This window comes from Brenneria sp. hezel4-2-4, from assembly GCF_013155275.1.
Taxonomy (GTDB): Bacteria; Pseudomonadota; Gammaproteobacteria; order Enterobacterales; family Enterobacteriaceae; genus Brenneria.
Genome location: NZ_JABJXS010000009.1, coordinates 1 through 57,671, shown reverse-complemented (window position 1 = coordinate 57,671; position 57,671 = coordinate 1). Strand labels below are relative to the sequence as shown.

Sequence of the window (57,671 nt, the reverse complement as noted above, 5' to 3'; positions counted from 1 at the left end):
CCATGAAGATGAAGTTTTTATTTATGATTTAATCAGCGCCCTTGAACACCATGACAACGTTTCGCTCCATCCTCTGGAAATAAGAAAACCGATCGATAAATCCTCCCCCTTGCTAGCGATGGCGCTAAGTAACCATGAAGTATTGCAATGTGAATTCGCGTTCTATCGGATTTCTGAAACCGGCGGAATGGAGAAGTACTTTGTGATAAAACTGCGGGATGCCCGGATTGTCGAATTAAAGCTATCGGCTCCGCATTCAATGACGCAAAATGAAATGCCGCCGCAGGAAAGCGCCTCATTTAAATACGCCTGTATAGAGTGGGAACACTGCAAAGCGGGCACCAGCGCCTACTGTCTTTGGTGATAGGATGTCAGCCATCGCTCTGGAAAGGAAAATAGCGCAATTGAACCGGCTGACTAATGAGCTGGCGCTGCTGTACATCCACGGCTTTGAGGCCCGCCGGGGGTTTCTAAAGGAAATCGCCGCGCTGACAAGTCAATTAGACTATGAGGTGGTTAACTTTTGCCTGACGGAAGACGCAGCCATTAGCGTTATCGATAAAGAAATAAAAAATCTGCAAAAACAAAAATTTGATTTATCGACGCAAAAGATGATGCAGTATTATGTATTTGAAAAAGAGAAAAAAGCACAAGCTTTTAATATCATATTAAAGCAGGTTGGCTTTATCGGCGGGGGAACACAGGTTATGGCCGGTATTGCCGTCTGTGGCGCCTCAATGGGTTATCTATGCGCCAGCTTTGGCTCGCTAAATGTCTCTCACGGCTTAAATAATCTGTTTGAAAACGGCTATTACCTGTTGTTTAGGGAAAACCAGTCGGGCTGGACGCGGGACGCCTATCGCGCTATTGCTCAATCAATAGGCCAAAACGGAAACCATGCAGATTTAGCCTATGTCAGCGTTGATTTAGGGATCTCCGCTTATGGATTATTCAGAAATGTTGTAAGAGAGGATACTTTTCGACTTTTTAGATATATTAATAGTGATTTTGTTCGGAATTGGAAGACTATGGGGCCAGTATCTTTAACCACTGAATTCACAGTAGATTCTGTTACGCTCACTGATATTTACATATTATACAAAAATGAATAGTATCATCATCATATCTTCCACCTGGCCTGTTTATGTATATCTACTGATATCCATCCTTTGCTTTATCTTATTTCGCAGAAGCAGAGTTGCTTTAGTATTGTTATCGTCTTTTCACTTAATTACTTTTAAGTATGGAATAACAGAGTCATTTCTCTTCAGTTACCTCGATATTTTCATTTATGATGGTACAGAGGTTAGATATCTATCTTTGTTTTTTTGGGGAGTAGGTATATATTTATATTACCTGGAACACAAGAGAAATATTTAAATATCTTTGGAAGGTTATCTAATATTTACATACAGGATGAATATAAAATAAAAAAAATGAATTATATAATAATTCACTCATATAATTGGCCTGTCTATGTATACAAAACCATATCCATAATTTGTTTTGCTCTATTTTACAAAAGCAGACTTATTTTATTTTTACTTGGTTCGTATCATCTTATCGTTTTCAGATATGACTTAAAAAACGCACTTTTTTTTACACTTCTCGATATTCCTATAAATTCAAACGCAAGGGTTAACTATATCTCTTTTTCTTTTTTGTATGTCTATTTTTATATTATTTAGAAAATAAAAGAAACCTTTAACGTCTTCTGGTAGTTGTCTGCTGCCAGATTTATCTTTCAATAAGTGATACACGCCGGTTATTCGGTCAGATAACGCCGGAAAAAATCAACTCCCGCCTGTAGCGCCGCCGGCGTGATACGGTGCGTCACGCCGGCCTCGGTCAGATAAGTCAGATTGCGATCCTGGCGGCCTGCTTTCAGCGCCTGATATAAACGCGCGCTCTCCTGCGCCGGCACCACATCGTCGGCGTCGCCATGCCATAACAGCAAAGGGCGATCGGCCAGGGCATCCAGACGAGAGGAAACATCATACTCGGCAAGCGTCGCCGACAGTTGCTGTAATATTTCCTCTGTCCCTTTCTCGCCAGCCGTCGCCGGCGGATACAACGCGTGCGACAGCGTTGAAAAATACCCCGATCCCATAAAGGCCGCGACGGCGGAGATCCAGGGGTAACGCGCCATACACCCCAGCGCGCTCATTCCGCCCAGAGAAGCGCCGCACACGCCAATGCGTTCGTTGGCAATCAACCCGCGCTGCCGATAGGCATCCACATAGCCGGGCAGTTCATGAACGTTGGACTGAAGAATATCCCAGAAATGACGCAACCGCCGGGCCTCATCGCCATCAAAACGCGCGCCGTGCATGGCGGCATCCGGCAAAATCACCCTGAAGCCCGCCTCGGCCAGCGCATAGCCAAAATAGGAATAGACCTCTTTTGAAGACAGATAGCCGTGAAAGAAAAAAATGGTCGGCAAGGGAACCGAGTATTTTCCCCCCGGAGCGGCATGCAAAACATCAATACCATTAACGGTATCCAGTGAAATTTCAACCATGTCCTGTTTCTCTACTCGTCATCTCATATTTTGAACATCTGCCACAGCAAAAACACCATAGCATCAAAAATACATTCTTTTTAAACACAAATTCGCAAGGTTTTAGCGCAAAAATTGCAATGTGGCGTAGTGCAAAGCCTGCGAATACAGCCATTGACGGAATGCCCTTCTACCCCCGACAGATAAAGCGCGTTACACTCAGCGGACTGATAGAGGTCACGGAGAGGCGTGCAATGCTGAAAGCTTTACCGGCGATGATTTTCTCGCTGTTCGTTACCGCATGCGGCACGCTTTCCGGCGCGCCGTTGCCGCCGCCGACAGAACAGGCTCAATTGATTAACTACGCACAAACCGCCGCACTGAAAAAAATCGGAACGGTATCCGTCACCGTGTGCGGTAGCCCGGATGATGCGGATCGGGCGATTCAGCGCCGGGCGGATGAAAAAGGCGCCCGTTACTACACCATTGTGATGAAATCTGAAAAAACAACGCTTCCGGGCACCTGGTTCTCCCGCGCGGTGTTATATCGCTGATATTTCTCTTATAAAGCACAGGGGGCAATAACCATGATGTTATCACCCCCGCTCACGCTGTTATACCCTACCGGCACCGCCTCAATAAGACATACATGCCGCATTCAGGATCCCGCCGCTCAATGACGCAGCGCAGAGAAACACCCCCGAGGCCACTTCATTATCGCGGATATGCTGACTGAGTCCCGGCAGGTACAGGCGCACGGCGCCATAAATCAGCAGTTGGATCACCAGCGCCACAATCCCCCAGGTGATGTAGTCCAACAGGCTGACAGAATTGACCGCCGCACTGGCCAGCGGGATGACATAGCCGATCAGCGCGCCGGCAAAGCCCACCGCCGCAGCGCTATTATTGGCTTTAATCAGCGTCCACTCATCATGCGGCGTAACGCGGGTATAAATAAACAGGAATGCCAGCACCATGACAAACCCAATGAAAAAGTAAGAAGCAAAAGCAAGTAAAGCGGTAACGATTGTCATGCGGTAAATTTCCTTCGGGTTGTCGTTGTTCTAAATAACGATAACGTGGCGCGACGGACCACGACCGGCCGTCAGCCGCGCTGACGCACCGCTTCAAACAGGCATACGCCGGTGGCGACGGAAACGTTCAATGAAGAGACGCTGCCCGCCATCGGGATGCTGATCAACTCATCGCAATGCTCGCGGGTTAAACGGCGCATACCTTCGCCTTCCGCCCCCATCACCAGCGCCAGCGGGCCGTTCAGCGTGCTTTGGTACAGCGTATGGTCCGCTTCTCCCGCCGTGCCGACGATCCAGATACGGTGATCCTGCAACACCCGCAGAGTACGGGCCAGATTGGTCACGCGGATCAACGGGACATTTTCAGCCGCGCCACAGGCGACTTTCTTCGCGGTGGCATTAAGCTGCGCGGAACGATCGCGCGGGACAATCACCGCATGGACTCCCGCCGCATCGGCGCTACGCAGGCAAGCGCCCAGATTATGCGGATCGGTGACGCCATCCAGCACCAGCAGAAAAGGTTTATCCAGGCTATCCAGCAACGCCGGCAGATCGTTTTCCTGGTACTGCCGCCCTTCTTTCACTCTGGCGACAATCCCCTGATGCACCGCCCCCTCGACCTGGCTGTCCAGCCATTGCCGGTTAGCCACCTGAACCACAATCCCTTGCGTTTCCAATTCAGCCACCAGCGGCTGCACGCGGCGATCGTCGCGGCCTTTGAGGATGAAAACTTCCAGAAAGCGCTGAGGATCCCGCTCCAGTAACGCTTTGACAGCATGAATACCGTAAATAATTTCGCTCATTGATACTCTTCAAACAGGGTAAATACCGGGCCGCGATAAACGGCCCTCATAGTTGCCTTACTCCGCGGACTTCTTCTTCGCGCGTTTGGCTTTGGTTGCCGATGCAATCTTACGCGTTTTCTCGGCGTTCTTTTTTGGCTTCGCTTTTGCCGTAGCCGGCTTAGCCTTACGATCGCCCTCTTTGCGGAAAGCGGCATCCGGTTCGAAGTTCGCCGCGGGCTTGGCGCTACGGCGGCGACTCGGTCTGGCTTCGCGGTTATCCGGCTTCTTGGCCCGATCGCGCGCGGTCTTGCCTTCGCCACGCGGCTTACGTGTACTGGAGACCAGCGCAAAATCGATATTGCGCTCATCCATATGGACGGCTTCAACACGGATTTCCACTTCATCGCCCAGACGATAAACCTGACCACGTGATTCGCCGATCAAACGCTGCCCGATATTATCATAACGATAGTAGTCGTTATCCAGCGTGGAGACATGCACCAGCCCGTCGATAAACAAATCGTTCAGCCGCACAAAGAAACCAAAACCGGTCACGCTGGCGATGATCCCCGTGAACACCTCGCCGACGTGATCCTGCATAAAGTCGCATTTCAGCCAGTCGGCCACATCCCGCGTCGCCTCATCGGCACGGCGCTCGGTCATCGAACAGTGCATCCCCAGTTGCAGCATCTCGTTCATATCGCTGTGCCAGCCGCCGGTCGGCGTCCAGCGTTCTTTACGGGAACTGAGCAGATACTTGATTGAGCGGTGCAACGACAGGTCAGGGTAACGGCGAATAGGCGAGGTAAAGTGACCGTAAGAGGTCAACGCCAGACCGAAATGCCCGCGGTTTTCCGGATCGTACACCGCCTGCTTCATCGAACGCAGCAGCATGGTTTGCAGCATTTCACGATCGGGACGACCGGCGATCTCCAGCATCAGATCGGCGTAATCTTTCGGCTGCGGCTTCATTCCGCCTTTTAACGTCAGTCCCAGTTCGCCCAACACGCTGCGCAAAGCCAGGACATGATCTTCACTCGGCCGATCGTGGACGCGGAATAACGCCGGCTCCTCATTTTTCTCGACAAATCTCGCCGCCGCGATATTCGCCAGAATCATGCACTCCTCAATCAGCTTATGCGCATCGTTGCGCACCACCGCCTCGACCCGTTCAATCCGTCGCTCGGCATTGAAAATGAATTTCGCTTCTTCGGTTTCAAACGCGATGCCCCCGCGAATATCACGCGCCCGTTCCAACACCCGAAACATCTTGTGCAGCTCTTCCAGTCCGCCCACCAACGGCTGGTAGTGTGCGCGCAGTTCCTGATCGCCCAGCAGAATGTTCCACACTTTGGTGTAGGTCAGACGGGCGTGCGAACGCATTACCGCTTCATAAAACTTGTACGAGGTGAGTTTTCCCAGCCCCGACACGGTCATCTCGCAGACCATACACAGGCGGTCAACCTGCGGGTTAAGCGAACATAGCCCGTTCGACAGCACTTCCGGCAGCATCGGCACCACCTGCGACGGGAAATACACCGAGGTGCCGCGCGCGCGCGCTTCGTTGTCCAGCGGCGTATTGGGACGCACATAATAGCTGACGTCGGCAATCGCCACCCACAGTCGCCAGCCGCCGCCGCGTTTTTTCTCACAGTACACGGCATCATCGAAATCGCGGGCGTCTTCGCCGTCAATGGTCACCAGCGGCAGCTTACGCAAATCCACCCGACCTTTTTTCGCCTCTTCAGGCACCTCTTCGGACAGATCTTTGACCTGCTCTTCGACTTTTGGCGGCCAGGTATGCGGGATGTCGTGGGTGCGCAAAGCGATGTCCACCGCCAGACTGGTGCCCATGTTATCGCCGAGGATCTCGACGATTTTCCCGACGGCTTTCGTGCGTCGCGTGGCGCGCTGGGTAAGTTCCACCACCACCACAAACCCCATCCTGGCGCCGTTGATCTCTTCTTTCGGAATAAGGATATCAAAGCTTAAGCGGCTGTCGTCCGGAACGACGAAACCGACGCCGGCATCGACAAAGTAGCGCCCGACAATCTGCCCGGTACGCGGCTCCAGCACGCGCACGATGCGGCCTTCGCGCCGTCCTTTGCGGTCTGCGCCCAACGGCTGGGCCAGCACCACATCGCCATGAATGGCGCGTTTCATTTCTTCGGCGGACAAATACAGATCGTCTTTGCGCCCTTCCACGCGCAGGAAGCCAAAACCGTCGCGATGGCCGATCACCGTGCCGCGCAGCAGATCCAGTTTTTCCGGCAGCGCGTAACATTGACGGCGGGTAAAAATCAGTTGACCGTCACGTTCCATCGCCCGCAGGCGGCGACGTAACGCTTCGAGTTGCTCTTCGCTGGTTAACTGAAGATCGGCAGCCAGTTCTTCCCGGTTAATCGGGGTATCGCGTTTGGCGATATGCGCCAGAATATATTCACGACTCGGTATGGGGGATTCGTATTTTTCTGCTTCTCGTTCCAGAAACGGGTCTTGTGACATTGCGGTTCCTCCGTTGTCATCAGCAGGAGGCTGAACAGAATTCATTCAACCAACAATAATTTGTAGAGCGGTGGGTTTTCTTTGACCATATCGGCCAGCGTGTATTGATCCAGCTCGTGCAGAAAGCTCTGCACCGCCTGCTGGAGCACTTGTTTGAGTCGGCAGGCAGGGGTAATGTGGCAAAACTCACTGCTACAGTTAACTAACGAGAGCGGCTCCAGCTCACGCACCACATCGCCAACCCGGATTGACCTTGCGGGTTTCCCCAATCGTATCCCGCCATTTTTGCCGCGCACGGCCCTGACAAATCCGCCTCGGCTCAGTTGATTGATGATTTTGACCATGTGATTGCGCGACACGCCATACACTTCCGTCACTTCTGAAATGCTGGTCATTTTGCCATCGGGTAAAGACGCCATATAAATCAGCGCCCGCAGGCCATAATCCGTGAAACTTGTTAACTGCACATAAACCTCGGATACCGGTGGGTATCATTGTACGACGTAGCGAATACGCCCGAAGAAACAGGTCAGGATGCCGCCGGCCCATCGCCGAACCGCACCGCAGACACACAATACTGATCTTATCCGCAGATAATAAACCAGCCGCAAACGCTACGGCTAATTATTTAGCGACAATACCGGTATATACCGCTGAAAAGCGGTAGCCGAAAGCGCTTCGCCGTCTCCCAACGGTCAGTCTCCCGACAGAGTAGTAGAAATCAGCGCTAATCGGAAAAAATATCAACACCATTGCTCTAAGGATTAGCGTTTTTAAGCCGATTTTTAGCATGAGCACAACGCTAAGGTTCAGGGTGATGATGCCCATTCTGTGATGAAGCCGGGCGCTTTACCCCTTAACCAAAGCTGGTTTAACGGATTTTCTGCGCTGACATATATTTTTAATTTTATCTTTGTTTTACAGTCATCAACGATGCTCGCACTACACCGATCCCGTATTTTCTGTGATGTTCTGTTTTATTCATCGCCTCATAAAAACGCGTCATACCATGGGGCGATAAAGTTTACGACTTTTGTCACTTTACGCTGCACACACAAGGAATAAGGAAACCATGGGCTTGAAAAACATCTCCATTCGCGCCGGATTACTGACATTACTGTTATCCACCACCCTGCTGCTGCTTATCGTCAGCGGCATGGGGATTCTGGCGCTTAAAAAAGACAGGGAATCGCTGCTGGTACTGAACCAAACTCAGGGAATCGAGCTTGGCAGTCTGATGAATGGATATAACCAGACGCTAAGGGCCAGAGCCTCGGCGACGCTGGCGGTGAGAAAAATTGAAATGGGCCAGCTTGAAGCGGGAACGCAGGAAACCGAAGAAGTGGAAACAGCTCTGCTCCAGTCCCGGAAGGAAATCGATCGCGTCATGGCGTCGGTTGAGTCCGATACCCAAAGGCATGGGCTGGCGCAGGAGGTAGCGAAAACCTATCAGGCTTATCTCGAACAAGGCATGATGCCGATACTGAGTTCGCTTCAGAAACAGTACACCGACGAATACTACGAGGTACTCGAAAAACAGCTCGGCCCGCTGAGCGCCGCCTTTGATAAATCCATTCAGGACTTCCGTCTGCACGCGCAGCAGCTTTCTGAACAGGGACTGGCGCAGTCCGAAGGCAATGAACGGATAATGCTGCTGCTCATCGCCATCTCCTGCCTGTTATCCATGGCGCTGGCGATGCTTGGCTGGGTTGCGCTGCGGCATATGCTGTTAAAACCGTTGGAACAGGCTATTGAACAACTGGAGCACGTCGCCAACGGCGATTTGACGCGCCGTCTGTTGCAGGGCGGCAGTAACGAACTGGGTCGCCTCGGCGACGCGATTGGCCGGATGCAAGGGGCATTGCTGGATTCGGTCAGCCAGGTTCGTGACGCCAGTACGCAGATCGATCTCGGTAGCCGCGAGTTATTTGAGGAAAACACCCATCTTTCCCAGCGCACGGAAGAGTCCGTTGCGGCGCTGGAGCAGACGGCCGCCAGCATGGAGCAGTTGAGCGCGACGGTGAAGCTGAATGCCGAGCACGCCGAACAGGCTCATCAGGTCGCCAACAACGCCTCGGACATCTGCGATCTCAGCAATGAATCCGTCTGCTATGTGATTGAGAAAATGCAGGAAATCGCCACCAGCGCCAAACGGATTAATGACATTCTCGGCGTGATTGACGGTATTGCTTTCCAAACCAACATTCTGGCGCTCAATGCGTCGGTAGAGTCTGCCCGCGCGGGCGAACAGGGACGCGGCTTTGCCGTGGTCGCCGGGGAAGTCCGCAATCTGGCCCAGCACAGCGCTCAGGCGGCGAAAGAGATCCGCTCGCTGATACTGGATTCACAGGAACGGGTGTCGGAAGGGCTGGAACTGGCTTCGCGGGCCGGCGCAACCATGGATGAGGTGACGGAAGAGATCATGCGCATTACCCGGCTGATGAAGGATATCTCCAACGCCACGCAAGAGCAGCATCGGGGTATTGAACAGGTGAATATCGCATTCACGCAAATCGATAAAGTGGCGCAGCAAAATGCCCAGTTGGTTAAGGCCTCCTCGGCCACCACGCAGTCGCTGGAAGAGCAATCCCAGCAGCTTATGCGTTCAATGGCGCTGTTTCAGGTATAAACGGCTTCGGGTATAACGGCGCGGGAGCATTCGGGACCGCCCCCCGAATGCTCCCGGACAAATTCGATTATCCGGCCTGCATCATGGTTTTTACTTTCGTTTTTAGGGCAAAATACCCCAGGTGAATTATCCTTTATATCAAGCCACGCCGATGATAATCGCCGATTAATCCCCCCGATGAGAGTACGATGAACAGCTTTGATCTCGCTTTTCTGAAATATGCGCAGGAATATAGCCCGCTGGCCATTGATGAGGTGATAACCAAATTTGGCAAGACATTGTCCACGCTGAAACGGACGATGAAAGAGATCAATGAGCAACTTCATCCCGCCTATCATCTGCACATTGATAATCAGTTCATTACCACGGCGATGTCCTATCGGGAATATATTGATTTTCTCGACCACATTAAATTCAACCGTTATATCACCACGGCGGAAGAGCGTATTCGGGATTTGAGCGTGGCGCTCTGTCTGCAAGATGTGGTGAATAAAAGCGAGTATTACCGGAAATTTCACGTCAGCCCCACCACGCTGAAAAACGACAATCAGGCGCTGCTCGGCTTTTTACAGGCCAACAAACTCACCATCACCGGTATTCCCAAACTCGGCTCGCGGCTGGACGGCGATGAAATCCTGCTGCGTATCGCCATCTGCCTGATTATTTTGAAAACGGTGGAAATAGGAGAAAACCAACTCCTGGTTCCCCACACTGCCAATGAACCGATAAATAAATCCATTGCCTTGCAGTTTTTAACCCAGTGCGCCCCTGAAATAGAGACCGCCGCCGCCCTTTACCAACAGCGGCTGAAGCCGGTGGTGCAACTGGGTTATAACAGCAAGAAATACTTTCTGGTCTACATGAGCATTGCGTTGCACCGCATCCGGCGCGGCCATGTGATCCCATCCGGTCGCCAGCTTGATTTTATTCAGTCGCTGGATTTTTCCCTGCTGGAACAGCAGCATGAAAATCAGTTTCTGAACCTGCTGATTTCATCGTTAACCTTTACCCGGCGTCCTTTCAATGTGTACGATCCCACGCTGATCCAACATGTTCGGCAATTGTGTTCGACCCTATCCCATTTACTACGGGCGCGAATTCAGAATACCCATGACTTCTTTTCCGAACTGTATCAGTTTATTTATTCCGCCATCGTACAGAATAAATTCAACCTCTATTTCGATGATAAAAAGCTGCACGACGTACAAACCCGTTATGCCACGTTATATACCGGCGTTTGTCAGGCGACCGCACCGATCGAACAGCACTACCAGACGACGTTTTCCCCCATTCATCTGGCCACGCTGGTATTGATCCTGAAAAAATACGAGTTGCAAAACCGCCTCTACAGCGAACCGAAAAAACGCATTATCATCGTAACCAATTCATCTGAAAGCAAAGTGGGTTATTTCAAAGAGGTGCTTAAATCCCATTTCCATATTGATATTGTCGACTGCGTCAATATTAACGAACTACAGCGGCTCAACCAGTTACCCTGCGATTTACTCATTACCTTTACCAATAAAATATCCAACTATCTGAAATATTACCGGCTGGATTATATCAAAGTGAATTTTTATCTTACCCGGGACGACATCGCCTTATTGAGCCAGCAAGGGCTTTCCCGGGCGAGAAAGAAAATTCCCCTTGAGGCGTTTTTGCAGGAAACCGAGGAAAGGGATCAACAACAGCGCCGTCTGTGGCTGGAACAGCGCTACCCCGATTTTTTTATCTGATAACATTTTTATTCATAACTAAAAGGGAAGTTTCCTGATGAGAAACGTTCCTGATTACTGACTTTTTGTTATCGGATCTCAAAATCTTCCAAGACCTTGCCATTATCAAGTGCTTCTTTGATAGCCTTGGGAGTACGTCCCTGACCAGTCCAGGTTTTCTCATCGCCATTTTCATCAATATATTTATATCTGGCAGGACGAGGTTCACGTTTAACCTTTGCGGATTTTGCCGATTTTTGTGATATGACTTCAAGAAGTTCGACAGGATCAATACCTTCTTCCAGCAACTTGGCGCGGAAGACTTCAAGCTTGGCCTGACGTTCAGCCTGTTCTTTTTGAATTGAGGCTTCTTCCTCACGGCGATCTTCCACAATAGCGGTCAGCTTCTCCAGCATTTCTTCCAGTGTTGCCAGATCAAGCTCACGAGCCTGAGCACGCAGTGTACGAATGTTATTTAATATTTTTAGCGCTTCGGTCATTTTTTCTATCCTGATAGTTGTAAAAACATTATTGGTATATGAAATTTTTCTTATTAATGTCGAATAAGTTGCGGCTGTTTTTCTTTCGATAAGATTTAGAACACACCCGTATGCAAAATACAATAAGTATCCTTTACGGCAACCAACAATCCTTTCCCCCTGGTCACACCGCTTAATTTCATAACTCTGCTACAGTAAATGTAGTTATCTGTCCAGAAATGGCGGTGCCGTGTCACATGAACACACTCTGGGACTCTGTTAAAAATGAATATTATAAAAAATAGCATTCTATCATGAACGCGAATAGTAGGCTTTTATGGCCTGCAAAAACTAACCCGTGCTTATCATCCAGCGCTGAGGTGGATATCAGGAAAATCGTGATCCTGGCTTACACGGATTGTTTTCTAGGGGACGTCATTAACTTATTGGAAATTCTGACAACACTTAACAAAAATCAACCAAATTCACCCGGGGAAAAAATACATTATGTGACTCGAATTTACTCCTTATACGGCGGTTCGATCACCTCCCCTTCAACGACCTTAATGAATGTAGAAACTCAAGCCGTGCAAGTTTCCCGGCAAGCAGACATTGATATACTCATTATCGCTCATGGTCCTCAACAGGCGATCTCAACGCCGCCAGATTCGATTATCCACTGGTTGCGTAAGATCTGCTTTCAATCACGATGCGTCATCGCTCTTGGCACCGGCATCTTCTGGCTGGCGGCCTCCGGCGTATTGAATCAACGAACGGTCACGACCCACTCATCACTGATAGCCAGGTTGATAGCATGCTATCCGACACTGCGCGTAAAACAGAATGCCGACCTCCAACAAGATGGTAAATTCTATACCGCCAGTGAGCACGTCAATATAAAAGAAATGGCCCAACTGTTATTGCGTTCAGATCGAGGGGAAATCACCACTGATGGCCTTACTACCGGCGCCTTAAAACCGCCTCATCTGGATAATGCCTCGTGTCTGTTAGATTCTGTTTTCACGCACACGCAATCTATCGCTCATCGCATTATACTTTGGTGGCTTACTCATATTGATGAAGATTTAAATACGGCCCAATCCGCCTGTTATTTAGCCATGAGCGAACGCAATTTTCGACGTCACTTCAAACTACAAATGGGATATTCTCCCTCTTTATTTTTATTATTATTGCGTCTTGAACTCTCACGACAGGCATTGATTAATAGCAACTTACCTATCGATAAAATCGCCCGCCGCTGCGGATTGCGGGATGGACAACAATTAGCCAGAATATTCAGAAAATTTATCGGCACCTCCCCTCATCAATATCGGGAGATAAAATATAAAGAACACTTTATCGGGCTCAATCCGGTCTATAGCGATTTATTTAATGCCGTCAATCTACCTGGATGGCTATATGCTTTTTTAGCCAAAATAAATCCCGAAAAACAGAAAAAACTATCGATATTACTCTATTTACAATATCAACCTGCAATTGAGCATTCCTGATGCAAGCAATAAATCGGAAAAAAGACGATACGCCATTTTCCCAACGTTTATCTTTTATTACCTTAATTACGCATCATGGGTATTGGCCGTTTTTGCAGTACATAAGGCCGGGTATGGAGCGGTATAGTCCCAATGTCCTCTTAAATAACGGTTAGACTAAACGTGAGAAATGGCCTCCTTGTTTTTACGCCAAATCCATTCAGTTTTCTTTTGCGTTTTCAAGGCATCCTCATGTCCAACAATCTATTGATTAAAATGACAGTATTATCTTCACTGTGTCTCAGCGGTGCGCTTTCTACTCAAGCGCTTGCCGCTACGGCAACAGACACGATGGCGGTCAGTGCAACCGTGGTCGCCGCCTGTACGATCTCAACCACGCCTCTCGCCTTCCCTGATTATTCAGGCGTCGCCGTTGATTCCACCGCAACCTTGTCGATTCTTTGCTCTAATGCGGCACCTTATACGGTGGGTCTTGGCGCAGGGACGGCCGTCGGGGCCACCACAGCCTTGCGTGCCTTAACTGGCTCGGTTGCCGGGTCAACACTGAACTACGGGTTGTATCAGGAAGCTGCGCATACCACCAACTGGGGCAATACCATTGATACGGATACGGTGGCCGGAACAGGTTCCGGGGCGACACAAACGTTGACGGTTTACGGCGAGATTGCTGCGAATCAGCTCACCTCCGCCGTTGGCACCTACTCGGATACTATCGCAGTTACCATTAACTACTAATACAAAGGTTAGCGATTATGCCCCGTAATAGATTAATATTCAGGGCGCTAATGATTGCAGGTCTGTGGTGCATTGCACTACAGACCTTTGCGCAAGCGCTATCCATTGTACCGATCAGTCAAACACTGTCAGCGAATAAACGGGCCGCCAGCTTCACGCTAACCAATCATTCCGATAAAAACACCCAGGTCCAGATCCGCAGTTATGCCTGGACACAAACGGTTAACAGTGATACTTACCAAGATACGACCAGACTGTCGATCAGCCCTCCTTTCGCGACCATTGCTCCAGGTCAATCCCAAACCATCCGCTTGTTATTGCGTGAATCCGCGGGCCAAACAGAAGAAGCTTATCGGGTGATCTTTGACCAAATCCCGGATAACAATAGAAATAAAGTCGAGCTGGCGTTACGTTTTACCATCCCGGTGTTTTCCCAACCACAGGCATTATCCACTGCGGATATTCGCTGGCGGGTTGAGAAACGTCAGGATCAGGCCGTATTGATCGCCGTCAATCATGGTCAACAGCACGCCATGTTGACAAACATTTCGCTGAATACCGACGGCAATATCGCGCTTAAACTTAAGGGACCGGGTCTGCCTTATATTCTTGCCGGCAGCGAGCGCCACTGGCTGATCGACGATCGTCTGCATCGGTTAACCCCCGGCAGGCGCTTACACCTGAAAAACGCCAGCCCGACAAGTCATGCCGATCAGTGGCTGAATGTGGGTATCACAGATTGAATGTTGTTCGCCCGTTGGGATTATTGTTGAGCATCATCGGCCTGTTCTGCCCAGGATTAAATGGCATCGCCTGGGCTGAATCCTCGGCCAGACAAAACCTGTTGCTCAGCGTGGTAGTAAACGGACAACAGCGTGAAGGCATTGATGATTTTGTCGAGGATAACGGAGAGCTGTTTGTTACCGTTACGCAACTCACCCGGTTAGGGCTGAGTTTACCGCCCTCTCAGAACGCCACGAACGATGAATTAATCAACCTAAGCACTATTCAGGGCTGGCGTTATCAATTAGACAATGAAACACAAACGCTCCATCTGCAAATCCCCAATCAGAATCTGGTGGCGCAACAGTTGAACGCTCCCCAAAAGCCAGACAGTGGTTCAGTTCCACACAGTGATAATGGCGCGGTATTGAATTATGACACTCAAATGACCCACTATGCCGGGCAATTGAGTGATAGCACGACGGGTGATTTACGGTTGTTTGGCAATCATGGCGTATTTTCAACCAGCGGAATACGGACGAATAATCCTTATCTTCGCCGAACCGTGCGGCTGAATAGCACATATAGCGTTTCTGATGTGGAAAAGCTGCGCACCTACAATGTCGGCGATTTTATCAATAGTGGTTTACCCTGGACCCGCCCTATCCGCATGGCGGGTATGCAGATGACCACCAATTTTAGCCTGCGTCCGGATCTGGTGACGTTTCCCCGCCCGGGAATTACCGGTGAGGTCGCGGTGCCTTCATCCGTTGATATCTATGTCAACGGTATACATCAATTGTCCAGCCGGGTAGAACCGGGTCCCTTTGAAGTTACCCAGTTACCAGTGACAAGTGGCGGTGGGGAAATCGCTATGGTGGTTAAAAGCGCCAACGGTCGGCAAATCCAACAGACGCTGCCTTTTTATACCGGTGCCTCATTACTCGAAAAAGGGTTGGACTCATTGGCCGTGGAAACCGGATTGGTACGCCGCCGTTATGCCACTCGTTCCAGTGACTATACGCAGAGCGCGGCTGCACTGAGCTATCGTCGAGGCATAACCAGCGGGCTGACGCTGTCCAGCCATCTTGAAGGTACTGAAAAACTGGCTATGGGCGGGATCGGCGCCGATCTGTTAATCAGCCGCTACGGCATCCTCTCATCTTCATTAGCGACCAGCCATTTCGGTAACCGGCAGGGGAGCCAATACGGGCTGGGCTTTTCCCATATTCTACCTGCCATGAGCTATGGCATCAGTATCCTACAGGCTGATAAACATTTTTATGATATTGCCGCCGCCAACGACGACACGATGCCTGGCACCACGCTACGCGCCAGCATTGGATTTCCCGTGTCACCCGGCAAGGGTTCATTTAGCCTGATTTATGCCAAGAGAATGGTCACTTTTTATAACGACTATGATTTAACATCGGAACGCATTGCCACTTCAACGCTGTCAGCGACCTACTCTGCTTCATTACCGTTTGATTCTTATGGTTATATAACGGTGTTGCATGATTTCGACAATCAACAAGGTAGCGGTATTTTTATTGGCTTCTCCATCCCCTTTGGCCGCAGAGCCACCATCAGCGCCAATAGCAGTATAAGCAACGGTAATCACTATCAAACCGTACAGGCACGGCAATCCGCGGTACAACGTGGCGATGTCGGCTGGAAAATCGCCAATCAGAGTGGAAGCCGAGCGCGACAAAATATGGCGTTAGATTACAAATCGCCATGGGGTTTGATGGGTACCGAGATCGAACGAAGCAAGGAAGGAAATGCGGTGCGCGCCAGCGCTCAAGGGGCAATTTCGACCCTTGGCGGCCATTTTTTCGCCTCGAATACTATTCATGACAGCTTCGGCGTAGTCGATACCGATGGATTATCCGGCATCACCGTATTACAGGAAAATCGGCCTCTGGGTAAGACCGATCGTAATGGCGTGATGTTTATTGAAGCGCTCAACGCCTATGAAAATAATCATTTGTCGATTGATCCCAACGATGTGCCGATGGATGTCTCGCTGCGTTACACCGAGCTCCACCTCACCCCCCGCGATCGTGCCGGCGTACTGGCCAAATTTCCCGTTCACCGCAGTAACAGCGCCACTATCAGGTTGGTTGATTCCAACCATCAGCCTATGCCGCTGGGCAGTACCGCCATCCTGAATGAAAATGGTATGCAACAGGTGATTGGCTATGACGGCATTATTTTCTTTGAAAACCTTGCCACGCATAACACGCTTAGCGTACAGCGAAATGAGCACCCCGCCTGTCACGTCGCCTTTGATTATCACCCTCAACCCAACACGATCCCCGAGATCGGGCCATTGACCTGCCTTACCGGAGAAAAACCATGAGATTAACCACATTATTGTGTCTTCTCACCTTGCTTCCTGTGGAAGTGCTGGCCTATAGCTGTGCGATCAGCACGACAGCATTAAATTTCGGCGCCATAGAAGGGATTACCGGCACATCACTGCAAAGTACGGCTACTTTCACGGTGAAATGTCAGGCAGACACTGACACAGACAGCGCCATTAGCTATCAGATAATGATTGATGGCGCCGAAACGGGCGGCCAGCGTCAAATGACCAATGGAAATCACACTACACATTATCAGCTCTATACATCAGGCAATAACCAGCAAATCTGGGACAGCAGCACCGGAACGCTGACAGATGGCTACACGCTGGTCGCCGATACAAGTGAAACTCGCACTTATACGGTTTACGCCAGTATGGCTCCCTCTTTTCAGGATGTTCCAGGAACGTATCTCGATACCCGTACCATCAATCTGGTGTATTAAGTACAGTGCGCGAATAAGTCCTCTTATTGAGGCAATCAGCACGGTCTGGCTAAAGTGGAGCAAAGCTATTTAGCGTTGCCCCCCCTGATGCCGTTTACGGAAAAAAATCACGCTGATTTACGCTATCCGCTTGAATACCTGTTCGGCCATCTCTTCCGCCAGTACCGCGCATAATCCGGTATAGGCCGCCGGATCCAACAGTTCGGCAATCTCTTGCGTGGTGAAATTCGCCGCGATAACCGGATTGCTCGCCAGCGCCTCATGGTAGGCAATATTTTCATGGGTACTGCGCATCGCCACCTGATAAACCAACTCGTGGGCCGGATCCTTACCCAGTTTATCCACCAGCTTCATCATGATTTTTTCACTGTTGATCAGCCCATGCGTCAACCCCACATTCTGCCGCATCCGCTCCTTGTTGATCACCAACGTCCGGGTCAGCTCTTCGGCCCGCAGGATAATTTCCGCCATCAGCTCAATACTTTCCTGAAGATTGGCATCAAAAATAAAGTAGGCGGAGCTATCCGCTTCGAACGGACGCGGGCAGACATACAGCGATGAGGTCAATACCGCATACAGCCTTTGCGCATTGGCGATGATCCCTTTCGCCAGCTTGGGATTAACCTTCTGCGGCATGGTGCTGCTGCCGACCGTCCCTTTGGCAAAGGCTTCGGAAACCTCGCCGAACTCTTCGCTGGAGGTCTGATAAACTTCTTCGGCGATTTTATGCAGCGTGGTGGCCAACAGACACAGATTCGAGATGTATTCAGCCCGATACACCCGGGCATTACGCGACGGGATCGCCATTGCATGCATTCCCAGCGCCTCCGCCACCAGATCCTGTACCCGACGACCGGGTTCGCCGGTGGCATGGAAAGCGCCGACCGCGCCGCCCATCATCACGGTAAATACCCGTTTCTCCGCTTCCTGCATACGCTCTACCGCGCCCAGCAGTTCATAAATCCACACCGAGACCTTATAGCCATAGGTAATCGGCAACGCATGTTTGCCATGGGTGCGCCCCGCCATCAAGGTGTCTTTATGCGTTTTCGCCAGCCGGGCAAGGTTGAGCAGCACGCTGTCCACAAACTGCAACAGTCGCTCATGGAACTGCTTAACGATATACAAATGCGCCGTTTGCTGGATATTCTGCGTCGTCACGCCATAGTGCACATACTTGCCGCTTTCGGCGTCGCAGGCATTGACCAGCACCTTTATCACCGGAACAAAGCCGTGGCCGATTTGTTGCAACAGACGCTCGATCTCCGCCAAATCAATACGTTCCAGCTTACAGTTGGCGGCAATATTCTCCGCCGCCTGTTGCGGGATCATCCCCGCTTTGGCCTGCGCCAGCGCCAGCGCGGCTTCAATATCAAGCCATGACTGTACCCGCGCCTCATGGGTAAACAGACTTTTCATGCCTTTATCGTCAATGGTTTTACTTTTTGAGTCATACAGTGCGCGCATGTTTATCCCCCTTAACCTTGGTTATTTCCAGCCAGAACATCGTCTACCGCGTTACGGACAAACTCGACATGCGGCCCGAAAACAACGTGAATATGGTTGCTGGACGGAATAAACGTCCCCAGCGATCCCGACTCTTTAAGCGACTCCATCCGTAGCAGTTTTTGATCGTAGAGATCGACGCGCAGACGGGAAACGCAATTTTCCACCCGTTTGATATTACTTTTGCCGCCCAATCCCTCAATCACCAACTGGGCTACCTTGTCATATTCCTTGTTATTTAATAGCGTGCTGTCCGCCATCTCATTTTCACGACCGGGCGTTTTGATATCGAACTTGCCAATTGCCCAGCGGAAGAAGAAATAAAACACCACAAAGTTGATACTGCCGAGCACGATCAGATTTACCCAGTGGGTATTTTCATACATCAGGCCGAAAATACCGAAGTCAAAAATAGTACCGCGAATATAGCCGATGGAGACGTCTAATATTTGCAGAGGTATGGTTAATAATCCGCACAATATCGAATAGACAATAAACAGTTTCGGCGCAATAAACAGGAAGGAGAATTCAAGCGGTTCGGTGATGTTGCCGAGGAAAGCGGTAAGCACCACGGTCAATATCATCCCTTTGGCAAATTTCTTATTCTTGAAATACGCCATGTGATACATCGCCAGACCAATGGCGGGCACGCGGAATAAGGTGGTCAGCATTTGCGACGAGGCAAGGTAACTCGACAACGTCGGCATAAATTCATTCCACGCCGGATGGTTGGGGCCTAACTCAAAAAGAATTTTATTCATCGCCGGCAAAATACCGACATAGGTTTGCCCGTCGATTAAATAGGTTCCGCCCGCCTCGGTAAAGCGTACGGTGGAACTGAGGACATGATGCAAACCAAACGGGATCAGCAGCCGGTTAAGCGTCATATAGATCCCCGAACCAATATGAGGCGCCATCATCACGGTTGAAATACTTTTCATTCCCGCCGTAAACACATCCCAGATGAACGGGATCAGCAGCCCGACGGGGATCGTAAAGGCGATGGATATAATCGCCACGGACTTTTTACCGCTGAAAAACGCAAAGGCCAGCGGCAACTGCAAGCGATAATAACGATCGGTGACTTTCGCCGCCAACAAGCCGGCGATAATGCCCCCCAACGCCTCTATTTTCAGAGTCTGGATCCCTAGCACCATCCCCTGCCCGACAAAAGCCATATTGCCTTCAACCAATTGCCCCATCAGTTTTAAATGGACATGCATGGATATCAGCAATGTCATATAAGCAATTACCGATGAGAAAACCGCAATCCCTTTTTCTTTTTTTGACATGCCATAAGCGACGCCCATGGCAAACAGCAGCGGGATATTTTGAAAAACCACGCTACTGATTGAACCAACGGACGACAGAATAGCCTTGAAATAAGCATTACCTAAAAAAGGCAGCTTATCGATCATATAGGCCTGTCCCAACGCGCTGCAAATACCCATTAACATCCCGACGGGCGCTAATACTGCAATGGGTAATAATAGTGAGCGTCCAAATGTTTGTATTTCGTTTTTAAAATTGGCGTTCATAATAAGATCCCTGGTGTGGATTTACAGGCTTATAAGACACTAACGACAAACAGGCCATCAAGGTCAAATACCGACTGATTTAAAGCTCATCTTTTGCCCGTGAAAATAATGACATCACTCACAATTTTTAGCGCATTGCGCGATAATGTGCATATTGTTAGTGCATCAATCGCCTAATTTACCCGGCAAAACAGCAGGAGTTCTTATGAAAATAATCAATGCCGCCCTTCGCCAGCAAAGCGGACTCTTCAGCATTACCCTTGATCGCGGCCTGATCGCGGCCATTGAGACGCAGCCCGCGTTATTGCCCGCCGCGGAACATCAGGATGCGATCGATGCCGGCGGCCAGTTGGTTATTCCCCCGCTGGTCGAGCCGCATATTCATCTGGATGCCGTTCTGACGGCCGGCGATCCGCAATGGAACATGAGCGGCACGCTGTTTGAAGGCATTGAACGCTGGAGCCAGCGTAAGGCGACCATCACCCATGACGACACCAAACGCCGGGCGCACACCGCCATCGGCATGCTGCGGGATCACGGTATTCAGCATGTACGAACGCACATTGACGTCACCGATCCCAGTCTGGCGGCGCTGCAAGCCATGCTGGAGGTGAAGCAGGAGGCGCGCAATCTGATTGATTTGCAAATTGTCGCCTTTCCGCAGGAAGGCATCGAATCATTTGCCGACGGACGCCGGTTGATGGAACGCGCCATTGAAATGGGCGCCGATGTCGTCGGCGGTATTCCTCATTTCGAAAATACCCGCGAGCAGGGCGTCAGTTCGATCAGGTTTCTGATGGATCTGGCCGAACGCACCGGGTGTCTGGTGGACGTGCACTGCGATGAAACCGACGATGCGCAGTCACGTTTTCTGGAAGTGCTGGCGGAAGAAGCCAGAGTCCGGCAGATGGGGCACCGGGTTACGGCCAGCCATACGGTGGCGATGGGTTCCTATGATAACGCCTATTGCTCCAAGCTGTTCCGTTTACTCAACCTGTCCGGCATCAACTTTGTTTCCTGCCCGACGGAAAGCATTCATCTTCAGGGACGCTTCGATACCTTTCCCAAACGACGCGGCGTTACGCGGGTGGCCGAGCTGGATCGGGCGGGCATGAATGTCTGTTTCGGACAGGATTCAATCAAAGATCCGTGGTATCCCCTCGGTAACGGCAACATTCTGCGCGTGCTGGATGCCGGGCTGCATATCTGCCATATGATGGGGTATGAAGATCTGCAACGCTGCCTGGATTTTGTCACCGATAACAGCGCCAAAGCGATGCATCTGGGAGAAGGTTACGGCATCGCAGTCGGTCGTCCGGCCAATCTGGTGCTGCTGGATGCGGAGAACGATTACGAAACCGTGCGCCGTCAGGCCAAAGCCAGACTGTCGATCCGGCACGGCAACGTCATCATGCGCCGTACCCCGGAACAGCTGAGCTACCCGGGCTAAATGCCGGACGCCCCGGATGCCGAACGTTATCACGCTCGGTGAACCGACAACGGTTCGACAGGATCACCCAACAGCCCTTCCCGGCGGCGCTGCTGATAGCTTTGTTCAAAAGTCTGCATGCCGGCCTGGCCCCCGGTGTGGATCAGGCTGGATAGTTGATGCGTTTTCCCTTCGCGGATCAGATTGCTGACCGCCGAGGTTGCCGTCAGCACCTCAAACAAGGCCACCCGGCCGCCCTGCGGCATCGGCAACAGCTTTTGCGCCACGACGGCGCGTAAGCAGGCGGCGAGCTGGCTGCGAACAAAGGCTTTTTCTTCGCCGGGAAACACATCCACCAGCCGATCGACGGCCTGTGCCGCGCCGCGGGTATGCAACGTGGAGAGCACCAGATGGCCGGTTTCGGCCGCCGTCAGCGCCAGGCGGATAGTTTCGGCGTCGCGCAGCTCCCCCAGTAAAATCACATCGGGATCCTCGCGCAGCGCGGCCCGCAGCCCCGATGCGAATGAAGAGCAGTGCCGGCCGATTTCACGCTGCTGGATCAGACACTGCCGGCTGGCATGGATAAATTCAATGGGATCTTCCAGCGTGATCACGTGCTGGCGACAACGCGCGTTCAACGCCGTAATCATCGCCGCCAGCGTGGTGGATTTACCACTGCCGGTCGCTCCGCTCAGTAAAATCAGCCCATCGGGTTTGACCAGCAGTTCAGACAAAATCGGCGGCGCATGAAGCGCGGTCAGTGAAGGATGGGTTGAGGGTACGATCCTAAGCGCCGCCGAAAGTCCCTGCCGCTGTCGGAACAGATTGACCCGCAGGCGCGGCCCGTCAGCCAGAGTCAGGGCGCAGTCCACCTGACCCGACGTTTGCAGTTGCTGCCGCTGGCCCGGTTCAAGCCATGTGGAGCACCATTGTTCCAGTTGCTCTGAACACAAACGTGGTAAGGTATTTTCAGCGCGCAGTTGGCCATCAACACGCAACACCGGCGGATGTCCGCTACACAGATGCAGATCCGAGGCATTATGCTTTACACTAAGTGTCACCCATTCATCCACATACATAGATTAATCTCCTGAATCACTATGACCACTATCCAGCAGAATCTACAGCACATCAGGCAGCAGATCTCAGCCGCCGCAGAACAGTGCGCACGGGCGCCGGAAGCAGTGAAGCTGCTTGCAGTCAGTAAAACCAAACCTGTGACGGCTATCGAAGAAGCGATCAATGCCGGGCAGCGGGCATTTGGCGAAAACTATGTGCAGGAAGGGGTGGACAAGATCCGTCACTTCCGGGAAAACCAGCCCGATACGTCGTTGGAATGGCACTTTATCGGCCCGTTACAGTCGAACAAAAGCCGACTGGTGGCGGAGAATTTTGACTGGTTTCACACCGTGGATCGTCTGCGCATCGCCCAGCGCCTGAGCGAACAGCGCCCGGCGGCGCTGCCGCCGCTGAATGTGCTGCTGCAAATCAACATCAGCAATGAGCCGAGCAAATCCGGCATCAGGGTTGATGAATTATCCGCGCTGGCGGCCGGCGTGGCGGCATTGCCGAATCTGCGCCTGCGTGGTTTGATGGCGATCCCGGCCCCCGAAACAGACTATCAGCGGCAGCTTGCCGTTTTTCGACGAATGGACGATCTGTTTCAACAACTGGCATTACACTACCCCGACATTGATACCTTATCGATGGGAATGACCGATGATATGTGCGCCGCGATCGCCGCAGGCAGTACGCTGGTGCGGATTGGCACGGCTATCTTTGGCGCGCGTGACTATGCCGCGACGACGGCCTAGCCGGCAACGGCGGTACAATCCATTGCAACGACAATCCGTTGCAACGACGTCAGTCGCACCATCATAATCAACCACAACGATAATCAGCGAGAATTTAGATGCAGCAACGTAAAATAGCGTTTATTGGCGCCGGGAATATGGCGCAGGCCATTGTCGCCGGGTTAATCGACGGCGGCTACCCCGCCGGCAATATCAGCGTATGCGCGCCCTCCGGCAAACATCGTGACGCGCTGGCGGCCAGATTTGGCGTGGTCGGTAGCGCGGATAACGTGCGTTGCGCCCAAGAAGCGGATGTTATTGTACTGGCGGTAAAACCGCAGATGATGGCGACCGTTTGTGAACCCTTGCGACAGCAGGTGAATTTCTCCGGTAAACTGGTGTTGTCGATAGCCGCCGGCATCAGCATCGCCCGTTTTCAGGCGCTGTTGGGCGAAAATCTGAATATCGTGCGGATTATGCCCAATACGCCGTCGCTGGTGGGAAAAGGCATGAGCGGGCTGTATGCGCCCGCCGCCGTCAGCGAAAGCGATCGGGCGTTCACCGCCGGACTGATGAACAGCGTGGGCAAGGTATGCTGGGTGGAGAACGAATCAGGCATTAACGGCGTTATCGCCGCCGCAGGCAGCGCGCCCGCCTATTTCTTCCTGTTTATGGAAGCCATGCAGCAGGAAGCGGTTCGTCAGGGATTCGATCAGGATACCGCACGTTTGCTGGTACAGCAGGCGGCTTCCGGCGCCGCCGCGCTGGTAGAGGCCAACCCCGCCACGCCGCTGTCGACGCTGCGGGAAAACGTGACCTCCAAAGGCGGGACGACCGCCGAAGCGTTACGGATATTTAATGAACGGCAGCTCGCGCAGACGGTGGCGGAGGCGATGCAGGCCGCCGTAGCGCGCGCTCAGGAAATGGAAAAGCTGTTTTAATTGAAAGCATTGTTAGTCGCCCTCATTATACAGATACAGGCTCAATAAATTTCAAAGATGCAGAAAGCCAATATACCTGCAATGCGAAAGATAAAGGGGATGTCCCCATTTAATTAAGGAACCGACGTACTTATGCTTACCCTGACTTTTCTGGTCAAAACGCTGATTGACCTCTACGTGATGGTCTTGCTTTTGCGCATCTGGATGCAATGGTCGCGCAGCGATTTTTATAACCCGCTGTCGCAGTTCGTGGTCAAAATCACTCAGCCGATTGTCGGGCCGCTGCGCCGTATCCTGCCGTCGCTGGGGCCGATTGACAGCGCCTCGCTGCTGCTGGCGTTTATTCTGACCACCATCAAGTATCCCCTGCTGTTGCTGATTCAGGTCGGCGCGCTGTCGCTCAGCCCGATGAATCTGCTGGTGGGGCTGCTTTCCCTGATCAAATCCGCCGGCTACCTGGTGTTCTGGGTGGTGATTATCCGCTCGTTGATGAGTTGGATCAGTCAGGGCCGCAGCCCAATCGAGTATCTGCTGCACCAGTTGACCGAGCCGCTGATGGCGCCGCTGCGCCGCATTATTCCGGTCATGGGCGGCATCGATTTTTCCGCCATGGCGGTGATCCTGATCCTGTATCTGTTCAATTATCTGGGCATGGATCTGTTTCCGGGGTTGTGGTTCCTGCTGTGAGCGCCGTTACCCGCCACAACGACGATCTGGTGATTCGGCTGTATATCCAGCCGAAAGCCAGTCGCGACCAGATTGTCGGGCTGCATGGCGACGAGCTGAAAGTCGCCATCACCGCTCCGCCGGTCGACGGGCAGGCCAACGTCCATCTGACCAAATTCCTCGCCAAGCAATTTCGGGTCGCCAAAAGTCTGGTCATTATCGAAAAAGGTGAACTCGGGCGGCATAAACAGATTAAAATCATCAATCCGCAAACCATCCCGGCAGAAGTCGCGGAACTCATCGAATAAACACGCAGGAAAACAAGATGCAAAAAGTGGTTTTGGCTACCGGCAATCCCGGTAAAGTGCGCGAACTCGCCGGTCTGCTGGCGGATTTTGGCCTCGACATCGTGGCACAAACCGAACTGGGGGTCGATTCCGCCGAAGAAACCGGTCTGACATTTATTGAAAACGCGATTCTGAAAGCGCGCCACGCCGCGCAGATCACCGGCCTGCCGGCGATCGCCGATGACTCCGGCCTGGCGGTGGATGCGCTGGGCGGCGCGCCGGGCATTTATTCCGCGCGTTACGCCGGCGTCGACGCCGGCGACCGGCAAAATCTGGATAAGCTGCTGCAAACCCTAAAAGACGTGCCTGACGAACAGCGCGGAGCCAGCTTCCATTGCGTACTGGTTTATCTGCGCCATGCGGAAGATCCCACGCCGCTGGTGTGTCACGGCCGCTGGCAAGGCGTACTGACCCACGAAGCCGCAGGCACCGGCGGTTTTGGCTATGACCCAATCTTCTTCGTGCCGGAGCTGGGCAAAACCGCCGCCGAACTGACGCGTGAAGAAAAAAACGCCCTCTCTCACCGCGGTCAGGCGTTGCGTTTGTTACTGGATGCCCTGCGTAATGCTTAAGCTGCCTCCGCTCAGCCTGTACATTCACATTCCCTGGTGCGTGCAAAAATGCCCCTATTGCGATTTCAATTCCCACGCGCTGAAAGGCGAGGTGCCGCATCAGGAATATGTTGAACATCTGCTGGCCGATCTGGATGCCGACCTGCCGCTGGCGGCCGGCCGGACGCTGCACACGATCTTTATCGGCGGCGGCACCCCTAGCCTGCTGAGCGCGCAAGCGATGCAAAGCCTGCTGGACGGCGTGCGGGCGCGGCTGGCGTTGGCGCCGGACGCCGAAATCACCATGGAAGCCAATCCGGGCACGGTGGAAACCGACCGCTTCAGCGGCTATCAGCGCGCCGGCATCAACCGCATCTCCATCGGCGTACAGAGTTTTGATCCACAGAAACTGACCCGGCTGGGCCGCATTCACGGCCCGAATGAAGCCAAACGCGCGGCCCGTCTGGCCGCCGGACTGGGGTTACGCAGTTTTAACCTCGACCTGATGCATGGCCTGCCGGATCAGTCGTTGGCGGAGGCGCTGGACGATTTGCGTCAGGCGATCGCCCTCAACCCGCCGCACCTGTCATGGTATCAACTGACCATCGAACCCAATACGCTGTTCAGTTCGCGGCCGCCGACGCTGCCGGACGACGACGCACTGTGGGATATTTATGAGCAAGGTCATCGGTTGCTGAGCGCGGCGGGTTATCAGCAATACGAAACCTCCGCCTATGCCAAACCGGGCTATCAGTGTCAGCACAATCTGAACTACTGGCGCTTCGGCGATTATCTGGGGATCGGCTGTGGGGCGCACGGCAAGCTGACCTTCAGCGACGGGCGTATTCTACGCACGGTGAAAACCCGCCATCCTCGCGGCTATATGCAGGGCAATTATCTGGACAAGCAGCATGAAGTGGCGAATGAAGACCGCGCTTTCGAGTTCTTTATGAACCGCTTTCGCCTGCTGGAAGCCGCGCCACGCGCTGACTTCACCGCATATACCGGTCTGGATGAAAGAGGAATACGCCCGCAGTTGGATCAGGCGCTGGCGCAAGGTTATCTGGCTGAGACCGCCACCCACTGGCAGATTACCGAACACGGCAAGCTGTTTCTGAATTCGCTGCTGGAGCTGTTTCTGACAGAAGAGTGACGCTGATGGGGTGAACAGCGCCGCCCGCTCAAAGCGTCACCTTGTTCACCGCCTTCACATCCCCCGTCATTTAGAGCGGCGACCTTTCCGGTTTACGAGCCGCTTTCCACTTCTACGTTATCCCCCTTGCCCGACAGCCAGAAATAGCATTTTCTTTACACTGGATTGAGATTTTATCTTCAGATATTCTTTGTAAGAATAAATCTTACATTCATTATTGAGGTAGTTATGGCCAGAACGATGACGATTGATCTTGGAGATGAACTTCGCCACTACGTAGAGACATTGGTCGAGTCCGGTGATTACCGTACGCAAAGTGAAGTCATTCGGGAGGCTCTGAGAATGCTGCGTGAAAAACAGGCTGAGTCCGATCTGCAAAAACTGCGAAATCTGATTGCGGACGGATTAAACAGCGGGGAACCACAGGAATGGAATCGTGATGAATTTCTGCAAAAAGTCAGAGATAAAGTGCACAAGGCAGCAAAGAAAAATTAAACTCACCCCACGAACTCAGCAAGATATGGAAAATATTTATCTCTATAGTCTGCTGAAATTTAATGAAGCGGCCGCTGATAAATATTTATCAAAACTTGAGAATGCATTTAGCGCCATTGCCTAATATCACGTCGGCACTGAACGCCACGAAATCGGCGGCGGTATCCATTCGTTACCGGTTTCAAGCCACGTTATTTTCTTTTTGAACGAATGCGATACAGCAATCATTATACGCATACTTCACCAATCGCAAGATGCCGTACGCCATATCCGTTGGATAGAGCCAAATATAAACGCGTGGTTTCCGATTGAATTTTCGCAGCGGATTATGACAAAGTGTCGCGATGTGTTATCCCACAGGTGACGATGATGAAAATTGTAAAATTAATAATGATATCGCTGTTGATGGCGACGGTACTAAGCGGTTGCAACACCGCGCGCGGCTTCGGTCAGGATGTGGAAAAACTGGGCAGCAAAATTTCCAATTCGGCCAGTTGACGCGAGTTGTAAACCCTTTACAAAACCCGCAGGCGCCAGGCTGCGGGTTTTGCGTTTCAGAGCGATGCCAATCCTCTCAGAATGCAGACAGCATATCGATGTGGGGGATGCCGTCTTCGTCGTAAACCTCACCGATGGCGACAAAGCCGAAGTTGGCATAAAAATGCTGCAAATGCGCCTGAGCAGACAGGAAAAGATGCTTTTGCGGCCAGTGGCGGGTACTGCTAATCAGCACATGCTCCATCAGTTGATGCCCCAGATGTTGCCCGCGGGCCGGCGGCGCCACAATCACCCGTCCGATGGTCACCACATCATTACCCGGATGCGGCGCCAGCAGCCGTGCATAAGCGGCCGGTTTGCCGTTGTCATACGCCGTGATATGGCGGTTGCCTTCCTCCAGATCGCGCCCATCGATATCCTGATACGGACAGGTTTGCTCCACCACAAAAACCTGATTACGCAGCGCCAGAATGTCATGCAATGAATACACATTCAGATCATCGACAGACCAGTCATGCCATATCAGATTCATATCCACCCCGTCTGTTCTACGCGGCATTCCGCCTGTCGGCCCGCCGCTTCGCGTAAATCAGCCACGCCCACAATAATGCAATCGCCAGCGCAAATAATACGCCGAAACCCATACCGATGGTGATAACCGACACCCCTAATTTAACCACCAGCGAGTAGAGGCCCAGCATCAACAGCATCGACGCATTCTCACCCAGATTCTGAACCGCAATGGCGTTGCCCGCGCCGACGCTGGCTTTACCCCGCTCCTGCAACAGGGCATTGAGCGGCACGATGAAAAAGCCCCCCAGCGCGCCAAGCAAAATCAGTAAACCATAGGCGCCGATCAAGCTTTGCTGGAGAGTAAAAATCACCACCACCACGCCAATCAACACGCCCGCCGGTAAGCAACGTTGTACCGTTTTCAGCGTAATCAGTTTAGCGGCGGCGCCCGCCCCGATCACAATACCCACCGCCACCATCGCATTCAGCAAGGTCGGCGTGGCGTTATCGGTAATACCGAGCGCCAGCGGCACCCACAGCACCAGCAGAAAACGCAGCGTCACCCCCGCCCCCCAGAACAGGCCGGTGCCCACCAGCGAAAAACGGGTTTCGCCATCGCGCCACAGCACGCGACAGGCGGAAAAGAAGCGTTTGGTCATTTGGGCCGGATGCCAGGACGATCCCGGGCGCGCCGCGCTCAGCCGGGGGATCAGCATATTCGCCCCCAGCGCAATACCATAAGCCACGGCGCAAATCGCCAGCGCGGCGTACAAATTCCAGTCCGCCAGCACGCCCCCGGCCACCGAGCCGGTGAGGATCGCCGCAATGGTTGAAGCTTCCATCAGGCCGTTGGCCTTCACCAACTGGTCGCCACGGGTTATTTCGCCCAGGATGCCATACTTGGCGGGTGAATAGGCCGCCGCACCGACGCCCACCAGCGTATACCCAAGAAACGGATTACCGCCGAAGCAAATAAGCAACGCGCCGGCCAGCTTCAGGGTATTGGAAAACATCATCACCCGACCTTTGGCAAAGCTGTCCGCCACCTGCCCGACAAACGGGGCCAAAATGATATAGGCGGCCACAAAACCCATTTGTAAAAATGGCTGGCTCCAGTCGGGATAAACCAGTTGTTTGATTAGCGCCAGCGTGGCGAACAACAGGGCATTGTCGCCAAAGGCGGAAAAAAACTGCGCGATAATTACCGCGCTCATGCTGCGCGACATCAGCGGAGCGGCCTGTTCCGGCATCTGACTCATTGTGCCTGCTCCGGTTGTTCCGCCATTTGACGCAGGGTGACAAAATCAGGTTTGCCGCTGCCGAGCAACGGTAACGCTTTCACATGCCGGATATCGCGCGGCACCGCCAGTTCGGGAACGCCGCCGCTGCGCGCCTGTGCCAATAGTTGCTCGCGAGATAACTGGTTATCGGTGGTAAACAGCACCAGCGCTTCGCCTTTACTGCTGTCGCTACGGGCGCTGGCGGCATGCTGGGCGTCCGGCGACGCTTTTAACGCCAGTTGTTCCACACTTTCCAGCGACACCATTTCACCGGCCAGTTTGGCAAAACGCTTCACCCGGCCGACGATGGTGCAGAAGCCCTTTTCATCCAGTTCGACAATGTCGCCGGTGTCATACCAGCCCGCCTCTGATTCGCCCTGGGCGTTTTCCGCGGCGGGCGTTTCCAATACGCCGGGATGCTCAACGCGCAGATAGCCTTTCATGATGTTTGGCCCGCGCAGTTGCAGACGCCCGCCCCGCTCAATACCGGGAACCGTGATAAGCCGCGACGCCATTTCCGGCAGCAAACGCCCGACGGTATGGATTTTAGCCGCCATCGGCACGTTGATCGCCACCACCGGCGCGCACTCAGTCACACCGTAGCCTTCCAGAATGCGGATACCGAATTTGTCCTGCCAGATCTGACGGGTGACCTCGGAGAGCTTTTCAGCCCCGGCGACCACATAGCGCAAACGGGCGAAATCATAAGGATGCGCAAAGCGCGCGTAATGCCCCAGAAAGGTGGAGGTGCCAAACAGCACGGTACAGTTCTGGTCGTATACCAGCTCCGGCACGATGCGATAATGCAGCGGGCTGGGATACAGAAAGACCCGAGCGCCGGTCATCAATGGCGTCAGCAGGCCGACCGTCAGTCCAAACGCATGGAACAGCGGCAGCGCCGACATAAAACGGTCGCGGGGCGTAAAGTCCGCCACGGTACGAATTTGCTCCACGTTCGCCAACAGACTGTCATGGGAATGCACCACGCCTTTCGGGTTACCTTCGGAACCGGAAGTAAACAGGATCATCGCCGCATCGTCGGGTTTCTGCGCCAGCATCGCCCGGGCGGGAAACAGCAGATGAAACAGAATCCACAGCTTATCAGACAGCGTTACGGTATCTTTTAAATCTTCCAGATAGACCCAGTTGGCCTCGGTCACCTGTTTTGGCAAGTCGGTCAGTTTGCCCTTTTCCAGAAACTGACGCGACGTCACGATGGTTTTAATGGTGGCGGCTTTCATGGCGCTTTGCAGCCCTTTCGCCCCCGCCGTGTAGTTCAGCATCGCCGGAACCCGGTTACGTAACGTGGCCCCCAGAATCGCCGCCGCCGTAATGGTGGCGTTGGGCAACAGCATCCCCACATGCTCGTCCGCCCGGGTAAAACGCTGCAAAATCCGCGATACGCCGAGGGACTTTTTCAATAACCCCTGATAGCTGTCTTCCTTGAATGAAATATCTGAAATACAACGAGAGCGGCGCCCGTAGCGGGTTTGCGCCGACAGAAAAGCCTGATACAGCGTTTGGCTTGGGCGCGTCGCCATTCTCGCCGCCATCATAATCTGATGCAGGCGTTCCCCCGCCAGTATACGGCGCTCACGGGCGCTGTTCGCCTCCGGCATCGGCAAGGTGGTGGGCGGCAAATAGCTGATGGTGATCGGCGGAAACCAGCGGCGTTTAAATACCCCCGCCAGACGCCCGAACGGCGTGAACTCCGGCCCGTCCAGCCGCACCGGAATAATGGTCGCCCCCGATTTCGCCGCCACGAACGCCGCGCCGCTGTAGATTTTCATCAGCGACCCCGTCACGGTGATGCGTCCTTCCGGGAACACCACCACCGGCTGGCCGCGTTCGATCAATTTAATCAGCCCCTTGATGGCTAGAGGCTTGGTCGGATCCAGCGGCACGAAATCGATATAGGGTTTCAGCCAGCGCATAAACCAGCGCCCGTAAATGTCCGAATAAACTGCGAATACCGGCTTTACCGGTAAAAACAGCGCCAGAAGCGCGCCATCAAGAAAGGAAACGTGATTGGGGGTTATCAGCAATTTTGATTGCTGGAAGTTGCTGCTGTCGCCCTCAATCCGGATGCGGTACAGACGCCGGAACACCCAACGTAACAGGGTATAGATCATGTCTTCTCCTAATAGACAGATAAACGGTGCAGCCGGTGAAAAACAGGCTGTTCGATCGCTGCGATCAAAATACTATAGCGATCCGCTCATCGCCAGAATAACCGAACCACGGCGGGCGAAAGTCGGTTTATGTTGCGGGTGAAGAAAGTAATAGAGAGCAGTGCGGGCGGCAGGCAAAAAAAACCTACGCATCCGCGTAGGTTGGTGTAATCAAATGGTTCAATGTACAGAGCACATCGATATATCACCAATCAATACCTCTGGGACTTGATACTTTAAACAGAGTGCATTCGCGAAACCAGCAGCGAATCGCAAGAGTTCTGCTCTAAGTGCAACCAACTGTAAAATTCTTATCGCGTCGTGTAATAACTGCGGCAATGTTAATCCGTCCAGGCAATCACCGGTTACTGGCGAGGCAAGGAAGATTCCGCCAGGCTTTTCGCTATCGACGCCGCGGTGGCGGCGTCGCATTCGATGGCTCCGAGCAAGGCATCAAGCAGACCGGGAAAACGCGCGTCCAGATCCTCACGGCGCAACGACAATAAGTTCTCGCGCCCGTATGGGCGCTGCCAGATTACACCGCTGTTGCGCAGCACCCGCCAGTGGTGAGTCAGGGTGGACTTCGATATGCCTTGCAGCACCGAACCGCAGGTGTATTCACCGCCGTCGGCCAGCACCCGCACCACGGTCAGGCGCAGCGGGTTGCCTAGCGCGGTGAGCACATCTTCCAGGCGAATCTTGTCTCGTTCAGGGTGATTGGCAATCATTCCGGCACGGTATCCAATAGTACGAGGACTGTCAAACAGTCCGGCGTTAATGACAACACGATTAAACCAATTCCAGCACCAGCAGCTCTTCCAACGTCTGACGACGGCGGATCAGCCGCGGCTGTCCCTGCTCGAACAGCACTTCCGGCAGCAACGGACGGCTATTGTAATTGGAGGACATGGAGGCGCCATAAGCGCCGGTATCATGGAACACCAGATAATCGCCCACCTGCGCGTCCGGCAGCGCGATGGTTTCCACGCCGCCGCCGGCATGCTGGGTAAAGACGTCGCCGGATTCGCACAGCGGCCCGGCTATCACGCTGTCGCGCAGCGGCGCCTGGCTGATATCGCGGTTGTCGCCCGGCAGCAGCGAAATATGGTGATAGCTGCCGTACATCGCCGGACGCATCAGATCGTTGAAACCGGCATCCACCAGCACAAAGTGGCGGCTGCCCATCTCTTTCACCGCCCGTACTTCCGCCACCAGCACGCCGGCTTCGGCGACCAGAAAACGGCCCGGCTCAATTTCCAGCGTCACCGGATGGCCCAGATGAGCGGCAATTTTCTCACGGGCGGCGTTCCACAGGCCGTAATAGTGCTCGGTATCAATCGACTCTTCACCGTCGCGGTAAGGAATGGATAAACCGCCGCCGGCCGAGATCGCCTCAATATCGTGGCCCAGCGTAATCACCTGCCGCACCATCGCCTCGCACACCTGCTCTAAATGGCCGTAGTCCACGCCGGAACCAATGTGCATATGAATCCCCACCAGTTTCAGCTGATAGCGTTGGATCTGCGCCAGCGCCCGCGGCAGATCGCCGAACCAGATCCCGTGTTTGCTGTTTTCCCCGCCGGTATTGGTTTTCTGACTGTGACCATGACCAAAACCGGGGTTAACCCGCAGCCACACCGGATGACCCGGCGACTGGCGGCCCAACTGTTCCAGCATATCCACCGATCCGGCGTTAACCGGGATCTTCAATTCGGTCACGCGTTGTAATGTCGGACGATCCAGCAGATCGGCGGTAAAGACGATCTCGTGCGCGTCGGTGCCCGGCGCAAACCCCGCCACCAGCGCGCGTTCAATTTCGCCCAGCGACACGGAATCCACTTTGACGCCCTGCTGATGCATCAGGCGCAGAATATGCGTATTGGAACAGGCTTTCTGCGCAAAGCGGATGGCATCGAATCGGCGCAGTTTAGCGATTCGGTCGATGATGGTCTGCGCATCATAAGCCCAGACCGGGCAACCGAATCGAGCGGGCAGTTCGCGCAGGCTCTGCGCATTCAGCGCATAAGCGGCGTCATTCAAATCGTGCGGCATAACATTTCCCGGAAGCAAAATGACCATGTTGGTAATGTTTACATTATGCCAATGGTTAATTTGGTAATAAAATATCCATATATGGTTAATCTATTCATTTTTGATATATCTTAATTAACCCAACAGGAACCGCTATGGCCGCCGTATCACTACGACATATTGAGATTTTTCACGCGGTAATGACCGCCGGTAATCTGACCGAAGCGGCAGCGCTGCTGAATACCTCTCAGCCGACGGTCAGCCGCGAGCTGGCGCGGTTTGAAAAACTGATTCAAATGACGTTGTTCGAACGCCTGCGCGGGCGGCTGTACCCGACGGCGCAAGGTTTACAGCTATTTGAAGAAGTGCAGCGATCCTATTATGGCTTAGACCGAATCATCAACGCCGCCGGCGATATTCGCCATTTTCAGCAGGCGCAGCTTTCAATCGCCTGTCTGCCGGTATTCTCTCAGTCGCTGCTGCCCGACGTCTGTAAACTGCTGTTGGCTCGCTATCCGTCGCTTAACCTGAATATCATTCCCCAGGAATCGCCGCTGCTGGAAGAGTGGCTGTCAGCCCAGCGGCACGATTTGGGGCTAACGGAAAACACCATCACGCCCGCCGGAACGGAGCGCCAGACGTTGATGCAGTTGAATGAAGTCTGCGTACTGCCCGCGCGGCATCCTTTGGCGGACAAGATGGCGCTGACGCCGTCTGACTTTGCTGGCGAACCCTTTATCAGCCTGTCCAGCGCCGACGGCTATCGCCAACTGTTGGACAAGCTGTTTCAGGAACAAGGCGTTCCCCGCCAGATGGTGGTGGAAACCCACAGCGCGGCGTCTGTTTGCGCCATGGTGCGCGCGGGTGTCGGTCTGTCCATCGTCAACCCGCTGACCGCACTGGACTATGCCAACTCCGGCGTTGTCGTGCGCCCTTTCAGTATCGATGTGCCGTTTATCGTCAGCCTGATCCGCCCGCTGCACCGTCCGGCCTCCGCGCTGGTGGATACCTTTATCGAACAGCTTAAACAGTATGCCGAACGCATACCCTTGCGTTTACAACACGTGCTACGGCCGTGACAGGACTCACCCAGCGCGCCTCATCCCGAAAAAAGCATTGTGTGGTATAGTGAGCCTTATCTTTCGTTCTTGACATTTTTCCCCTTTGGGGAAGCTGACGAACCACTGACCAAGTAAGATCCATGCCACACTATAGCCAAACCGCCAGCCATCATACCAAGCTTCAAAACCCGGTTTTCCCTCTGGGACGCTTCTCCGTCGCCCCGATGCTCGACTGGACCGATCGCCACTGCCGCTATTTTCTGCGCCGGTTGACCCGCAACGCCCTGCTGTATACCGAAATGGTCACCACCGGCGCCCTTATCCACGGCAAAGGGGATTATCTGGCCTATAGCGAGGAAGAGCACCCGCTGGCATTGCAGTTGGGCGGCAGCGATGCGCAGGCGTTGGCGCACTGTGCGCAGTTGGCGGAACAGCGCGGTTACGATGAGGTTAATCTTAACGTCGGCTGCCCGTCCGATCGGGTGCAGAACGGGCGTTTCGGCGCCTGTCTGATGGGGGAAGCCGAACTGGTCGCCGACTGCATCAAGGCGATGAAAGATCGCGTTTCCATCCCGGTGACGGTAAAAACCCGCATCGGTATCGACGATCGGGACAGCTATGCCTTCCTGTGCGAGTTTATTCACACGGTTGCCGAACGCGGCGCTTGCGACACCTTTATCGTGCATGCGCGCAAAGCCTGGCTGTCCGGCCTCAGTCCAAAAGAAAATCGTGAGATCCCGCCGTTGGATTATCCGCGGGTTTATCAGTTGAAGCGGGATTTCCCAGCCCTGACCATCGCCATTAACGGCGGCGTCAAAACGCTGGCGGAAGCCAAAACCCACTTACAATACCTGGATGGTGTGATGATGGGGCGCGAAGCGTACCAAAACCCCGGCATTCTGGCGCAGATCGATAGGGAACTATTCGGATCGGCGGTTGCCGACCCGGATATCGTCGCGGTGGTGCAATCGATGTACCCGTATATCGAGCGGGAGCTGTCGAACGGCGCGGCGCTCGGTCATATCACTCGTCATATGCTGGGTCTGTTTCAGGGCGTGAGCGGCGCACGCCAGTGGCGACGTTATCTGAGTGAAAATGCGCACAAACCGGGCGCCGATGCGTCCGTGGTTGAACGCGCGCTGGCGTTGGTTAATCACTCCCACGTCTGAATAACGCCAACAGTTGGTCTTTTTGACTAACCTTCGATAATCCCTTCCTTATTCGTCGCTGATAAATCAATACCTTATCAGCGGCGCATTTTGGCACGATTCTTGTTAATACCCTATAGCCGCCCTTTCGTTGCGATATAGACGACAGGCGATGTATCACGATTAACAAGCAAAAAATGCTTAACCGCCACAGGAGCGCTCTATGTTGGAAATTTTCTTCGTTATTGGCTTTTTTATCATGCTGATGGTCACCGGCGTATCATTGCTGGGGGTGATTGCCGCCCTGTTTATCGCCGCTATTTTCATGCTGGTCGGCGGGCTGTTCGTGATGGCGATTAAAGTGCTGCCGTGGCTGTTGCTGGCGGTGGCGGCGGTCTGGTTATGGCGTCATTTTCAACAAAAACCAGTGCGTTACTATCGCTAACCGTGGCGACGTCAGCGCCGATGGAATATGAAAGATAAAGAGCGCAATGCAAAATTGTGCGCCAGCAGATATTTTTTCATGACGGTGGCTGCTAGGATGTCGCCACTATTGATTATCTGCTTTGAACGACATGACATCTTGTTCTGTCGTCAAACAGGCGGTTAAGCGCAGTAAGACAAAAGCTTTCATCAGCGTCAGGAACACAATAGCCACACAGTGGCACCTCCATGACGACACCACTGTACCCTACATACGGTTTGATGAAATGGGCGTTACGGCAAAGGCCTCCGACAGGGGGCCTTTTGCTTGAGGATGATTAACCCGGGATCAGCAGGCTGGAGCCTTGTGTGCCGCGGCTTTCCAGCGCCTGGTGCGCGGCGCTGGCATCCGCCAGGGCGAAAGTCTGGCTGACGGGCACCGCCACTTTGATGGCGCCGCTGGCTAACAGGGAGAACAATTCATCGCTGGCCTGCTTCAGTTCAACGCGATTGGTAATATAGCCAAACAGCGACGGACGGGTGACATACAGCGATCCTTTCTGGTTCAGGATCCCCAGATTCACCCCGGTGACCGGCCCGGAGGCGTTGCCGAAGCTGACCATTAGCCCACGGCGCCGCAGGCTGTCCAGCGAGGCTACCCAGGTATCTTTCCCCACCGAATCGTACACCACCGACACCTTCTCGCCACCGGTCAATTCCGCGACCCGTTCAGCGATGTTTTCCTTACGGTAATCGATCGTCGCCCAGGCGCCGGCCTGCTTTGCCCGCTGCGCTTTTTCGGCCGAACCTACGGTGCCAATCAATTTGGCGCCCAACGCGTTCGCCCACTGACAGGCGATCAACCCCACCCCGCCGGCGGCGGCATGGAACAAAAAGGTTTCGTTTGGCTTGATTTCATAAGTCTGACGAAACAGATAATACACCGTCAGCCCTTTCAGGAACGAAGCCGCCGCTTGCTCAAAGCTTATCGCGTCCGGCAGCAGGGCAACATTGTCTTCCGCCACATTATGCACCTCGCTGTAGGCGCCCAGCGCAGAATGCGCATACACCACTCGGTCGCCGACCTTCACCGTGCTGACTCCCGCTCCGACTTTGACGACAACGCCCGCCGCTTCAGTGCCCAACCCTGACGGCATTGATGGCGGCGCATACAGCCCGCTGCGGATATAGGTATCAATAAAGTTAATGCCGATTGCGCGATTTTCCACCTGCACCTCGCCCGCTGCGGGATCGCGCGGGGTAAAATCGACATATTTAAGAACCTCCGGGCCGCCGTGGGCGCTGAACTGGATGCGTTTTGCCATGTTATCTCCTTATGGTGAGCGGTCGTTTGTATTACCATTGTGTGGATTAGCAGTGTGTTATTCCCCGCTTTCAGATATACAATGCTCCACTAACCAAGGGTAAATCAACCGGTAAAGAACTCGTTTCATGGCAGAAAAAAGACCAACCAAAAAATCGAATGAACCCCGTGACCGTCAAATGGAAGGCTTAAAGCTTCCACCACACTCGCTGGAAGCGGAGCAATCGGTATTGGGTGGCCTGATGCTCGATAATGAACGTTGGGATAACGTTGCCGAGCGCGTGGTCGCCAATGACTTCTATAATCGCGCCCACCGGATGATCTTCACCGAGATGCAGCGCCTGCTGGAAATGAGCAAGCCGATCGACCTGATCACCCTGTCCGAATCGCTTGAACAGAAAGGCGATCTGGAATCGGCGGGAGGTTTCGCCTATCTGGCGGAGCTGGCTAAAAATACGCCGAGCGCAGCCAACATCGGCGCTTATGCCGATATCGTGCGGGAACGCGCCGTGGTGCGCGAAATGATTTCCGTCGCCAACGAGATTGCCGATGCCGGGTACGATCCGCAGGGGCGCAGCAGTGAAGATCTGCTCGATCTGGCGGAGTCCCGCGTTTTCCAGATTGCCGAAAATCGCGCCAGCAAAGATGAAGGCCCGAAAAGCATCGATCGCATTCTGGAAGATACCGTTTCCCGTATCGAACAACTGTATCAGAAACCGCACGACGGGGTGACCGGCGTGGATACCGGCTATCAGGATCTCAATAAGAAGACCGCCGGCCTGCAAAAATCCGACCTGATTATCGTGGCGGCGCGCCCTTCCATGGGGAAAACCACCTTCGCCATGAACCTGTGCGAACATGCGGCGATGACGCAGGAAAAGCCGGTGCTGATCTTCAGTCTGGAGATGCCCGGCGAACAGATCATGATGCGTATGCTGGCGTCGTTGTCCCGCGTGGATCAAACCCGTATTCGTACCGGTCAGTTGGATGATGAGGACTGGGCGCGCATTTCCAGCACCATGGGGATCCTGCTGGAAAAACGCAACATGTACATCGATGACTCCTCCGGCCTGACGCCAACCGAAGTTCGTTCCCGCGCCCGTCGGGTATTCCGCGAACATGACGGCCTGAGCCTGATTATGATCGACTACCTGCAATTGATGCGCGTACCGTCCCTGTCCGATAACCGTACGCTGGAAATTGCCGAAATATCCCGTTCACTCAAAGCATTGGCAAAAGAATTGCAAGTCCCTGTGGTCGCGCTGTCCCAGCTTAACCGTAGTCTGGAGCAGCGCGCCGATAAACGGCCGGTTAACTCCGACCTGCGCGAATCCGGCTCCATCGAACAGGATGCCGACCTGATTATGTTTATCTATCGTGATGAGGTTTATCATGAAAACAGCGACATGAAGGGAATTGCTGAAATTATCTTAGGGAAACAACGTAACGGCCCTATTGGTTCCGTTCGTTTGACCTTTAACGGGCAGTGGTCGCGTTTTGATAATTACGCCGGGCCACAATATGACGATGAATAACGCACGATAAGAATTATGCGCTAAGGACACACAATGAAAACGGCAACCGCCGTCATTAATCGCCGCGCTTTGCGTCACAATTTACAACGGATCCGCCAACTGGCCCCGCAAAGCCGTCTGGTCGCCGTGGTAAAAGCAAATGCCTACGGTCACGGTATCATTGAATCCGCCCACACTTTCCGCGACGCTGACTGCTATGGCGTCGCGCGGCTTTCAGAAGCGTTGCAACTCCGCGCAGCGGGTATCACCAAACCGATCCTGCTGCTGGAAGGTTTTTTTTCCGCTGAAGACCTTTCTCTGGTGGCCGAGCATCAGCTTGAAACCGCTGTTCACAGTAACGAACAGCTCGCCGCGCTGGAACAGGCAAACCTGCCGCAGCCCGTCCGGGTGTGGATGAAGCTCGATACCGGCATGCATCGCCTTGGGATATTGCCGGAACACGCCGAAGCGTTCTATCAGCGTCTGGCGCAGTGCCGTAATGTGGTGCAGCCGGTGAACGTAATGAGCCATTTTTGCCGCGCCGATGAACCGCAAGCGGATACCACCGAACGTCAGTTGGCCCGCTTTGACGCCTTCACCCAGGGCAAACCCGGCGCCCAGTCCATTGCCGCCTCCGGCGGCATTCTGCTGTGGCCGCAGGCGCACCGCGATCAGGTGCGCCCCGGCATCATTCTGTACGGCGTGTCGCCGCTCGATACCGAAGACGCCGCGCATTTTGGTTTTCAACCCGCCATGACATTGACCTCGCACCTGATTGCCGTGCGCGAGCACAAAGCGGGCGAACCGGTGGGCTACGGCAGCATCTGGACCAGCAAGCGCGATACCAAACTGGGCGTGGTGGCGATCGGCTACGGCGACGGCTATCCGCGCAGCGCGCCGGCCGGCACGCCGGTGTGGATAAACGGGCGCGAAGTCCCGCTGTCCGGACGGGTTTCAATGGATATGATTACCGTCGACCTGGGGCCGGATGCGCAGGATAAGGCGGGAGATGAGGTTATTCTGTGGGGCAAGGCATTGCCCGTCGAGCACATCGCGGCGCACACCGGCATCAGCGCCTATGAATTAATTACCCGTTTAACGCAGCGCACCCGGCTGGAATATATCGACGAGTAAATGAAACTGGCGTGCCGATGATAACCGTGGCCCGGTGAAAGCATTATCGGGCCATGATTTTATTCATACAAAAAGCTGCTAGTCTATGATCTCCACGGCCTGACGCCGTTCAGGGAAAGCTATGTACAATATTGATGATTTTGATCTGAAAATCCTGACGCTGTTGCAGGCGAATGGTCGTCTGACCAATCAGGAACTGAGCGAGCTGGTCGGGCTTTCCGCCTCCCAGTGCTCCCGGCGCCGCATCGCGCTGGAACAGGCGCAACTGATCCTTGGCTATCACGCCCGTCTTTCGCCCAACGCGGTCGGGCTGGAGTGTCTGGGGCTGATTGAGGTCAGACTGATTAATCACACCACCGAATATGTCGAAAGATTCCATCAGATGCTGGGAGAAGTCGACGCTATCATTGATGCCTATAAAACCACGGGCGATGCTGACTATCTGCTCAAGGTCGCGGTGGCCGATCTACCGGGATTGAGCACATTGATCAGTCAGATCCTGTCGCAGAACAAAAGCGTGGCGCATCTGAAAACCTCGGTGGTGCTTAATCGGCTCAAAGAGAATGGGTTGATGATGCCTGAACGGACATCGTTGCCCTGATATGGGGCAGCATGCTCTCTATTGGAGCAACGGAACGATTAAAATGCGCACAAAAATCAATTAAACCGCGTAAATCAACCATAAAAAAGCCGATTAATGCACAAGTTACGCAAAAAATTGGCATTTATATTTCAATAAGTTGCCCTTATCTCTCTCCTGTTCCCGGCGTTTAAGGCCTTCCTTATAGGGTATCTGGTGTGATTATTGCTTAATAAATACGTGTTCTACTGTGTATAGAGTGCCCACCCGCCATGGATAACGTTATCACCACTGAAAAATTGTCACATACCCTGCTGGAAGATGTTCTGGCTATTCTGATTGGTACGCTAATGGTCTCTTTTGGCGTTATTTTGTTACGTCAGGCCGGCGCGCTCACCGGCGGTACCGCAGGCATGGCCTTTTTACTGCATTACCTGACGCAGATCTCCTTCGGTACGGCCTTCTTTCTGCTCAATTTGCCGTTCTACTATCTGGCGATCCGCCGGATGGGGTGGAAATTCACCATAAAGACATTCTGCGCCGTGGCGCTGGTGTCGCTGTTTTCCGATCTTCACTCGCTTTTTATTCACTTCGATCGCTTGAACCCGTTCTACGCCACGCTGTTCGGCAACCTGATTATGGGACTCGGCTTTATTGTCCTGTTCCGTCACAAGGCCAGCCTCGGCGGCGTAAATATATTGGCGCTTTATCTTCAGGATAAATACGGCCTGCGGGCGGGGAAATTCCAGATGGGCATCGATGTTGTGATTGTGCTGACTTCCCTGTTCGTGGTAAGCATACCGATGTTGGTTGCCTCGATACTGGGCGCAACCCTGCTGAATCTGATCATCGCCATGAACCATCGTCCCGGCCGCTATGCGGTCTGACCGCCGGATTCAGGCAGTATGATGATTCAAACCGCCGCGTTACCCGATACTCAACACTATTTTTAGGAGAGTTACACCGTGTTTCAAAACGTTGATGCCTATGCCGGAGATCCTATCCTGTCGCTAATGGAAAAATTCAAACAGGACCCACGCGCGGATAAGGTGAATTTGAGTATCGGTCTTTACTACAACGAACAGAATATCATTCCCCAACTCCGTTCGGTCAGCGCCGCGGAAGAAGAACTGCAACAGTTACCCAAGCAGGCAACGTCCTATCTGCCGATGGAAGGTTTGCACGCTTACCGTACCGCCATTCAGCACCTGCTGTTTGACGAGCGCCACCCGGCGGTGACCGCCAACCGCATTGCCACCATCCAGACGCTGGGCGGCTCGGGCGCGCTGAAAGTCGGCGCTGACTTTCTGAAACGCTACTTTCCGAACTCGGAAGTGTGGGTCAGCGATCCAACCTGGGAAAACCACATCGCCATTTTCTCCGGGGCCGGTTTTAACGTGCACACCTACCCTTATTTTGATGCCGATAAGCTGGGCGTAAAATTTGACGCCATGCTTAGCGCCCTGCAACAACTGCCGGCGCAAAGCATTGTGCTGCTGCATCCGTGCTGCCATAACCCGACCGGTTCCGATCTCACCAATGAACAGTGGGATCGCGTCATCGAAGTGTTGATCAGCCGTGAACTTATTCCGTTTATGGACATCGCCTATCAGGGTTTTGGCGTCGGCAGCGCGCAGGATGCCTATGCCATTCGCGCCATTGCCGGCTCGGGCATTCCGGCGTTCATCGCCAACTCGTTCTCTAAAATATTCTCACTGTACAGCGAGCGCGTCGGCGGTCTTTCCGTGGTGTGTGAGAATGAGGAAACCGCACTGCGCGTGCTGGGCCAGTTAAAAGCCACCGTACGCCGCAACTACTCATCTCCGCCGAATTTTGGCGCTCAGGTGGTCGCCAAAGTGCTGAACGACGCGAAGCTGAATGCCGAGTGGCAAGCGGAAGTGGAAGAGATGCGTACCCGGATTCTGGAAATGCGCCGGACGCTGGTCGCAGCGTTGAAAAAGGCGCTGCCGAATCGTAATTTTGATTACCTGCTGACCCAACGCGGCATGTTCAGCTATACCGGCTTCAGCCCGGCACAAGTCGATCGTCTGCGGGAAGAGTTTGGCGTCTATCTGATCGCCAGCGGCCGCATGTGCATGGCGGGCCTGAACCACAGCAACGTTCAGCGCGTTGCCGCCGCTTTCGCCGCCGTTCAGTAAACCATAAAATGAAACGCCACTGGCTTAACCGACCCACGCTTGTGGAGGGTTAATTCGGTGGCTTGAAAAGAGCCATGACCCAGCTACGCTACCTGAACGCTTATCCCCCGACGATTGTTGCACAGGTTCAAACCCTCGTTGATCAAGGCAAACTTGGCCTCTGGCTGGGAAAAAAATATCCTGATCGCCATCATATCCAAAGTGATAAATCGCTCTATCAATTTGTTGCGGAACTCAAGCAGAGATATTTGAAGAACGCCCCAGCGGTATCAAAAGTGCTTTACGACAATAAACAGAATCCAATAAAAGGGACGCTGGGAACAAATACGTTTGTGGCACGCGTACAGGGCGGAAAATTGAAGTCCAATAACGAAATCAGAATAGCCACACTGTTTCGGGACGGGCCTGAAGATTTTCTGCGGATGATCGTGATACACGAACTCGCCCACCTCAAAGAAAAAGACCACAACAAAGCATTCTACCAACTCTGCTGCCATATGGAGCCAGACTATCACCAATTGGAGTTTGATATGCGGATTTGGCTGAACTGGCGAGAAATGGATGTAGGGTAAAATGTTGTAATCGCTTCGCCAACAAATACGCTAAGCGGTTGCACCAAAGTACAGTATTACACTATTAGCTAAGTCATCAACGCAACTCACCTTTCATGATCGAACGCTTTGCTTTTCCGCCGTGTTAACCGTATTATTTTCGCGCTGATAATAGAAATATTTTTACTCCGTCTATTTATAACTCTTCTCATAAGGATTTGATATGGCTAATTTGATTTACGCCAGTATTAACGGTCAAAAACAAGGTTTGATATCATCCGGTTGTTCAACTCTTGACTCAATTGGCAATCGCTATCAAACAGGTCATGAGGATCAGATACAAGTATTAGGCTTGAACCACAGTATCAGCCGCGATCAAAATGTATCTCACCATCCTATTCATTTTATTAAGCCAATAGATAAGTCATCCCCGTTATTAGGCATGGCAATCTCTTACAATGAAAAGATAGAGGTGACATTTTATTTTTACCGCGTAAATTCTGCTGGACAGTTAGAGCTTTATTATGAAGTTAAATTAACGGACGCGAGCATTGTAGACGTTACCTGTGTCTATCCGCACGTAATAGATAACAATGAAATCATGCCGTATGAAAAAATCCAGTTAAAATATAAAAGCATAGCATGGAACCACAAGGCTGCGGGAACGTCTGGTTACAGCATATGGGAGGAAATGAGTCTCTAGGTTCATTACGTTTGATAACCAGCATGCCTATTAGGTGTGCTGGTGATTTACTATTTATCACAAATGGCGATATTTTTTACATACTTATTGGGATCCATCCAGGATATCTTAGGACAGGTTTTATAGCCTTGATTACTAAGTTCATATGATATATATATTGATGAAAACAAACTAACCACTGCGCCAAATATAGCTATCATTGCCAATGCATTTGCTAATTTATTATTCATTTTGGCTGGTTTATTTTTTATTACAGAAAAAAATTCCAGATATGAGAAATAAAATAACAAAGGTGCTGCAAATATTATAACTCCTACTTTCCATGAAAAGGTAATTACATCACTTAACTTAAAAAAATCTACGTATCCACTTAAAGAAAACCAGCATCCCCATAATGCAAGGATAAAAATAAAAACCGAATATAAGAGAAATAATGATCTATTTATTTTAACCACGACTGATTCTCCCCCAAGTATGAAAAATCACACACTATAAGATAGGTTAATTATTTACCATTCGTCACACAGAGCAATATCTTTCACATATTTATTGGGATCCATCCAGAATGTTTTAGGACAGATTTCATAACCATAACTTCTAAAATTATAAGATATATAGAAAGATGAAAATAAACTAATTATAGCGCCAATGACTATTATTATAAATAGAACCCCTCCTAGTTTTTTATTAATTCTCGCCACTTTATTCTGTATTACAGAATAAAAACATAGAAATGAAAAATATAATAAAAAGGGAGTACCAAATACCATTAACCCAACTTTCCATGAAAAGACAATAACATCGTTTAACTGTAAAATATCCAAATAACTATTAAAAGAAAACCAACCGGTAAAGCATGAAATAAAAAAAAGAAAAACTGCAAATGCGCCAACTAATGGCCTATTTACCTTAACCACGACTGTATCTCTCCAGGATATAAAAAACGCACCTTGTCAGATTTTCATCTTATTTCTTATTCTTTGCAAAGAGCAATATTTTTCACATATTTATTAGGGTCCATCCAGGATATTTTAGAACAGGTTTTATAACCTTGATCACTAAGTTCATATGATATATATATCGATGAAAACAAACCAACTACTGCACCAAAGATAAGCAGTTTAACCAAGCATTCCCCTAATTTATTATTGATTATTACATGTTTGTTTTTTATGGAAGAATAAAAACAAACATATGAAAAATAGAATGACAAAGGTACTGCAAATATTATAAATCCAACTTTCCATGAAAAAGTAATTACATCCCTTGATTTAAAGAAATCTATGTATCCGCTTAAAGAAAACCAGCATCCCCAGCATGAAAGTAGGAAAACTAATACTGCAAATGCACCAACTAATGGCCTATTTACCTTAACCACGACTGTATCTCTCCGGGATATAGAAACGCACCTTGTCAGATTTTCCTTTCATTTCTTAATCCTTGCAAAGAGCAATGTTTTTCACATATTTATTAGGGTCCATCCAGGATATTTTAGAGCAGGTTTTATAGCCTTGATTACTAAGTTCATACGATATATATATTGATGACAACAAACTAACCATTGCGCCAAAGATAGCTATCATTGCCAATGCATTTGCTAATTTATTATTCATTTTTGCTGGTTCATTTTTTATTACAGAAAAAAAGGCTAGATATGAAAAGTAAAATAATAAAGGTGCTGCAAATATTATAACTCCTACTTTCCATGAAAAGGTAATTACATCACTTGATTTAAAGAAATCTACGTATCCACTTAAAGAAAACCAGCATCCCCAGCATGAAAGTAGGAAAACCAATATTGCAAATGCACCAACTAATGGTCTGTTTACTTTAACCACGACTGTATCTCCCCCAAGTATTAAAGAACTGATCGGGATGGTAAGGATAGTATTGTGATTTATATGAATTATGCGATTTTAAGTTTTTTATTATTGCTTCACTTACTTTATATTTATTATCTAACCAATATAATATTGCACTCACTAAAACACCTAAAAAAAACACACCGATAGCAATAGCTAGAACACTACCTCCAGCGACCATAAGTCCGGTAGCTAACGTTTTTGCCCCCCAAGCTACGCCAATAGATACCGCTAATTTTGCTGCATCCATGGTTAAATTAACAAAGAAATCGGTTAATGCATATTCATCTTTCAACAATAGCTCAATGGCTCGATAAGCACCGGAAAACACAATGCAGAATCTTGCCCCAGTCGCAATTCCGCTTTCAATGCCTTTCGTTCCTATTCCCATATCCAATATTTTTTGGTTATCGACTAAATATTTAGTGGCATCTAAATACTTCCTCACCCCGGGATAACCAGATAGCTTGATATACTTACTGCCATTCTTCCCAATATATTCCGTTGCCTGTACGCCAAATCCTTTCATTTCCATCGCGATTCTGCTCACCGACACAGCTTCTGCAATATTCCCGGCAAACGACGAGGCGGGATCGGTGCAGGCAAAGAGGGCTGTTTTCCACGACTGATTAGGGTTTGGCGTACACAACGTTTTTAAAAAATATAATCCTTCTTGCGCAGTCAATATGGCATGAATGTTGTCATTATTTATTTCATTTAGTTGAGCATGTAATTTTTGATAATTGATATCTGCATGCTGCTTTTTAAAATCAAGATGATCCTCTAAACGATAGTCATCCTCAACAAACGTTCTTAAAACCGGATCGTATTTCATAACCACCTCACTCCCTTGAATTTGACTTAAGTCAATAGCTATGTCTCCTGATGCGAACACTGTAACGGAAAAATGACAATTTTCAAATATTGACGGCGCCCAATTCGCAAATTTTTATTCAGCCCCAAAGCCTCTGTTACTTAAAGATATTACGGCTTAATGCCATCAATAATTCATTATTTTAGGCTGCGTCCCTCAATGAGCCATATCGCTCAGGTAAATTACGCCACGGCGCACCGGAACAGAGCACCCCAAACATCCCGTTGATGAGCTTGCGGTGTTCAACATAAGGGTGACCGACTTTTTGCGGCTTTGTTATCCCACAATGAGTTTGCTTTACCGAATAACGTTCAAGATACAGAAGGCGGCAACCACGGTGGATAATGCACAATCCGTTGTTTAGGTTAAAGGCCATACCTACAGGATGGCCTTTAATTCAGAGGCCGGTCGGCAGTGCGGCAATCAGCTTCGCCTAAGCGATGCAACAGATAGCCGGTTTAACGCGCCACCAGCACGGAGGTTTTCGCATATCGCACGATAGCGGAAGCATTGGAGCCCAGCAGGTAAGTGGTCACGCTTGGTCGCCGCGAACCAATGACGATAAGATCGGCCCCGATCGCCTCAGCCTCTTTCAGAATTTCATCATAGATCGATCCCTGACGGACATTGATCGTGAATCGCTCTTCCGGCAATGCCAGTTCATCCGCGAAGACTTTCAGTTTTTGTTTTATCTCCGTGTCCAACGTGTCTTCAAACTGTTGGGTTTTCGGATTAAACCGGTTCAGAATATAGTCCGGTACTGCGGATCTCACATATAGCAACCGCAGGCTGGCCTGCGTTCTCTCCATCAGAAACTTTGCCTGTTGCAGCGATTTCTCGGTTAATTCCTGCTCACTGATATCCACCGGCAATAACACTGACTGATACATCCTGCCCTCCTGACGACAATTAATGCGCATGCTGTAACTTTACTCCCCTGCCCCAGGCAGGGCAATGAGCACCGTCCCTGCGCCACAGCCCCCGCAATCTGTACAGACAGGAACGTATCGTGGGGCTGATATTGAATTTCTGATGCTGCCTGTACGGCAGTGAACGTACCAGGATAACGACCAGTACATAACGCAGTTTTCTAAGCTGCCGTACAGGCAGCTTAGAAATCGTTGCAACTTGACAGTGCGATGCTGCAAGGAATCACTGCCGTACAGGCAGCAATAAAAGTCGGTATAACAAAAATGCTGAAGCCATTCTCAGCAAGAAGAATGGCTTCAGACAAGGTTAGAAGGACGCCCAGTCCGATGAATTATCGGATGCTTTTCCCGCTGCCGGCGCCAGCGTTCGGCTGGCAGGCAATGCCTGAACCTCCCGGTTATTTTGTGGATTAACCTGCCGGCTATCAGAATTCGACGTTTGCGCATTCAACTTAAACGCATTAACGGTCTGTGTCAGCGCAGACGCCTGAGACTGCAAGGATAGCGCCGCTGATGCGGATTCTTCCACCAATGCGGCATTCTGCTGGGTCGTGGTGTCAATTTGCCCTACGGCCAGGTTAATCTGATTGATGCCGTCGCTTTGTTCACGGCTGGCCTGGGCAATTTCACTGATGATATCGTTAACGCCCTGAACGTGCGCCGTCAGGCCATTCATGGTTTCTTCGGCCGTATCTACCAGCCCCATACCGTCCTGAATTTTACCAACAGAGTCATCAATCAGTTCTTTAATCTCTTTTGCCGCCGTCGCGCTTCTCTGCGCCAGCGAGCGCACCTCGGCCGCAACCACCGCAAACCCGCGCCCTTGTTCACCCGCCCGCGCCGCTTCAACCGCCGCATTCAGCGCCAGAATATTGGTCTGGAAAGCAATACCGTCAATTACTCCGATAATGTCGGCCATACGCTGTGAAGAGTCACGGATACCCCGCATTTTATGCGTAACAGAAACCATCACTTCGCCGCTGCGTTGTGCCGTTGCCGACGCTTGATTGGCAATCTCCGTAGCCTGGAGGGTATTGTCCGACGTGTTTTTGATCGTGGAGGTTAATTCCTCCATTGAAGAAGCGGTCTGCTCCAACGAGCTGGCCTGTTCTTCCGTCCGGGCAGAAAGATCCTGATTACCCGCGGCAATCTGCGATGCGGCGCTCGCGATGGCTTCAGCGCCGTCGCGAACCTGACTGACGATCTGGCGTAAACTGCCGTTCATCCGCCCCAGCGCCACTAGCAACTGACCGGTTTCGTCTTGTTTGGTGGTGGTAATGGTGGAAGTCAAATCACCCTGTGCGACTTTCTCCGCCACCAACAAGGCTTCCTGTATCGGATGGGTAACGCTTCGGGTAATTCCCCAGGCAATCACGCCCCCTACCGCCGCGCCCAATGCAAGAATAATCAACAGAATGTTACGGGTTTCAGCGTAGATCTCAGCCATGGAATCAACTGAGGCATACATAATATCATTCTGATAGCCAATCAATTTAGCAATACTCTGACGGTACTCCCGCTGAAGATTATTCAAATTATTGATAAACTCATCACTTGCTTCCTGCTGATTTCCGGCAAGGATAAGATTGATTAATTTTCCACCTGAAGCGGCAAATTTCTCACGGATATGTTTAATCTCTTCAAGCGCGGCTAACGATCTCTCATCTGTAGTACCGCTCTCCAACTTCTCAAACAGTACATTGATATCTCTACCTAGCTCACCAATCCTGGAAATACTGCGTTGGATTTCATTCTCATCCGTTATTAATAACAAACGCTGATAGATCACTACGCCGATATTCACCGTACTAATAAGGTCATTGGCATTCACCGTCTGCGGATAGACCTCTTTTACAATGTCACTGGCGCTATTCTGAAATTGAGACAGTTTAGAAATAGAAAGAATATTAACTACAAAAAGCATTAGTACCAGAAAAGCAAATCCTATTCCCAGGCGGTAGCCAATACGTAAATTAGATAAACTCATTATCTCGCTCCTTTTATTCAGCATGTATTTACATGAACCATTCCGATAAACATTTTTTTGATAAGAAACCAGAGCGAAGGAGAGCTTTTTGTCATTACATCTTGCTTGCGGATAAAAAGAAATAGATCATACACACGCCGGCCTCCAGGCAGCGCTGCTAAATTAAAATAACAAAAGCATTCCCGCGGCCATCAGATGCCGCGAAATAGCGTTGTTTTTTATTTGGCATTATCATTTAAAAAACATAAAGCCATTGAAAAACAGCAAGCTGATTAACAATATCATCGGCTCTTCAGCCAAATTTGTTAAAGTCATTGAATACGGTATTTATTCTGTTTATCCGATAGTAAGCCTCTTCTCCCGGCGTCTCAGTTGTTATCGGCAGCAGAGTGAGTACCTTTACACTATTGATCGTTTAAATCATTCAAAAATCAAAAAATAAATAGATGATAGCTATCATGGCCGCGAGCGCGATCGAATGAGCCAGGATAGTCAGTCAAATCAGTTAATCTCCCTGAAGCGTCACCACCAACGTACGGCTACCACCGTGATTGCGGTGTTCGCATAAATAAATCCCCTGCCAGGCGCCGACGTTTAGTCGCCCGTTACCGATCGGGATTGTTAGGCTGTTGCCCAGCAAACTGCCTTTCAGGTGGGCAGGCATATCGTCACTGCCCTCATCAACATGGCGGTAATAAGGTTCATCTTCCGGCACCAGACGGTTAAAGAAACGCTCAAAATCCTGCCGCACGGTAGGATCGGCATTTTCATTAATCGTCAGCGCCGCCGAGGTATGCTTGATAAAAACATGCATCAGGCCGACTTTGATTTGCCGCAGCGCCGTTACCTGGCTAAGCACTTCATCGGTAATCAAATGAAAGCCTCTGGATTTAGGCTTCAGACGGATTTCATGTTGTATCCACATCGCAAACCCCCTCGGGTTGAGACTAAAGGTTACGCAGGCTTACGCGCCAGCATCGGTTTCAGGAAGCGGGCGGTATGTGACTGCGCGCATTCGGCGACCGTTTCCGGCGTTCCGGATACCAGGATCTCGCCGCCGCCGCTGCCGCCTTCCGGCCCCAGATCGACAATCCAGTCCGCGGTTTTGATCACATCCAGATTGTGCTCAATCACCACGATGGTATTGCCCTGATCGCGCAGCTGATGCAGCACCGTCAGCAATTGCTGAATATCCGCAAAATGCAGGCCGGTGGTCGGTTCATCCAGAATATACAAGGTCTGCCCGGTGCCGCGTTTTGACAGCTCCCGCGCCAGCTTCACGCGCTGCGCCTCGCCGCCGGATAGCGTCGTGGCGGATTGCCCCAGGCGGATATAAGACAGTCCGACATCAATCAAGGTTTGCAGCTTGCGCGCCAATGCCGGGATCGCATCAAAGAACTCGCGAGCTTCTTCGATGGTCATCTCCAGCACCTCATGAATGCCCTTGCCTTTATACCTGATTTCCAGCGTTTCGCGATTGTAACGTTTACCTTTGCACTGATCGCACGGCACATAGATATCCGGCAGGAAATGCATCTCGACTTTGATTACCCCATCCCCCTGACAGGCTTCACAGCGTCCGCCGCGCACGTTAAAACTAAACCGGCCGGGGTTGTAGCCGCGGGTACGCGACTCCGGCACACCGGCAAACAGCTCGCGAATCGGGGTGAAAATCCCGGTATAGGTCGCCGGGTTGGAACGCGGCGTACGCCCGATCGGGCTTTGGTCGATATCAATGACTTTATCAAAATGCTCCAGCCCCTGAATCTCACGATAATCCGCCGGTTCGGCCAGCGTAGCGCCATTAAGCTGACGCTGCGCCAGTGGGAACAAGGTGTCGTTAATCAGCGTGGATTTACCGGAGCCGGACACGCCGGTAATACAGGTAAACAGCCCTACCGGCAACGTTAGCGTCACGTCTTTCAGGTTGTTGCCCCTGGCGCCAATCAGCTTCAACACTTTGGTTGGGTCGGCGGAGACGCGCCGCTCAGGGATATCAATCTTGCGCTTTCCGCTAAGATATTGCCCGGTTAGCGATGACGGCACCGCCATGATCTGTTCCATCGTTCCTTCCGCGACCACCTCGCCGCCATGCACGCCCGCGCCTGGCCCGATATCGATCACATGATCGGCGGCGCGAATAGCATCCTCGTCATGTTCAACCACGATCACGGTGTTGCCCAGGTTACGCAGGTGGATCAGGGTTTCCAGTAGACGTTCGTTATCACGCTGATGCAGACCGATAGACGGCTCATCCAGCACGTACATCACGCCTACCAGCCCGGCGCCGATCTGGCTTGCCAGACGAATGCGCTGCGCCTCGCCCCCGGAAAGAGTTTCCGCCGAACGCGACAACGACAGGTAATTCAGCCCCACGTTGACCAGGAACTTCAGCCGATCGCCAATCTCTTTCAGGATCTTTTCAGCTATTTGGGCGCGCTGACCGCTGAGTTTCATATTCTGAAAGAAACTCATCGCATGGCCGATGCTCATATCAGAAATCTGCGGCAGCGTGGTTTGTTCGACAAACACATGGCGCGCTTCTTCACGCAGACGCGTACCGCGGCAGTTGGCGCAGGGGCGATTGCTGATAAATTTCGCCAGTTCTTCACGCACCGCACTGGATTCCGTTTCTTTATAGCGGCGCTCCATATTATGCAGCACCCCTTCGAACGGGTGACGGCGCACCGAGGTATCACCACGGTCGTTAATATATTTAAACTCGACGTTTTCCTTGCCTGAGCCGTACAGAATCAGTTTTTGAACCGATTCGCTCAGCCTGTCAAACGGGACATCAACATCAAATTTGTAGTGTTCCGCCAGCGAACGCAACATCTGGAAATAATAGAAGTTACGACGATCCCAGCCGCGAATCGCGCCGCCCGCCAGGGATAATTCCACATTCTGCACCACGCGGGCGGGATCGAAAAACTGCTGAACGCCCAGCCCATCGCAGGTTGGGCAAGCACCCGCCGGATTATTGAACGAGAACATACGCGGTTCCAGTTCATGCATGCTGTAACCGCACACCGGGCAGGCAAAATTCGCGGAGAACAACAACTCCGGCACGGTCGGGTCGTCCATATCGGCGACCACCGCGCTGCCGCCGGACAACTCCAGCGCGGTTTCAAACGACTCCGCCAGACGCTGCGCCAAATCGTCACGCACTTTGAAACGGTCCACAACCACTTCAATGGTATGTTTTTTCTGCAATTCCAGTTTTGGAGGATCGGAAAGATCGCACACTTCGCCGTCAATACGCGCCCGGATATAACCCTGCGTCGCCAGGTTTTCCAGCGTCTTGCTGTGCTCGCCTTTGCGATCTTTCACAATCGGCGCCAGCAGCATCACCCGCTTGCCTTCCGGCTGCGCCAGCACGTTATCCACCATCTGACTGACCGTCTGCGCATCCAGCGGGACGTCGTGCTGCGGGCAGCGCGGTTCGCCGACGCGGGCAAACAGCAGGCGCAGGTAGTCGTGAATTTCGGTGATAGTGCCGACGGTGGAACGCGGGTTGTGCGAGGTGGACTTCTGCTCGATGGAAATGGCGGGCGACAACCCTTCGATATGATCGACGTCCGGCTTCTCCATCAGCGACAAAAACTGACGCGCATAAGCAGAGAGTGATTCGACGTAACGCCGCTGCCCTTCGGCATACAACGTATCAAACGCCAACGATGACTTACCTGAACCCGATAATCCGGTGATCACTATCAGCTTGTCGCGAGGGATTATCAGATTGATATTCTTGAGATTATGAGTACGGGCACCACGAACTTCGATCTTATCCATTCACACACTTCCCGGAATAAACACAGTTTTGCATCATCTCTCTGATGGAGACAACCGGTACGAAACATGCAATTATGGCACAAAAAAAGCTGAATGGATATCCAGTATCCGATGCAAACGTTGCAATCTGCACATTCATTTTTGATTCAGCCTCGCAGGTATGATAGATACTTTTATCATGCTAAAATCGATCGTTTATACTCATATAAATTGGATTCATCAGGAGACACGAGCATGGCCAGCAGAGGCGTTAATAAAGTGATTCTTGTCGGACATCTGGGGCAAGACCCGGAAGTTCGCTATATGCCGAATGGCGGTGCCGTTGCCAACATCACGCTGGCCACGTCCGATAGCTGGCGCGACAAGCAAACCGGCGAGCAGAAAGAGAAAACCGAATGGCACCGTGTGGTGCTGTTCGGCAAACTGGCTGAAGTCGCGGGTGAATATCTGCGTAAAGGCTCTCAGGTTTACATTGAGGGCGCGCTGCAAACCCGCAAATGGACCGATCAGTCGGGCGCAGACCGCTACACCACCGAAGTGGTGGTTAACGTTGGCGGCACCATGCAAATGCTAGGCGGTCGTCAAGGCGGCGGCGCACCTGCGGGCGGCGGCGCGGGCGGACAACAGTCAGGCAGTTGGGGTCAGCCGCAACAGCCGCAGGGCGGCAATCAATTCAGCGGCGGCGCGCAAGCGCAGCCATCGCGCCCGGCACAGAACAACGCCCCGGCCGCCGGCAACGAACCGCCAATGGATTTTGACGACGATATTCCGTTCTGATTTTTACTTAAAAATAAAACGGTTAGCATGAGATATCGTGATAACCACAGGCTATTGGTACGCCTACTGCAAACCTGACCTCTCCTTACCCGGTAATGGGTTTGAAGCTCGAAAGAGAGAGGGGAAAGCGACATGTCAGGAAAAGGCTGGTTGCGGGGAAATAACCTACCCTGCGCCAGCTATTGCAAGTCCCGCAAAGTTAAGCCTGATTGCTCACAAAACGCTGCAATGTCAACCGTGGCAAATTGATTTACCCTGACTGACGTAGTACCATTCAAAACTCACCCTACCCCTCATAAGCAGTTGGTTTTTCTATGCCAATCATCCAGTCGGTGGAACGTGCTTTACGTATTCTGGACCTTTTTGACGAATACAACGTTGAAATCAAAATTACCGATATCAGCACCCAAATGGGGTTACATAAAAGTACCCTGCACTCCTTGCTGAAAACATTGCAGGTCGCGGGTTATATCGATCAAAACCGTGAAAACGGCAAGTATCGGTTGGGAATGAAGCTGGTTGAACGCGGTAATCTGGTGGTGAACTCCATTGATATTCGTGAAAAAGCGCGCAGCTACCTGCTGGATCTGGCATCGCAAACCGGTCAAACCACCCACCTTGCCATCCTTGACGGCAAAGAAGGGGTCTACATCGATAAAGTGGAAGGGAAACTGGCGGTCATCACATTTTCGCGTATTGGCAGGCGGTTGCCTGTTCACGCGACGGCGATTGGGAAAGTTCTGTTGGCGTTCAACCCCGAAAATGAAATCGACGCGTTGTTGCAAGACTATGAATTTACCCAGCAAACGCCCAACACCATCCTCGATCGGGAAACTTATCTACAAGCGCTGGAATGGGTACGTCAGAATGGCTATGCGCTGGATAACCAGGAAAATGAGCAGGGCGTGAGATGTATTTCCGTGCCGATCTGGAATCATGCGCGCCGCACCATTGCGGCAATCAGTATGTCGACGCTCACCAACCGCGTTTCCGATGCGGAATTCAACGACTACATTGTGCTGCTGAAGGCCGCATCCAAGGAACTTTCCCGACGTCTTGGCTACGAAGGCTGAGACTGCCGCTCTGGTATGGCGTCAGGCCACACCAGAGCAAGACCGTTAAATCACCGTATTCAGTAGTAAAATAAACGCCAGACCAAAGATAGAAACCAGCGTCGACAATAACGTCCAGGTGGCGAAGGTCTCTTTCATCGTCAATCCGAAATACTCTTTTATCATCCAGAAACCCGCATCGTTGACGTGAGAAGCGATGGCGCTGCCCGCCCCTGTCGCCAGCGTGACCAACGCCAGATTGGCGTGACTCTGCGCCAGAGTCGGAATTACCAGCCCGGCGGTGGAAATGGCCGCGACGGTGGCCGAGCCCAAAGAAACACGCAGAATGGCCGCAACGCCCCAGGCAAGCAAAATGGGTGAAGCCGAGGTGCCGGCAAACAGTTCGGCGACATAGGTGCCCACGCCGCCATCGATCAGCACCTGTTTGAAGGCGCCGCCGCCGCCAATGATCAGCAGCATCATCCCGATACCGGCAGCCGCGGAACTGCATGAGGACATCAGATCCTTCACTGCAATATGCCGGTTCAGCCCCATCGAATAGATGGCGAACAGCAGTGAGATAATCATCGCGACCGAGGCGTCACCCAGAAATTTTATTACCCCGGTGAACAAATTATCCGCCACGCCGATTTGCTGTTGTACCATCGATACCAGCGTCGCAACCGACATCAATATAACCGGCAACATGGCGGTAAACAGGCTAATACCGAATCCCGGCGTCTCTTCCAGTTGAAAGGTTTTCTGCATGCCGAGGGAATCAATATTCCCGACCTTGCTGAAGCCTTCCGGAACAATAAGTTTTGCTACCTTATTGAATAGCGGGCCACAAATTACTACTGTCGGCGCACCGACGATAATGCCATAAAATAATACCGTGCCGATATCTGCACCATATTCCCCCGCAATCATCGTTGGGCCGGGATGTGGCGGCAGGAAGCCGTGAGTCACCAGCAACGCGGAAATCATCGGAATGCCCAAATGCAGAATGGACACATTTAACTGCCGCGACATGGTAAACAGAATAGGGATCAGCAATACCAGCCCCACTTCAAAAAACAGCGCAATCCCGACAATAAATGACGCAATCACCACCGCCCATTGAATATGACGTTCACCAAATCGATTAATCAACGTCACGGCAATGCGGTGCGCACCGCCGGCATCGGCAATTAACCGCCCCAACATGGCGCCCACGCCAAAAATAAGCGCAATGTGGCCTAATGTGCCGCCCAACCCTTTTTCAATGGACTTCACGACGCCGTTGAGCGGTATACCCAGTGCCAGCGCCACACCAAAGGCGACAATCAGCAAGGATTGACCTCCTCCCATATCCTGACCCAGGATCAATTAGAGGATCTGTCTTTTTTGGTGACTTCGGATAAATTCTGCCGGAGTCAGATCATTTAATGAAGAATGTGTCCTGTCATGGTTATATTCTTCC

At 51.9% G+C, this 57,671-nt stretch carries 57 protein-coding genes and 1 pseudogene (1 of these 58 running past the window's edge); 32 read left to right on the top strand and 26 right to left on the bottom strand.

Features of this window, described 5'->3' with window-relative positions:
* Together HOY33_RS16165 and HOY33_RS16160 are read left to right on the top strand one after the other, a co-directional pair.
* On the top strand, nt 1-364 hold the 3' portion of the coding sequence (locus tag HOY33_RS16165) for an Hcp family type VI secretion system effector (protein ID WP_172291170.1). It extends 101 nt beyond the left edge of the window; 364 of the gene's 465 nt are visible here — the last part of the coding sequence; its start codon lies beyond the left edge, outside the window; its stop codon occupies nt 362-364.
* A gap of 4 nt (nt 365-368) precedes the next feature.
* A complete protein-coding gene (locus tag HOY33_RS16160; protein ID WP_172291169.1) occupies nt 369-1,112 on the top strand; it encodes a DUF4225 domain-containing protein in 744 nt (247 codons plus the stop codon).
* Nucleotides 1,113-1,765: 653 nt separating this feature from the next.
* Here HOY33_RS16160 and yjfP read toward each other — a convergent pair.
* Complete coding sequence (gene yjfP, locus HOY33_RS16155; RefSeq protein ID WP_172291168.1) at nt 1,766-2,521, bottom strand: esterase; 756 nt, start codon at nt 2,519-2,521, stop codon at nt 1,766-1,768.
* Between the two features lie 233 nt (nt 2,522-2,754).
* Here yjfP and bsmA point away from each other — a divergent pair, with 233 nt between their 5' ends.
* Nucleotides 2,755-3,054, top strand: a complete 300-nt coding sequence (gene bsmA, locus HOY33_RS16150; protein WP_172291167.1) for a biofilm peroxide resistance protein BsmA — start codon at nt 2,755-2,757, stop codon at nt 3,052-3,054.
* Nucleotides 3,055-3,135: 81 nt separating this feature from the next.
* Here bsmA and HOY33_RS16145 read toward each other — a convergent pair whose 3' ends face one another.
* The 4 genes from HOY33_RS16145 to nsrR form a co-directional block, all read right to left on the bottom strand.
* Complete coding sequence (locus tag HOY33_RS16145) at nt 3,136-3,534, bottom strand: DUF350 domain-containing protein (RefSeq protein WP_172291166.1); 399 nt, start codon at nt 3,532-3,534, stop codon at nt 3,136-3,138.
* Nucleotides 3,535-3,605: 71 nt separating this feature from the next.
* The gene (rlmB, locus tag HOY33_RS16140) at nt 3,606-4,337 is read right to left on the bottom strand and encodes a 23S rRNA (guanosine(2251)-2'-O)-methyltransferase RlmB (protein ID WP_172291165.1); all 732 of its coding nucleotides are present in this window, start codon (nt 4,335-4,337) and stop codon (nt 3,606-3,608) included.
* 57 nt (nt 4,338-4,394) lie between these two features.
* Nucleotides 4,395-6,824 carry a ribonuclease R gene (rnr, locus tag HOY33_RS16135; protein ID WP_172291164.1) on the bottom strand — a complete coding sequence of 810 codons (2,430 nt, stop codon included), beginning with the start codon at nt 6,822-6,824 and terminating at the stop codon, nt 4,395-4,397.
* A 41-nt stretch (nt 6,825-6,865) separates the two neighbouring features.
* Nucleotides 6,866-7,291, bottom strand: a complete 426-nt coding sequence (nsrR, locus tag HOY33_RS16130; protein ID WP_172291163.1) for a nitric oxide-sensing transcriptional repressor NsrR — start codon at nt 7,289-7,291, stop codon at nt 6,866-6,868.
* A gap of 605 nt (nt 7,292-7,896) precedes the next feature.
* On the opposite strand from nsrR, the gene HOY33_RS16125 reads away from it, so the two are divergent.
* Both HOY33_RS16125 and HOY33_RS16120 read left to right on the top strand, forming a co-directional pair.
* A complete protein-coding gene (locus tag HOY33_RS16125; RefSeq protein ID WP_172291162.1) occupies nt 7,897-9,453 on the top strand; it encodes a methyl-accepting chemotaxis protein in 1,557 nt (518 codons plus the stop codon).
* A gap of 188 nt (nt 9,454-9,641) precedes the next feature.
* Nucleotides 9,642-11,189, top strand: coding sequence for a PRD domain-containing protein (locus HOY33_RS16120; protein WP_172291161.1), 1,548 nt, complete (start codon nt 9,642-9,644; stop codon nt 11,187-11,189).
* Between the two features lie 68 nt (nt 11,190-11,257).
* Here HOY33_RS16120 and HOY33_RS16115 read toward each other — a convergent pair whose 3' ends face one another.
* Nucleotides 11,258-11,668: an H-NS family nucleoid-associated regulatory protein gene (locus HOY33_RS16115; protein ID WP_172291160.1), complete on the bottom strand. Its 411-nt coding sequence runs from the start codon at nt 11,666-11,668 to the stop codon at nt 11,258-11,260.
* Between the two features lie 377 nt (nt 11,669-12,045).
* On the opposite strand from HOY33_RS16115, the gene HOY33_RS16110 reads away from it, so the two are divergent.
* From HOY33_RS16110 to HOY33_RS16090, 5 genes are all read left to right on the top strand, one after another.
* Nucleotides 12,046-13,158 carry a helix-turn-helix domain-containing protein gene (locus tag HOY33_RS16110; RefSeq protein WP_172291159.1) on the top strand — a complete coding sequence of 371 codons (1,113 nt, stop codon included), beginning with the start codon at nt 12,046-12,048 and terminating at the stop codon, nt 13,156-13,158.
* A gap of 231 nt (nt 13,159-13,389) precedes the next feature.
* Entirely contained in the window at nt 13,390-13,893 is a 504-nt protein-coding gene (locus HOY33_RS16105; RefSeq protein ID WP_172291247.1) for a spore coat U domain-containing protein, read from the top strand.
* A gap of 50 nt (nt 13,894-13,943) precedes the next feature.
* The gene (locus tag HOY33_RS16100; protein WP_172291158.1) at nt 13,944-14,636 is read left to right on the top strand and encodes a molecular chaperone; all 693 of its coding nucleotides are present in this window, start codon (nt 13,944-13,946) and stop codon (nt 14,634-14,636) included.
* Entirely contained in the window at nt 14,633-16,978 is a 2,346-nt protein-coding gene (locus tag HOY33_RS16095) for a fimbria/pilus outer membrane usher protein (RefSeq protein ID WP_253906983.1), read from the top strand. The genes HOY33_RS16100 and HOY33_RS16095 overlap by 4 nt, the downstream gene beginning before the upstream one ends.
* Nucleotides 16,975-17,427 (top strand): spore coat protein U domain-containing protein, encoded by a 453-nt coding sequence (locus tag HOY33_RS16090; protein ID WP_172291157.1) that lies wholly within the window; start codon nt 16,975-16,977, stop codon nt 17,425-17,427. Before HOY33_RS16095 ends, HOY33_RS16090 begins: the two co-directional genes overlap by 4 nt.
* Before the next feature lie 117 nt (nt 17,428-17,544).
* Here the strand turns inward: HOY33_RS16090 and HOY33_RS16085 are convergent, their stop codons facing one another.
* Together HOY33_RS16085 and HOY33_RS16080 are read right to left on the bottom strand one after the other, a co-directional pair.
* Entirely contained in the window at nt 17,545-18,894 is a 1,350-nt protein-coding gene (locus tag HOY33_RS16085; protein WP_172291156.1) for an adenylosuccinate lyase family protein, read from the bottom strand.
* A gap of 11 nt (nt 18,895-18,905) precedes the next feature.
* Complete coding sequence (locus tag HOY33_RS16080; protein WP_172291155.1) at nt 18,906-20,471, bottom strand: PTS transporter subunit EIIC; 1,566 nt, start codon at nt 20,469-20,471, stop codon at nt 18,906-18,908.
* A gap of 205 nt (nt 20,472-20,676) precedes the next feature.
* Here HOY33_RS16080 and codA point away from each other — a divergent pair, with 205 nt between their 5' ends.
* Nucleotides 20,677-21,921, top strand: a complete 1,245-nt coding sequence (codA, locus tag HOY33_RS16075) for a cytosine deaminase (RefSeq protein ID WP_172291154.1) — start codon at nt 20,677-20,679, stop codon at nt 21,919-21,921.
* Nucleotides 21,922-21,950: 29 nt separating this feature from the next.
* Here the strand turns inward: codA and HOY33_RS16070 are convergent, their stop codons facing one another.
* Nucleotides 21,951-22,979, bottom strand: a complete 1,029-nt coding sequence (locus HOY33_RS16070; RefSeq protein ID WP_172291153.1) for a type IV pilus twitching motility protein PilT — start codon at nt 22,977-22,979, stop codon at nt 21,951-21,953.
* 21 nt (nt 22,980-23,000) lie between these two features.
* Between HOY33_RS16070 and HOY33_RS16065 the strand changes: the two genes are divergently transcribed.
* The 9 genes from HOY33_RS16065 to HOY33_RS16025 all read left to right on the top strand — a co-directional run bounded on the left by HOY33_RS16065 (nt 23,001) and on the right by HOY33_RS16025 (nt 28,344).
* The gene (locus tag HOY33_RS16065) at nt 23,001-23,714 is read left to right on the top strand and encodes a YggS family pyridoxal phosphate-dependent enzyme (RefSeq protein WP_172291152.1); all 714 of its coding nucleotides are present in this window, start codon (nt 23,001-23,003) and stop codon (nt 23,712-23,714) included.
* A 98-nt stretch (nt 23,715-23,812) separates the two neighbouring features.
* Nucleotides 23,813-24,634 (top strand): pyrroline-5-carboxylate reductase, encoded by an 822-nt coding sequence (gene proC, locus HOY33_RS16060; RefSeq protein ID WP_172291151.1) that lies wholly within the window; start codon nt 23,813-23,815, stop codon nt 24,632-24,634.
* 132 nt (nt 24,635-24,766) lie between these two features.
* Complete coding sequence (locus HOY33_RS16055) at nt 24,767-25,321, top strand: YggT family protein (RefSeq protein WP_172291150.1); 555 nt, start codon at nt 24,767-24,769, stop codon at nt 25,319-25,321.
* Nucleotides 25,318-25,608, top strand: a complete 291-nt coding sequence (gene yggU, locus HOY33_RS16050) for a DUF167 family protein YggU (RefSeq protein WP_172291149.1) — start codon at nt 25,318-25,320, stop codon at nt 25,606-25,608. The genes HOY33_RS16055 and yggU overlap by 4 nt, the downstream gene beginning before the upstream one ends.
* A gap of 17 nt (nt 25,609-25,625) precedes the next feature.
* A complete protein-coding gene (locus HOY33_RS16045; RefSeq protein WP_172291148.1) occupies nt 25,626-26,219 on the top strand; it encodes an XTP/dITP diphosphatase in 594 nt (197 codons plus the stop codon).
* Nucleotides 26,212-27,351, top strand: coding sequence for a radical SAM family heme chaperone HemW (gene hemW / locus HOY33_RS16040; RefSeq protein WP_172291147.1), 1,140 nt, complete (start codon nt 26,212-26,214; stop codon nt 27,349-27,351). The genes HOY33_RS16045 and hemW overlap by 8 nt, the downstream gene beginning before the upstream one ends.
* Before the next feature lie 228 nt (nt 27,352-27,579).
* Nucleotides 27,580-27,846: a type II toxin-antitoxin system ParD family antitoxin gene (locus tag HOY33_RS16035; protein WP_172291146.1), complete on the top strand. Its 267-nt coding sequence runs from the start codon at nt 27,580-27,582 to the stop codon at nt 27,844-27,846.
* Nucleotides 27,791-27,970, top strand: coding sequence for a type II toxin-antitoxin system RelE/ParE family toxin (locus tag HOY33_RS20840; RefSeq protein WP_330528038.1), 180 nt, complete (start codon nt 27,791-27,793; stop codon nt 27,968-27,970). The genes HOY33_RS16035 and HOY33_RS20840 overlap by 56 nt, the downstream gene beginning before the upstream one ends.
* Before the next feature lie 242 nt (nt 27,971-28,212).
* Nucleotides 28,213-28,344, top strand: coding sequence for an entericidin A/B family lipoprotein (locus HOY33_RS16025; protein WP_233356478.1), 132 nt, complete (start codon nt 28,213-28,215; stop codon nt 28,342-28,344).
* A 76-nt stretch (nt 28,345-28,420) separates the two neighbouring features.
* Here the strand turns inward: HOY33_RS16025 and HOY33_RS16020 are convergent, their stop codons facing one another.
* From HOY33_RS16020 to lysA, 5 genes are all read right to left on the bottom strand, one after another.
* The gene (locus HOY33_RS16020) at nt 28,421-28,876 is read right to left on the bottom strand and encodes a GNAT family N-acetyltransferase (protein ID WP_172291144.1); all 456 of its coding nucleotides are present in this window, start codon (nt 28,874-28,876) and stop codon (nt 28,421-28,423) included.
* 16 nt (nt 28,877-28,892) lie between these two features.
* Nucleotides 28,893-30,116, bottom strand: coding sequence for a lysophospholipid transporter LplT (lplT, locus tag HOY33_RS16015; protein ID WP_172291143.1), 1,224 nt, complete (start codon nt 30,114-30,116; stop codon nt 28,893-28,895).
* A complete protein-coding gene (gene aas / locus HOY33_RS16010) occupies nt 30,113-32,269 on the bottom strand; it encodes a bifunctional acyl-ACP--phospholipid O-acyltransferase/long-chain-fatty-acid--ACP ligase (RefSeq protein ID WP_172291142.1) in 2,157 nt (718 codons plus the stop codon). The genes lplT and aas overlap by 4 nt, the downstream gene beginning before the upstream one ends.
* A 404-nt stretch (nt 32,270-32,673) precedes the next feature.
* Nucleotides 32,674-33,036, bottom strand: coding sequence for a helix-turn-helix transcriptional regulator (locus HOY33_RS16005; RefSeq protein WP_172291141.1), 363 nt, complete (start codon nt 33,034-33,036; stop codon nt 32,674-32,676).
* Between the two features lie 61 nt (nt 33,037-33,097).
* Nucleotides 33,098-34,360, bottom strand: a complete 1,263-nt coding sequence (gene lysA / locus HOY33_RS16000) for a diaminopimelate decarboxylase (protein ID WP_172291140.1) — start codon at nt 34,358-34,360, stop codon at nt 33,098-33,100.
* 134 nt (nt 34,361-34,494) lie between these two features.
* Between lysA and HOY33_RS15995 the strand changes: the two genes are divergently transcribed.
* The 3 genes from HOY33_RS15995 to pspG all read left to right on the top strand — a co-directional run bounded on the left by HOY33_RS15995 (nt 34,495) and on the right by pspG (nt 36,993).
* Nucleotides 34,495-35,418 (top strand): LysR family transcriptional regulator, encoded by a 924-nt coding sequence (locus tag HOY33_RS15995; RefSeq protein ID WP_172291139.1) that lies wholly within the window; start codon nt 34,495-34,497, stop codon nt 35,416-35,418.
* A 122-nt stretch (nt 35,419-35,540) separates the two neighbouring features.
* Entirely contained in the window at nt 35,541-36,569 is a 1,029-nt protein-coding gene (dusA, locus tag HOY33_RS15990; RefSeq protein WP_172291138.1) for a tRNA dihydrouridine(20/20a) synthase DusA, read from the top strand.
* A gap of 202 nt (nt 36,570-36,771) precedes the next feature.
* Nucleotides 36,772-36,993 (top strand): envelope stress response protein PspG, encoded by a 222-nt coding sequence (gene pspG / locus HOY33_RS15985; protein WP_172291137.1) that lies wholly within the window; start codon nt 36,772-36,774, stop codon nt 36,991-36,993.
* A gap of 316 nt (nt 36,994-37,309) precedes the next feature.
* Here pspG and HOY33_RS15980 read toward each other — a convergent pair whose 3' ends face one another.
* Nucleotides 37,310-38,296: a quinone oxidoreductase gene (locus HOY33_RS15980; protein WP_172291136.1), complete on the bottom strand. Its 987-nt coding sequence runs from the start codon at nt 38,294-38,296 to the stop codon at nt 37,310-37,312.
* A 127-nt stretch (nt 38,297-38,423) separates the two neighbouring features.
* On the opposite strand from HOY33_RS15980, the gene dnaB reads away from it, so the two are divergent.
* The 7 genes from dnaB to HOY33_RS15945 all read left to right on the top strand — a co-directional run bounded on the left by dnaB (nt 38,424) and on the right by HOY33_RS15945 (nt 44,936).
* Nucleotides 38,424-39,830, top strand: a complete 1,407-nt coding sequence (dnaB, locus tag HOY33_RS15975; RefSeq protein WP_172291135.1) for a replicative DNA helicase — start codon at nt 38,424-38,426, stop codon at nt 39,828-39,830.
* Nucleotides 39,831-39,863: 33 nt separating this feature from the next.
* Nucleotides 39,864-40,943 (top strand): alanine racemase, encoded by a 1,080-nt coding sequence (gene alr, locus HOY33_RS15970; RefSeq protein ID WP_172291134.1) that lies wholly within the window; start codon nt 39,864-39,866, stop codon nt 40,941-40,943.
* Nucleotides 40,944-41,064: 121 nt separating this feature from the next.
* The gene (locus tag HOY33_RS15965) at nt 41,065-41,544 is read left to right on the top strand and encodes an Lrp/AsnC family transcriptional regulator (protein WP_172291133.1); all 480 of its coding nucleotides are present in this window, start codon (nt 41,065-41,067) and stop codon (nt 41,542-41,544) included.
* A 251-nt stretch (nt 41,545-41,795) separates the two neighbouring features.
* Nucleotides 41,796-42,410 carry a YitT family protein gene (locus HOY33_RS15960; RefSeq protein WP_172291132.1) on the top strand — a complete coding sequence of 205 codons (615 nt, stop codon included), beginning with the start codon at nt 41,796-41,798 and terminating at the stop codon, nt 42,408-42,410.
* 78 nt (nt 42,411-42,488) lie between these two features.
* Nucleotides 42,489-43,682, top strand: coding sequence for an aromatic amino acid transaminase (locus HOY33_RS15955; RefSeq protein WP_172291131.1), 1,194 nt, complete (start codon nt 42,489-42,491; stop codon nt 43,680-43,682).
* Nucleotides 43,683-43,756: 74 nt separating this feature from the next.
* Complete coding sequence (locus HOY33_RS15950; RefSeq protein ID WP_172291130.1) at nt 43,757-44,254, top strand: M48 family metallopeptidase; 498 nt, start codon at nt 43,757-43,759, stop codon at nt 44,252-44,254.
* Between the two features lie 202 nt (nt 44,255-44,456).
* Entirely contained in the window at nt 44,457-44,936 is a 480-nt protein-coding gene (locus HOY33_RS15945) for an Hcp family type VI secretion system effector (RefSeq protein ID WP_172291129.1), read from the top strand.
* Between the two features lie 50 nt (nt 44,937-44,986).
* Here HOY33_RS15945 and HOY33_RS15940 read toward each other — a convergent pair whose 3' ends face one another.
* The 10 genes and pseudogenes from HOY33_RS15940 to uvrA form a co-directional block, all read right to left on the bottom strand.
* Complete coding sequence (locus tag HOY33_RS15940) at nt 44,987-45,391, bottom strand: DUF1240 domain-containing protein (protein ID WP_172291128.1); 405 nt, start codon at nt 45,389-45,391, stop codon at nt 44,987-44,989.
* Nucleotides 45,392-45,445: 54 nt separating this feature from the next.
* On the bottom strand, nt 45,446-45,853 hold the full coding sequence (locus HOY33_RS15935) for a DUF1240 domain-containing protein (RefSeq protein ID WP_172291127.1): 408 nt from the start codon (nt 45,851-45,853) through the stop codon (nt 45,446-45,448).
* 56 nt (nt 45,854-45,909) lie between these two features.
* A complete protein-coding gene (locus tag HOY33_RS15930) occupies nt 45,910-46,314 on the bottom strand; it encodes a DUF1240 domain-containing protein (RefSeq protein WP_172291126.1) in 405 nt (134 codons plus the stop codon).
* 55 nt (nt 46,315-46,369) lie between these two features.
* Complete coding sequence (locus HOY33_RS15925; RefSeq protein WP_172291125.1) at nt 46,370-46,774, bottom strand: DUF1240 domain-containing protein; 405 nt, start codon at nt 46,772-46,774, stop codon at nt 46,370-46,372.
* On the bottom strand, nt 46,767-47,633 hold the full coding sequence (locus HOY33_RS15920; protein ID WP_172291124.1) for a hypothetical protein: 867 nt from the start codon (nt 47,631-47,633) through the stop codon (nt 46,767-46,769). Before HOY33_RS15920 ends, HOY33_RS15925 begins: the two co-directional genes overlap by 8 nt.
* Before the next feature lie 202 nt (nt 47,634-47,835).
* Nucleotides 47,836-48,048, bottom strand: a pseudogene (locus HOY33_RS20835) (hypothetical protein); the annotation flags it as partial.
* 82 nt (nt 48,049-48,130) lie between these two features.
* The gene (locus HOY33_RS15910; RefSeq protein WP_172291123.1) at nt 48,131-48,562 is read right to left on the bottom strand and encodes a universal stress protein; all 432 of its coding nucleotides are present in this window, start codon (nt 48,560-48,562) and stop codon (nt 48,131-48,133) included.
* Between the two features lie 346 nt (nt 48,563-48,908).
* Nucleotides 48,909-50,588: a methyl-accepting chemotaxis protein gene (locus HOY33_RS15905; RefSeq protein WP_172291122.1), complete on the bottom strand. Its 1,680-nt coding sequence runs from the start codon at nt 50,586-50,588 to the stop codon at nt 48,909-48,911.
* Nucleotides 50,589-51,093: 505 nt separating this feature from the next.
* A complete protein-coding gene (locus HOY33_RS15900) occupies nt 51,094-51,513 on the bottom strand; it encodes a secondary thiamine-phosphate synthase enzyme YjbQ (protein WP_172291121.1) in 420 nt (139 codons plus the stop codon).
* A gap of 29 nt (nt 51,514-51,542) precedes the next feature.
* Nucleotides 51,543-54,380, bottom strand: a complete 2,838-nt coding sequence (gene uvrA / locus HOY33_RS15895; protein ID WP_172291120.1) for an excinuclease ABC subunit UvrA — start codon at nt 54,378-54,380, stop codon at nt 51,543-51,545.
* A gap of 234 nt (nt 54,381-54,614) precedes the next feature.
* On the opposite strand from uvrA, the gene ssb1 reads away from it, so the two are divergent.
* Nucleotides 54,615-55,157, top strand: a complete 543-nt coding sequence (gene ssb1 / locus HOY33_RS15890) for a single-stranded DNA-binding protein SSB1 (protein ID WP_172291119.1) — start codon at nt 54,615-54,617, stop codon at nt 55,155-55,157.
* 314 nt (nt 55,158-55,471) lie between these two features.
* Nucleotides 55,472-56,230, top strand: coding sequence for an IclR family transcriptional regulator (locus tag HOY33_RS15885; protein WP_172291118.1), 759 nt, complete (start codon nt 55,472-55,474; stop codon nt 56,228-56,230).
* Nucleotides 56,231-56,275: 45 nt separating this feature from the next.
* On the opposite strand, the gene HOY33_RS15880 is transcribed toward HOY33_RS15885, so the two are convergent.
* Nucleotides 56,276-57,559, bottom strand: coding sequence for a gluconate:H+ symporter (locus tag HOY33_RS15880; protein WP_371734388.1), 1,284 nt, complete (start codon nt 57,557-57,559; stop codon nt 56,276-56,278).
* Nucleotides 57,560-57,671 lie beyond the last annotated feature (112 nt).

What these genes read in the sequence shown, in the direction of transcription:
- proC (WP_172291151.1), top strand. Translation starts at nt 23,813, where the DNA reads ATGCAGCAACGTAAAATAGCGTTTATTGGCGCCGGGAATATGGCGCAG.
- HOY33_RS20840 (WP_330528038.1), top strand. Translation starts at nt 27,791, where the DNA reads ATGAATTTCTGCAAAAAGTCAGAGATAAAGTGCACAAGGCAGCAAAGA.
- hemW (WP_172291147.1), top strand. Translation starts at nt 26,212, where the DNA reads ATGCTTAAGCTGCCTCCGCTCAGCCTGTACATTCACATTCCCTGGTGC.
- bsmA (WP_172291167.1), top strand. Translation starts at nt 2,755, where the DNA reads ATGCTGAAAGCTTTACCGGCGATGATTTTCTCGCTGTTCGTTACCGCA.
- codA (WP_172291154.1), top strand. Translation starts at nt 20,677, where the DNA reads ATGAAAATAATCAATGCCGCCCTTCGCCAGCAAAGCGGACTCTTCAGC.
- HOY33_RS16080 (WP_172291155.1), bottom strand. Translation starts at nt 20,471, where the DNA reads ATGAACGCCAATTTTAAAAACGAAATACAAACATTTGGACGCTCACTA.
- HOY33_RS16065 (WP_172291152.1), top strand. Translation starts at nt 23,001, where the DNA reads ATGACCACTATCCAGCAGAATCTACAGCACATCAGGCAGCAGATCTCA.
- HOY33_RS15950 (WP_172291130.1), top strand. Translation starts at nt 43,757, where the DNA reads ATGACCCAGCTACGCTACCTGAACGCTTATCCCCCGACGATTGTTGCA.
- HOY33_RS16025 (WP_233356478.1), top strand. Translation starts at nt 28,213, where the DNA reads ATGATGAAAATTGTAAAATTAATAATGATATCGCTGTTGATGGCGACG.
- lplT (WP_172291143.1), bottom strand. Translation starts at nt 30,116, where the DNA reads ATGAGTCAGATGCCGGAACAGGCCGCTCCGCTGATGTCGCGCAGCATG.
- rlmB (WP_172291165.1), bottom strand. Translation starts at nt 4,337, where the DNA reads ATGAGCGAAATTATTTACGGTATTCATGCTGTCAAAGCGTTACTGGAG.
- HOY33_RS16145 (WP_172291166.1), bottom strand. Translation starts at nt 3,534, where the DNA reads ATGACAATCGTTACCGCTTTACTTGCTTTTGCTTCTTACTTTTTCATT.
- rnr (WP_172291164.1), bottom strand. Translation starts at nt 6,824, where the DNA reads ATGTCACAAGACCCGTTTCTGGAACGAGAAGCAGAAAAATACGAATCC.
- HOY33_RS16070 (WP_172291153.1), bottom strand. Translation starts at nt 22,979, where the DNA reads ATGTATGTGGATGAATGGGTGACACTTAGTGTAAAGCATAATGCCTCG.
- HOY33_RS15910 (WP_172291123.1), bottom strand. Translation starts at nt 48,562, where the DNA reads ATGTATCAGTCAGTGTTATTGCCGGTGGATATCAGTGAGCAGGAATTA.
- alr (WP_172291134.1), top strand. Translation starts at nt 39,864, where the DNA reads ATGAAAACGGCAACCGCCGTCATTAATCGCCGCGCTTTGCGTCACAAT.
- HOY33_RS16085 (WP_172291156.1), bottom strand. Translation starts at nt 18,894, where the DNA reads ATGCGCGCACTGTATGACTCAAAAAGTAAAACCATTGACGATAAAGGC.
- HOY33_RS16120 (WP_172291161.1), top strand. Translation starts at nt 9,642, where the DNA reads ATGAACAGCTTTGATCTCGCTTTTCTGAAATATGCGCAGGAATATAGC.
- HOY33_RS15905 (WP_172291122.1), bottom strand. Translation starts at nt 50,588, where the DNA reads ATGAGTTTATCTAATTTACGTATTGGCTACCGCCTGGGAATAGGATTT.
- HOY33_RS16105 (WP_172291247.1), top strand. Translation starts at nt 13,390, where the DNA reads ATGTCCAACAATCTATTGATTAAAATGACAGTATTATCTTCACTGTGT.
- HOY33_RS15885 (WP_172291118.1), top strand. Translation starts at nt 55,472, where the DNA reads ATGCCAATCATCCAGTCGGTGGAACGTGCTTTACGTATTCTGGACCTT.
- lysA (WP_172291140.1), bottom strand. Translation starts at nt 34,360, where the DNA reads ATGCCGCACGATTTGAATGACGCCGCTTATGCGCTGAATGCGCAGAGC.
- HOY33_RS16115 (WP_172291160.1), bottom strand. Translation starts at nt 11,668, where the DNA reads ATGACCGAAGCGCTAAAAATATTAAATAACATTCGTACACTGCGTGCT.
- HOY33_RS15880 (WP_371734388.1), bottom strand. Translation starts at nt 57,559, where the DNA reads ATGGGAGGAGGTCAATCCTTGCTGATTGTCGCCTTTGGTGTGGCGCTG.
- HOY33_RS15995 (WP_172291139.1), top strand. Translation starts at nt 34,495, where the DNA reads ATGGCCGCCGTATCACTACGACATATTGAGATTTTTCACGCGGTAATG.
- HOY33_RS15965 (WP_172291133.1), top strand. Translation starts at nt 41,065, where the DNA reads ATGTACAATATTGATGATTTTGATCTGAAAATCCTGACGCTGTTGCAG.
- HOY33_RS16160 (WP_172291169.1), top strand. Translation starts at nt 369, where the DNA reads ATGTCAGCCATCGCTCTGGAAAGGAAAATAGCGCAATTGAACCGGCTG.
- HOY33_RS16005 (WP_172291141.1), bottom strand. Translation starts at nt 33,036, where the DNA reads ATGATTGCCAATCACCCTGAACGAGACAAGATTCGCCTGGAAGATGTG.
- HOY33_RS16125 (WP_172291162.1), top strand. Translation starts at nt 7,897, where the DNA reads ATGGGCTTGAAAAACATCTCCATTCGCGCCGGATTACTGACATTACTG.
- ssb1 (WP_172291119.1), top strand. Translation starts at nt 54,615, where the DNA reads ATGGCCAGCAGAGGCGTTAATAAAGTGATTCTTGTCGGACATCTGGGG.
- HOY33_RS16035 (WP_172291146.1), top strand. Translation starts at nt 27,580, where the DNA reads ATGGCCAGAACGATGACGATTGATCTTGGAGATGAACTTCGCCACTAC.
- HOY33_RS15920 (WP_172291124.1), bottom strand. Translation starts at nt 47,633, where the DNA reads ATGAAATACGATCCGGTTTTAAGAACGTTTGTTGAGGATGACTATCGT.
- HOY33_RS15960 (WP_172291132.1), top strand. Translation starts at nt 41,796, where the DNA reads ATGGATAACGTTATCACCACTGAAAAATTGTCACATACCCTGCTGGAA.
- yjfP (WP_172291168.1), bottom strand. Translation starts at nt 2,521, where the DNA reads ATGGTTGAAATTTCACTGGATACCGTTAATGGTATTGATGTTTTGCAT.
- uvrA (WP_172291120.1), bottom strand. Translation starts at nt 54,380, where the DNA reads ATGGATAAGATCGAAGTTCGTGGTGCCCGTACTCATAATCTCAAGAAT.
- pspG (WP_172291137.1), top strand. Translation starts at nt 36,772, where the DNA reads ATGTTGGAAATTTTCTTCGTTATTGGCTTTTTTATCATGCTGATGGTC.
- HOY33_RS15900 (WP_172291121.1), bottom strand. Translation starts at nt 51,513, where the DNA reads ATGTGGATACAACATGAAATCCGTCTGAAGCCTAAATCCAGAGGCTTT.
- dusA (WP_172291138.1), top strand. Translation starts at nt 35,541, where the DNA reads ATGCCACACTATAGCCAAACCGCCAGCCATCATACCAAGCTTCAAAAC.
- HOY33_RS15980 (WP_172291136.1), bottom strand. Translation starts at nt 38,296, where the DNA reads ATGGCAAAACGCATCCAGTTCAGCGCCCACGGCGGCCCGGAGGTTCTT.
- HOY33_RS16055 (WP_172291150.1), top strand. Translation starts at nt 24,767, where the DNA reads ATGCTTACCCTGACTTTTCTGGTCAAAACGCTGATTGACCTCTACGTG.
- HOY33_RS16020 (WP_172291144.1), bottom strand. Translation starts at nt 28,876, where the DNA reads ATGAATCTGATATGGCATGACTGGTCTGTCGATGATCTGAATGTGTAT.
- HOY33_RS15945 (WP_172291129.1), top strand. Translation starts at nt 44,457, where the DNA reads ATGGCTAATTTGATTTACGCCAGTATTAACGGTCAAAAACAAGGTTTG.
- HOY33_RS16045 (WP_172291148.1), top strand. Translation starts at nt 25,626, where the DNA reads ATGCAAAAAGTGGTTTTGGCTACCGGCAATCCCGGTAAAGTGCGCGAA.
- aas (WP_172291142.1), bottom strand. Translation starts at nt 32,269, where the DNA reads ATGATCTATACCCTGTTACGTTGGGTGTTCCGGCGTCTGTACCGCATC.
- dnaB (WP_172291135.1), top strand. Translation starts at nt 38,424, where the DNA reads ATGGCAGAAAAAAGACCAACCAAAAAATCGAATGAACCCCGTGACCGT.
- HOY33_RS16100 (WP_172291158.1), top strand. Translation starts at nt 13,944, where the DNA reads ATGATTGCAGGTCTGTGGTGCATTGCACTACAGACCTTTGCGCAAGCG.
- HOY33_RS16090 (WP_172291157.1), top strand. Translation starts at nt 16,975, where the DNA reads ATGAGATTAACCACATTATTGTGTCTTCTCACCTTGCTTCCTGTGGAA.